Annotated in this window: 5 protein-coding genes (1 of these 5 cut by a window edge); all 5 read left to right on the forward strand. The window is 76.2% G+C overall.

What is annotated here, in order from left to right; all coding sequences use genetic code 11:
- Window positions 1-3,044, forward strand: partial view of a type I polyketide synthase gene (locus ACZ3YL_RS33765; protein ID WP_465661163.1) — the 3' portion only. The gene continues 24,880 nt to the left of window position 1, outside the view; only the last 3,044 of its 27,924 coding nucleotides appear in the window; its start codon lies off the left edge, out of view; its stop codon occupies window positions 3,042-3,044.
- A 10-nt stretch (window positions 3,045-3,054) separates the two neighbouring features.
- A complete protein-coding gene (locus tag ACZ3YL_RS33770) occupies window positions 3,055-13,236 on the forward strand; it encodes an SDR family NAD(P)-dependent oxidoreductase (RefSeq protein WP_465661150.1) in 10,182 nt (3,393 codons plus the stop codon).
- Window positions 13,237-13,312: 76 nt separating this feature from the next.
- Window positions 13,313-29,551 (forward strand): type I polyketide synthase, encoded by a 16,239-nt coding sequence (locus ACZ3YL_RS33775; protein WP_465661152.1) that lies wholly within the window; start codon window positions 13,313-13,315, stop codon window positions 29,549-29,551.
- 215 nt (window positions 29,552-29,766) lie between these two features.
- Window positions 29,767-45,981: a type I polyketide synthase gene (locus ACZ3YL_RS33780; protein WP_465661154.1), complete on the forward strand. Its 16,215-nt coding sequence runs from the start codon at window positions 29,767-29,769 to the stop codon at window positions 45,979-45,981.
- A gap of 70 nt (window positions 45,982-46,051) precedes the next feature.
- Window positions 46,052-52,032, forward strand: a 5,981-nt coding sequence (locus ACZ3YL_RS33785) for an SDR family NAD(P)-dependent oxidoreductase (RefSeq protein WP_465661156.1), incomplete at its 3' end; no start/stop codon positions are given.

Below are 52,032 nucleotides of genomic sequence, written 5' to 3' on the forward strand. Positions count from 1 at the left end.
GCCCGGTGCTGTTCGCGCCGGAGGGTTCGGCGGAGGCCGTGCTGCTGGACGACACGGGGTATGCGCAGCCGGCGTTGTTCGCGCTGGAGGTGGCACTGTTCCGGCTGGTGGAGTCGTGGGGTCTGCGGCCGGACTTCGTGGTGGGTCATTCGATCGGTGAGATCGCGGCGGCTCATGTGGCGGGGGTGTTCTCGTTGGAGGACGCCTGCACGCTGGTCGCGGCCCGGGCCCGGCTGATGTCCGAACTGCCGGGCGGGGGAGCGATGGTGTCCGTCGAGGCGGCGGAGGCGGAGGTGCTGCCGCTGCTGACGGACGGCGTCTCGATCGCCGCCGTCAACGGCCCGCGCGCCGTCGTCCTCTCCGGAGACGCGGACGCCGTGGAACGCGTCGCCGCCGGATTCGCCGCCGACGGGCGCAGGACTAGGCGTTTGCGGGTGAGCCATGCGTTTCACTCCGTACACATGGACGCCATGCTCGACGACTTCGAGCGGACCGCCCGGGGCATCGCCTACACCGCCCCGCGCATCCCGCTCGTGTCCAACCTGACCGGCGACGTCGTCACCGGCGACACCGGGGCGGCGTACTGGGTGCGCCATGTCCGCGAGGCCGTGCGCTTCGCCGACGGCGTCGCCGCCCTCACCGCCCGCGGTGTGCGCCGTCACCTCGAACTCGGCCCGGACGGCGTGCTGTCCGCCCTCGTCCAGGCCGGCACCGGGGAGGACGCCGACCCGGCCCGCCCGGTGGTCACCGCCACCGCGCTGCGCCACGGCCGCGACGAGTGCACCACCCTGCTCGCCGCCGTCGCCCGCCTGCACACCGACGGGCTCGCGCCGGACTGGTCCGCGGTGTTCGCCGGCACCGGCGCCCGGCGGGTCGACCTGCCCACCTACCCGTTCCAGCGGCAGCGCTACTGGCCCGAGCAGTCGTTCGCCGCGGACCGGCCGTCCGACGGGGAGTTCTGGACGGCGCTGCGCACCGCGTCCTACGACGCGCTCGCCGGCACCCTGGACGTCGACGGCGACGCCCTCGCCCAGGTGCTCCCGGCGCTGCGCGACTGGCACGACCGGCGCGAGGAGCAGGCCGCCGTGGACGCACACCGCCGACGGATCGTCTGGAAGCCGCTCGACCGGCCCCGGACCGCGGCCCCGGCCGGCACCCGGCTCGCCGTCGTGCCCGCCGGTCACGGCGACCCGGCCTGGACGGACGCCGTCCTCGCCGCGCTCGGCGCGGACACCGTCCGGCTGACCGTCGAGGCCGGCGCCGACCGCGCCGGCCTCGCCAAGCAGCTCGCCGAACTCCCGGACGCAGCCGGAGAGATCACCGCCGTGGTCTCCCTCCTGGCGCTCGACGAGTCGGCGGACGGCAGCGTCCCTGCCGGGCTCGCCCGCACCGCCGCCCTGGTGCAGGCCCTCGGCGACGCCCGGATCGGCGCACCCCTGTGGTGCCTCACCCGGGATGCCGTCGCGGCCGCCCCCGGCGACCGCGTCACCGGCCTGGCCCAGGCAGCCGTCTGGGGACTCGGCCGGGTCGCCGCGCTCGAACTCCCGCAGCGCTGGGGCGGCCTGATCGACCTGCCCGCGAGCCTCGACCGGCGCACCGGCACGCTGCTGGCCGCCGTCCTCGCCGACCCGGACGGGGAGGACCAGCTGGCCGTCCGGCCCACCGGGCTCCTCGGCCGGCGCCTGGCCGCGACGCCGGGCGGATCCGGCGGCGACCAGACCGACTGGGACCCGACCGGCACCGTCCTGATCACCGGTGGCACCGGCGCGCTCGGCGCCGAGGTCGCCCGCGGCCTCGCCGCCGCAGGGGCCCGGCACCTGGTGCTGCTCAGCCGCCGCGGCCCCGACGCCCCCGGCACAGCCGGGCTCCGCGCGGAACTCGCCGCTGCCGGCGCCGCCGTCACCATCGCGGCCTGCGACGCGGCCGACCGGCAGGCGCTCGCCGCCGTCCTGGCCGCCGTGCCCGCCGAGCACCCGCTGACGGCCGTCGTCCACGCCGCCGGCGTGCTCGACGACGGCGTGATCGACGGCCTCACCCCCGACCGCTTCGAAGCGGTCTACCGGGCCAAGGCCACCTCGGCCCTCCTGCTCGACGAGCTGACCAGGGACCACGACCTCGCCGTCTTCGCCCTGTTCTCCTCCGCCTCCGCGGCCGTCGGCAACCCCGGCCAGGGCAACTACGCGGCCGCCAACGCCGTCCTCGACGCCCTCGCCGAACGCCGCCGCGCCGACGGACTCACCGCCACGTCCCTCTCCTGGGGCGCCTGGGCCGGCGGCGGCATGGCCGCCGACGCCCGGGCCGGCGAGGCCGCCCGCCGCACCGGCATCAAGCCGCTCGACCCGGCCGTCGCGGTCGCCGCGCTGCGCCGCGCCGTCCTGGACACCGCCCCGACCACCCTGGTCGCCGACGTCGACCCGGAGCGCTTCGTCCGGGCCTTCACCGCCCTCCGCCCGAGCCGGCTGCTCGCCGACCTCCCCGGCTACGCCGACCCGCAGGGCTCCGGCGAGGGCGACGCGAACGGCCGCGAGCTGCGGGCCGAACTGGCCCCGCTCAGTCCGGCCCGCCGCTCCGCCGCCCTCCTCGGGCTGGTGCGCGGCCGCGCGGCCGAGGTGCTCGGACTGCCCGGCCCCGAGGCCGTCGGCCCCGAGAAGGCCTTCCGCGACCTCGGATTCGACTCGCTCGGCGCGATCGAACTGCGCAACCGGCTCGGCGCCGCCACCGGCCTCGACCTGTCCCCGACGCTAGTCTTCGACCACCCGAGCCCGACCGAGCTCGCCGAGCACCTGCTGGGCCTCCTCGTCGACGAGGGCGACGGCGCCGCGGCCGCGGATCCCGAGCGGGCCCGGCTGCGGGCGCTGGTCGAATCCGTCCCGCTGGACCGGCTACGGCGCAGCGGCGTCCTGGACGCGCTGCTGAGGCTCGCCGACGGCGCGCCCGCCCAAGACGCCGACGACGACGAGGACGCCGACGCCATCGACGCGATGGACCTGGACGACCTGGTGCAGGCCGCCCTGCGCAACGACCCCGACCACGCCCAGGACTGACGGAGCAGAGATGACCACGCCCCACGACAAGGTAGTCGCCGCTCTCCGGTCCTCGATGAAGGAGACCGAACGGCTGCGCCACCAGAACCGGCAGCTGCTCGCCGCGGCCGCCGAACCCGTCGCCGTCATCGGCATGGGCTGCCGCTACCCCGGCGGCGTCGCCTCGCCCGAGGACCTCTGGGACCTCGTGGCGGGCGGCACCGACGCCACCGGAGGCTACCCGGCCGACCGCGGCTGGGACCTCGGCGCCCTGGCGGACGCCGGCGTCGACGAGCGCGGCACCCGCGTCTCCCGGCGCGGTGGCTTCCTCGACTCGGTGTCCGGCTTCGACGCCGACTTCTTCGGCATCTCGCCCCGTGAGGCCGTCTCCACCGATCCCCAGCAGCGCCTGCTGCTGGAGACCTCGTGGGAGGCGTTCGAGCGGGCCGGCCTCGACCCGACGGCACTTCGCGGGAGCAGCACCGGCGTCTTCCTCGGCACCAACGGCCAGGACTACGCGTACCTGCTGGTGCGCTCCCTGGCCGACGCCACCGGTGACATCGGCACCGGCATCGCCGCCTCGGCCCTCTCCGGCCGCCTCTCCTACACCCTCGGGCTGGAGGGCCCGGCGGTGACGGTCGACACCGCGTGCTCGTCGTCCCTGGTCGCCCTGCACTGGGCGGTCCAGGCACTGCGGGCCGGCGAGTGCACGCTGGCGGTCGCGGGCGGCGTCAACGTGATGGCGACACCCGGCTCGCTGATGGAGTTCTCCCGGCAGGGCGGACTGGCCGCTGACGGGCGCTGCAAGGCGTTCGCGGACGCGGCGGACGGGACGGGCTGGGCCGAGGGCGTCGGCGTCCTGGTGCTGGAGCGGCTCTCGGACGCCCGCCGCAACGGGCACCGCGTGCTCGCGGTCGTCCGGGGCTCGGCGGTGAACCAGGACGGCGCGTCCAACGGCTTCACCGCGCCCAACGGCCCCTCGCAGCAGCGGGTGATCCGCCAGGCGCTCGCCAGCGCCGGGCTGTCGCCCGCCGACGTCGACGCCGTCGACGGCCACGGGACGGGCACGCCGCTCGGCGACCCGATCGAGGCCCAGGCCCTGCTCGCCACCTACGGGCAGGGACGGGAGGACGGCCGGCCGCTGTGGCTGGGCTCGGTCAAGTCCAACATCGGCCACGCCCAGGCGGCCGCCGGGGTTGCGGGCGTGATCAAGATGGTGCAGGCGCTGCGGCACGGTGTGCTGCCGAAGACGCTGCACGCCGACACGCCGTCCTCGCGCGTGGACTGGTCGGCGGGCGCGGTGCGGCTGCTGGCGGAGGCGCGCGAGTGGCCGGGGGGCGAGCGGCCACGACGGGCGGGGGTGTCCTCGTTCGGGATCAGCGGCACGAACGCGCACGTGATCGTCGAGGAGGCTCCGGCGGAGGATGCTTCCGGGGCGGATCCCTCGGTCGCGCCGGGTGTGGTGCCGTGGGTGGTCTCGGCGAAGTCGGAGGCCGCGCTGAGCGCGCAGCTGGAGCGGCTCACGGGGGTAGGCGGCTCGGCCGGTTCGCCGGTGGACGTGGGGCTGTCGTTGGCGGGGCGCTCGCGGTTCCGGCACCGGGCGGTGCTGGTGGACGGGGGCGAGGTCGCGCGTGGGGTGGCGGGGGAGCGGTCGACGGCGTTCCTGTTCTCGGGGCAGGGGTCGCAGCGGCTGGGGATGGGGCGGGAGTTGTACGCCCGGTTCCCGGTGTTCGCCGAGGCGTTCGACGCGGTGTGCGCCGAGTTCGACCCGGGCTTGCGCGAGGTGGTGTGGGGCGAGGACGCGGAGCTGCTGAACCGGACTGCGTACGCCCAGGCCGGGTTGTTCGCGGTCGAGGTCGCGCTGTTCCGGCTGCTGCAATCGTTGGGTGTGGAGCCGGAGTTCGTGGCCGGGCATTCGATCGGTGAGATCGCGGCGGCGCATGTGGCCGGGGTGTTCTCGCTGGAGGACGCGTGCAAGCTGGTCGCGGCCCGGGGCCGCTTGATGCAGGCGCTTCCGGCGGGTGGCGCGATGCTCGCCGTGCAGGCGACGGAGGACGAAGTCCTGCCGCTGCTCACCGACTTCGTGTCGATCGCCGCCGTCAACGGTCCGAGTTCGGTCGTCGTCTCGGGCACGGAGGAGGCCGTCGCGGCGATCGAGGCGCACTTCGCCGATCGCAAGACCACGCGGCTGAGGGTGTCCCATGCGTTCCACTCGCCGCTGATGGACCCGATGCTGGAGGACTTCCGCGAGGTCCTGAACGGGCTGACGTACCAGGCCCCTTCGATTCCGCTGGTCTCCAACCTCAGCGGCGCCCTCGGCGAGGACTTCACCACCCCCGACTACTGGGTGCGCCACGTCCGCGATGCCGTCCGCTTCGCCGACGGCATCCGCGCCCTGCGCGAGGCCGGGGCCATCGCCTTCGTCGAGCTCGGCCCCGACGGCGTCCTCGCCGCCCTCGCCCAACAGGACCCGGACACCCCCGCACTCCCGCTGCTGCGCCGCGACCGGCCCGAGGAACACACCCTGGTCACCGCGCTCGCCCGGCTGCACGTCGCCGGCGTCCCCGTCGACTGGGCGCGGCTGTTCGACGGCACCGGCGCCCGGCGCGTCGACCTGCCGACGTACGCCTTCCAACACGAGCCCTACTGGCCGGCCCTGGGCAGTGCTGTCGGCGACGTCGCCTCCGCCGGTCTGCTCGCGGCGGACCACCCGCTGCTCGGGGCGGCCGTGCCGCTCGCGGGCACGGACAGCGTCGTCTTCACCGGCCGGCTCTCGCTCGGCACGGCTGCGTGGGAGGGTGACGCGGATGTCTTCCCGGCGGCCGGATTCCTGGAACTGGCGATCCGGGTCGGCGACCACGTCGGCTGCGACCGGGTCGAGCGGCTCGCCGTCACCCGGCCGCTCGCCCTGGCCGGCGCGGGCGGCGGCACGATGCTCCAGGTCCGGGCGGGCGCGCCGGACGAGTCGGGCGCGCGGACGGTGACGTTCTTCTCGCGCCCCGACGGCGGGCTGGACGAGCCCTGGACCGAGCACGCCACCGGGGTGCTGACCACGGGAGCCCGCGCCGCCGACTTCGACGCGGCGGTCTGGCCGCCGGTCGGCGCGGTCGAGGACGGCGCCGGTGTCTGGCGGCGTGGTGAGGAGACCTTCGTCGAGGCCGGGCTCCCGGCCGAACTGGCGGGCTCGGCCGCCGGGTTCGGTCTGCATCCGGCGTTGCCGGCCGCCGTCCTGCGGGCGGACGGCCGAGGGCTCGTGCCGGTGGCGTGGTCCGGGGTGTCGCTGCACGCCACGGGTGCCACGGTGGTGCGGGCCCGGCTGGCGCGGACGGGCGCGGACACGCTGTCGCTGGTCCTCGCCGACGCGGCGGGCGAGCCCGTGCTGTCGGCGGAGTCCGTGGAGCTGGGCGAGCCGGCCGCCGCTGCGCACGGGGTGAACGGGTCGCTGCTGCGGCTGGAGTGGGTCGCCGCTGCGCCCGCCCGGCCGGTGAGCGTCCCGTTCGCGGAGGTCGCCGAGCTTGCGGAGCTCGGCGGTGAGGTGCCGGGTGTCGTGGTGGTCCCGGTGGCGGGTGGTTCGACGCCGGAGGCCGTGCACGAGGTGACGGCGTGGGCGTTGGGCCTGGTGCAGGAGTGGCTGGCCGAGCCACGGTTCTCGGACGCGCGCCTCGTCCTCGTCACGCGCGGTGCCATGGCGGGCGGCGAGGTGTCCGACCTCGTCGGCGCCGCCGTGTGGGGCCTGGTGCGGGCGGCCGAGTCGGAGAACCCGGGCCGGTTCGTCCTCGTGGACGCGGACCCGGACCCGGACGGTGGACTGCCGCTGGACGCGGTGCTGGCGACCGGCGAGTCGCAGGTGCTGGTCCGCGCGGGCGCCGTGCGGGTCGCTCGGCTGACCCGCGCTGCGGGTGACGGGTCACCTGCGGGGTGGGGCGCGGGGACGGTGGTGATCACGGGTGGCACCGGTGGTCTGGGCCGGCTCGTCGCGCGCCACCTGGTGGCGGAACACGGCGTGCGGGAGCTGGTGTTGCTGAGCCGGCGCGGGGGCGCCGGCGCGTGGCTGGAGGAGCTGCGGGAGCTGGGCGCCGACGTCGAGGTGGTGGCCTGTGACGCGGCGGACCGGGAGGCGCTCGCGGAGGCGCTGCGCGGCCGGACGGTCACGGGTGTCGTGCACGCGGCCGGTGTGCTGGACGACGGTGTGGTGACGGCGTTGACGCCCGAGCGCCTGTCGGCCGTCCTGCGCCCGAAGGTGGACGCGGCGTGGAACCTGCACGAGCTGACCAAGGGCCAGGATCTCAGGGCCTTCGTCCTGTTCTCGTCGATCTCCGGTGTGCTGGGCAGCGCCGGTCAGGGCAACTATGCGGCGGCCAACGTCTACCTGGACGCGCTGGCGCACTGGCGCCGCCGGCAGGGCCTGCCGGCCCAGTCCTTGGGCTGGGGCGCCTGGGTGCCCGCCGCCGGCATGACCGGGACCCTCTCCGAGGCCGACCTGCACCGCATCCGCGCCACCGGAGTGCCGCCCCTCACCGAGGAGGACGGGCTCGCCCTGCTGGACGCCGCCATGGCCGTCGACGCGCCCTCCCTGGTCGCGACCGGCCGGATGGCCGTCGGCGCCCGCCCGCGCGGCGAGGTGCCGACGCTGTTCCGCGCCCTCCTGCCCGCCGGGCGGCGTACGGCGGTCAGCACCACCGGCACGGCCTTCGCCGCGCGCCTGTACGAGCTGCGCGAGGGCGACCGCTCACGTCACCTCGTCGACCTCGTCCGCACGGAGGCGGCCGGCGTCCTCGGCCACGCCTCGGGCCAGGCGGTCGACCCCGGACGGGAGTTCCGGGACCTCGGGTTCGACTCCCTCACCGCGATCGAGCTGCGCAACCGCCTCGCCGACGTCACCGGGCTCCGGCTCCCGGCGACCATGGTCTTCGACTACCCGACCCCGCACGCCCTCGCCGCGCACCTGAGGGGGGAACTCCTCGGCGAGGAGCACGACCTGGTGGCTCCGGAGGCCGCCACCCGCGCCGACGCCGGGGAGCCGATCGCGATCGTCGGCATGGCCTGCCGCCTGCCCGGCGGCGTGCGGACACCCGAGGACCTCTGGAGGCTGCTGAGCGAGGGCCGCGACGGCATCACCGACTTCCCGACCGACCGGGGCTGGGACCTCGACGCGCTCTTCGGCACCGGCCACGGCGTGAGCGCCACCCGCCGGGGCGGGTTCGTCGCCGGCCTCGGGGACTTCGACGCCGGCTTCTTCGGCATCTCGCCGCGCGAGGCCCTCGCCATGGACCCGCAGCAGCGCCTGCTGCTGGAGACCTCCTGGGAGGCGTTCGAACGGGCGGGCATCGACCCGACGGCGCTGCGCGGCAGCCGGACCGGCGTCTTCGTCGGCACGACGGGACAGGATTACGCCTCGCTGGTGATGAACTCGCGGGAGGAGGTGGAGGGCCACGCGAGCACCGGGCTGGCCAACAGCGTGATCTCGGGCCGGGTGTCGTACTGCTTCGGCCTGGAGGGCCCCGCGCTCACGATCGACACCGCGTGCTCCTCCTCGCTGGTGGCGATGCACCTGGCCGCGCAGTCCCTCACCAGCGGTGAGTGCACCCTGGCGCTGGCCGGCGGGGTGACCGTCCTGTCCACGCCGATGAGCTTCCTCGGCTTCACCCGCCAGGGCGGACTGGCCACGGACGGCCGCTGCAAGGCGTTCGCGGACGGTGCCGACGGGACGGGCTGGTCGGAGGGCGCCGGTGTGCTGGTCCTGGAGCGGCTCTCGGACGCCCGCCGCAACGGGCACCCGGTCCTGGCCGTCGTGCGCGGTTCCGCCGTCAACCAGGACGGTGCCAGCAACGGGCTGACGGCGCCCAACGGCCCGTCCCAGCAGCGGGTGATCCGCCAGGCCCTCGCCAACGCCGGGCTGTCGGCCGCCGAGGTCGACGCCGTCGAGGCGCACGGCACGGGGACGCCTCTGGGTGACCCGATCGAGGCCCAGGCGCTGCTTGCGACCTACGGCCAGGACCGCGAACTCCCGCTGTTCCTCGGCTCGGTGAAGTCCAACCTCGGGCACACCCAGGCGGCGGCCGGTGTCGCGGGTGTGATCAAGACGGTGCAGGCGATGCGGGCGGGCGTGCTGCCGAAGACGCTGTACGTCGACGCGCCGTCCTCGCACGTCGACTGGTCGGCGGGCTCGGTGGAGCTCCTGACGGAGGCACGTGAGTGGCCGGAGGCCGGGCACCCCCGGCGGGCAGGGGTCTCGTCGTTCGGCATCAGCGGGACGAACGCGCATGTGATCGTCGAGCAGGCGCCGGCGGCGGATCGGGCCGCGGCAGCGGGTGTGGCGCCCGGCGTCGGGCCGGGCGTCGTGCCGTGGGTGGTCTCGGGCGCGTCGGAGGCCGCGCTGGACGCGCAACTGGCCGGGCTCGCCGGACTGGACGGCTCGCCGGTGGACGTCGGGCTGTCGCTGGCCGGGCGGTCGCGGTTCGGGCACCGGGCGGTGCTGCTGGACGGTGCCGAGGTGGCGCGCGGCGCGGCGGGGGAGCGGAGGCTCGCGCTGCTGTCCTCCGGGCAGGGCTCGCAACGGCTCGGGATGGGAAGGGAGTTGTATGAGCGCTTCGCTGTCTTCGCGGAGGCGTTCGACGCGGTGTGTTCGGAGTTCGACCCGCCCCTGCGCGACGTGGTCTGGGGAGCGGATGCGGAGCTGTTGAACCGGACGGAGTTCGCCCAGGCGGGGTTGTTCGCGGTCGAGGTGGCGCTGTACCGGCTGGTCGAATCGTTGGGTGTGGAGCCGGAGTTCGTGGCCGGGCATTCGATCGGTGAGATCGCGGCGGCGCATGTGGCCGGGGTGTTCTCGCTGGAGGACGCGTGCAAGCTGGTCGCGGCCCGGGGCCGCTTGATGCAGGCGCTTCCGGCGGGTGGCGCGATGCTGGCGGTGCAGGCGACGGAGGACGAAGTCCTGCCGCTGCTGGGCGAGTTCGTGTCGATCGCGGCCGTCAACGGCCCGTCGTCGGTCGTCGTCTCGGGCACGGAGGAGGCCGTCGCGGCGATCGAGGAGCACTTCGCCGATCGCAAGACGACGCGGCTGAGGGTCTCGCACGCGTTCCACTCGCCGCTGATGGACCCGATGCTGGAGGACTTCCGCGAGGTCCTGAACGGGCTGACCTACCAGGCGCCTTCGATTCCGCTGGTCTCCAACCTCAGCGGCGTCCTCGGCGAGGACTTCACCACCCCCGACTACTGGGTGCGCCACGTCCGCGAGGCCGTCCGCTTCGCCGACGGCGTCCGCGCCCTCGACGCCGCCGGTGCGACGGACTACCTGGAGCTCGGCCCCGGTGGCGTCCTCACCGCCCTCGCCGCGCAGAACCTCGACGAGGGCGCCGACCACGTCGCGGCCCCGGCGTTGCGCGCCGACCGGCCGGAGGAGGGCGCCCTGCTGACCGCGCTCGCCCGCCTCCACGTCGTCGGCGTCCCCGTCGACTGGGCCCGGGTCTTCGACGGCACCGGCGCCCGGCGCGTCGACCTGCCGACCTACGCCTTCCAGCGCGAGCGCTACTGGCCCGCCCGGGCCGCGCGCACCGGCGACGTGACCGGCGCGGGTCTGCGGCCGGCCGAGCATCCGCTGCTGGGCGCGGTGGTCTCCCCGGCCGACTCGGGCAGCGTGCTGCTGACCGGCCGGCTGTCGCTGAAGGCGCAGCCGTGGCTGGGCGACCACCGGGTGGGCGGCGCGGCCGTCTTCCCGGCGACCGGGTTCCTGGAGCTGGCCGTCCGGGCCGCCGACCAGGTGGGCTGCGACCGGGTCGAGCGGCTGACCCTCGCCGAGCCGCTCGGGCTGCCCGAGGACGGCGCCGTCGTCGTCCAGTTGGTGGCCGGAGCCCCGGACGAGACCGGGACGCGCCCGCTGAGCTGCTACGCCCGGCCGGAGGACGCGGCGGACGGTCCGTGGACCTGCCACGCCACCGGCATGCTGGCCATCGGCGAGCGCGAGGTCAGCCTCGACGCCTCCGCGTGGCCCCCGGCGGACGCGGAGGCCGTGGATCCGGCGTTGTGCCACGACTCGCTGGACCACGGCCCGGCGTTCCGCACGCTGCAAGCGGTGTGGAGGCGGGGCGACGAGGTGTTCGCCGAGGCCGTCCTGCCGGGCCGGGCCGAGGACGCGGCGCCGTACGGGCTGCACCCGGCGCTGCTGGAGGCGGCCGTCCAGATCGCCGCCCTGACCGGCGCGGACGAGGGCGCGCGGCTGGTGCCCACGGACTGGCACGAGGTGGTGCTGCACGCGACCGGCGCGGCCGTGGTCAGGATGCGGGTCGCCAGGACGGGGACGGACGCGGTGTCCGTCGAGGTGGCGGACGCGGCGGGCGGGCCCGTGCTGTCGGCGGGATCGCTGACACTGGGCGAGCCGACGGCCGTGGCGGAGCGGGCCGGACTGGCCGGGGCGCTGCTGCGGCTGGACTGGGTGGACGCGCCGGAGCGTGCGGGCGGGCCCGTGCGGGCGGTGACGCTGGGGGAGGACCTGGCGTCGCTCGGCGAGGTGCCGGATGTCGTGCTCGTTCCTGTGGCGGGCGGTTCGTCGCCCGAGGCGGTGCACGAGGTGACGGCGTGGGCGCTGGGCCTGGTGCAGGAGTGGCTGGCCGAGCCGCGGTTCGCTGACGCGCGCCTGGTGTTCACCACCCGGGGGGCGGTGCCGGGCGGTGAGGTCACGGACCTCGTCGGCGGCGCGGTCTGGGGTCTCGTCCGGGCGGCGGAGGCGGAGAACCCGGGCCGGTTCGCCCTGCTCGACGTCGAGCGCGAGTCGGACGTGGAGGCGGCGCTGCCCGTCCTCGCCGCCCGACTGGAGGGTGGGGACTTCCAGTTCAGCGCCCGTGCCGGAGCCGTCCGGGTGGGCCGGCTGGCCAGGGCCGACATGGCCGGCGAACCCTCGAAGGGCTGGGGCTCGGGCACCGTGGTCATCACCGGTGGCACCGGCGGTCTGGGCCGGCTCGTCGCACGGCACCTGGTGACCGAACACGGTGTCCACGACCTGCTGTTGCTGAGTCGGCGCGGGGGCGCCTCCGAGCTGGTGGACGAGTTGCGAGCGTCGGGCGCTCACGTCGAGGTGGTCGCCTGTGACGCCGCCGACCGGGAGGCGCTCGCGCAGGCTCTGCACGGCCGGAGGATCACGGGCGTCGTGCACGCGGCGGGTGTGCTGGACGACGGCGTCGTGAGCGCGCTGACGCCCGAGCGGCTGTCGACCGTCCTGCGCCCCAAGGTCGATGCCGCCTGGAACCTGCACGAGCTGACCAAGGACCAGGACCTCACGGCCTTCGTCCTGTTCTCCTCCATCTCCGGTGTCATGGGCAGCGCCGGTCAGGGCAACTACGCGGCGGCCAACGTCTACCTCGACGCGCTGGCGATCTGGCGCCGCCAACAGGGCCTGGCCGCACAGTCGTTGGGCTGGGGCGCCTGGGTGCCCACGGCCGGTATGACGGGCACGCTCACCGAAGCCGACCTGCACCGCATCCGCGCCACCGGCGTCCCGCCCCTCACTGAGGACCAGGGCCTCGCCCTGCTCGACGCCGCCATGGGCGTCGACGAGCCGTACCTCGTCCCCATCGGCCGCGCCACCGGCCCGGCCCGGATGCCCGGCACGGTGCCCGCGCTGCTGCGCGGACTCGTCCGCGGCGCCCGCCGCGCGGCCGAGTCCACCGGCGGGCGCACCGGCGCGGTGGCCGCGCTCGCCGCCCGCCTGACCGAGCTGCGCGAGGCCGACCGGCTGCGCCACGTCGTGGACCTCGTCCGCGCCGAGGCCGCCGCCGTCCTCGGCCACGCCTCGCCGCAGGCCGTCGCCGCTGACCGGGACTTCCACGACCTCGGCGTGGACTCCCTCACGGCACTCGAACTGCGCAACCGCCTGACCGCCGTCACCGGCCTGCGCCTGCCCGCGACCCTGGTCTTCGACCACCCGACGTCCGCCGTCCTCGGCGCACACCTGCTCGGCGTGCTCCTGGACGAGCAGGACGCCGCGGACGGCGCCGCGCTGTTCGGCCAACTCGACCGTCTGGACACGGCCCTGGCGGACCCGGACACCGACGAGGCGACCCGCAACGCGGTCTCCCTCCGGCTGCGCCGAATGCTGGAGAAATTGCGAAACCAGGACGCGCAGAATGCCGAGGACGCCATTGCGGAGCGGCTCGAAGCGGCGAGCGCGGACGAGGTCCTCGCCTTCATCGACAACGAGCTCGGCCGTCTGAGCGACCGCTGAGGACCGCTGAGGACCCGCCGAGAAGCGCCGAGAAACGCCGAGAGACCCGCCTCAACACAGGAAGGCACCACCCCCCATGTCGAACGACAGCAAGCTCGTTGACTACCTCAAGTGGGTCACGGCCGACCTGCACCAGACACGCCAACGACTGCTGGAGGCCGAGTCAGGCCGGCACGAGCCGATCGCCATCGTCGCCATGGCGTGCCGCCTGCCGGGCGGGGTGACCACCCCCGAGGAGCTCTGGCGGCTGGTCGCGGACGGGCGGGACGGCATCACCGGGTTCCCCGCCGACCGCGGGTGGGACATGGCGGCGCTGCTCGGCGAGGGCAGCGGCAGCAGCGCCTCGATCGAGGGCGGGTTCGTCGCGGCCGGTGAGTTCGACGCGGGCTTCTTCGGGATCTCGCCGCGCGAGGCCCTCGCGATGGACCCGCAGCAGCGGCTCCTGCTGGAGACGTCCTGGGAGGCGTTCGAGCGGGCGGGCATCGACCCGGCGGGCCTGCGTGGCACCCGCACCGGCGTGTTCGTCGGCACCGCGGGCGTCGACTACGTCGGCGTGGTGATGAACTCGGACGAGGACATGGAGGGCCACGCGACCACCGGCCTGACGGCGAGCGTGCTGTCCGGCCGGGTGTCGTACACCTTCGGCCTGGAGGGCCCGGCCGTCACCGTCGACACCGCGTGCTCGTCCTCGCTGGTGGCGATGCACCTGGCGTCGCAGGCGCTGCGGGCCGGTGAGTGCACGCTGGCCCTCGCGGGCGGCGTCACCGTGCTGTCGACGCCGATGAGCTTCGCCGGGTTCTCCCGGCAGGGCGGGCTCGCGCCGGACGGGCGCTGCAAGGCGTTCGCGGACGCGGCGGACGGGACGGGCTGGGCCGAGGGCGCGGGCGTCCTGGTGCTGGAGCGGCTCTCGGACGCCCGCCGCAACGGGCATCCGGTGCTGGCCGTCCTGCGCGGCAGCGCCGTCAACCAGGACGGCGCGTCGAACGGTCTGACGGCGCCCAACGGTCCGTCCCAGCAGCGCGTCATCCGCCAGGCGCTGGCCGCCGCCGGGCTGTCGGCCGGCGAGGTCGACGCCGTCGAGGGCCACGGCACGGGGACGCCTCTGGGTGACCCGATCGAGGCCCAGGCGCTCCTCGCGACCTATGGGCAGGAGCGGGAACAGCCGCTGCTGCTCGGCTCGTTGAAGTCCAACATCGGCCACACCCAGGCGGCGGCCGGCGCGGCCGGCGTGATCAAGACGGTGATGGCGCTGCGGCACGGCGTGCTGCCGAGGACGCTGCACGTCGACGCGCCGTCCGCCGAGGTGGACTGGTCGGCGGGGGCCGTCGAGCTGCTCACCGAGGCCCGGGCCTGGCCGGAGGTGGACCGACCGCACCGCGCGGGCGTCTCCGCCTTCGGGATCAGCGGGACGAACGCGCACGTGATCGTCGAGGAGGCGATCGAGGAGGATGCTTCCGGGGCGGATCCCTCGGTCGCGCCGGGTGTGGTGCCGTGGGTGGTCTCGGCGAAGTCGGAGGCGGCGCTGAGCGCGCAGCTGGAGCGGCTCACGGGGGTGGGCGGCTCGGCCGGTTCGCCGGTGGACGTGGGGCTGTCGTTGGCGGGGCGCTCGCGGTTCCGGCACCGGGCGGTGCTGGTGGACGGGGCCGAGGTCGCGCGTGGGGTGGCGGGGGAGCGGTCGACGGCGTTCCTGTTCTCGGGGCAGGGGTCGCAGCGGCTGGGGATGGGGCGGGAGTTGTACGCCCGGTTCCCGGTGTTCGCGGAGGCGTTCGACGCGGTGTGCGCCGAGTTCGACCCGGGCTTGCGCGAGGTGGTGTGGGGCGAGGACGCGGAGCTGCTGAACCGGACGGAGTTCGCCCAGGCGGGGTTGTTCGCGGTCGAGGTGGCGCTGTACCGGCTGGTCGAATCGTTGGGTGTGGAGCCGGAGTTCGTGGCCGGGCATTCGATCGGTGAGATCGCGGCGGCGCATGTGGCCGGGGTGTTCTCGCTGGAGGACGCGTGCGCGCTGGTCGCCGCCCGGGGCCGGCTGATGCAGGCGCTTCCGGCGGGTGGCGCGATGCTCGCCGTGCAGGCGACGGAGGACGAAGTCCTGCCGCTGCTGGGCGATTTCGTGTCGATTGCGGCCGTCAACGGCCCGTCGTCGGTCGTCGTGTCGGGCACGGAGGAGGCCGTCGCGGCGATCGAGGCGCACTTCGCCGACTGCAAGACCACGCGGCTGAGGGTCTCGCACGCGTTCCACTCGCCGCTGATGGACCCGATGCTGGCGGACTTCCGCGAGGTCCTGAACGGGCTGACCTACCAGGCGCCTTCGATTCCGCTGGTCTCCAACCTCAGCGGCGCCCTCGGCGAGGACTTCACCACCCCCGACTACTGGGTGCGCCACGCCCGCGAGGCCGTCCGCTTCGCCGACGGCGTCCGCGCCCTGCGCGAGGCCGGGGCCACCGCCTTCGTCGAGCTCGGCCCCGACGGCGTCCTCGCCGCCCTCGCCCAACAGGACCCGGACACCCCCGCACTCCCGCTGCTGCGCCGCGACCGGCCCGAGGAACACACCCTGGTCACCGCGCTCGCCCGGCTGCACGTCGCCGGCGTCCCCGTCGACTGGGCGCGGCTGTTCGACGGCACCGGCGCCCGGCGCGTCGACCTGCCCACCTACGCCTTCCAACACGAGCGCTACTGGCCGCGCCCGGCCCGTCGGATCGGGGACGTGACCGGCGCGGGCCTGTCGCCCGCCGAGCACCCGCTGCTGGGCGCGAGCGTCGCGCTCGCGAACGCCGAGGGCACGCTGCTGACCGGTCGCCTGTCGCTGAAGGCGCAGCCGTGGCTGGGCGACCACCGGGTGGGCGGTGTGGCCGTCTTCCCGCCGACCGGGTTCCTGGAACTGGCCGTCCGGGCCGGTGACCAGGTGGCCTGCGACCGGGTCGAGCGGCTGACCCTCGCTGAGCCGCTCGTCCTGCCCGAGGACGGCGCGGTCGTCGTGCAGATCCAGGTGGACGCGCCGGTGGCCTCCGGCGCCCGCCCGGTGCGGATCTTCTCCCGCCCGGACGCCGACGCCGACGGCGCGTGGACGGAGCACGCCTCGGGCGAGCTCGTCCGAGGCGAGCGCACGGCCGGGTTCGACGCCTCGGTGTGGCCGCCGAAGGGCGCGGTCGTCGCGGAGCTCACCGGGCTCCGGGAGGAGGCGGACCTGGGCCCGGTCTTCGACGGGCTGCGGTCGGTCTGGCGGCGCGGCGAGGAGATTTTCATCGATGCGGTCCTGCCGGGCGAGGCGGCCGGTGAGGCCGGGGGGTTCGGTGTGCACCCGGCCCTGCTGGCGGCCGTCCTGCGGGCGGACGGCCGGGGGCTGGTGCCGGTGGCGTGGTCCGGGGTGTCGCTGCACGCCTCGGGTGCGTCCGTGGTGCGGGCGCGGCTCGTGCGCACGGGCGCGGAGACGCTCGCGCTCGCCCTCGTGGACGCTGCCGGGGAGCCGGTGCTGTCGGCCGAGGCTCTGACGCTGGCCGAGCCGGCGGCGGTGGCCGTTCATGGGACGGCCGGGTCGCTGCTGCGACTGGAGTGGGTGCCCGCGCCCTCGCGTGCGGGTGAGCCCGTGACGGCGGTGACGCTGGGGGAGGACCTGGCGTCGCTCGGCGAGGTGCCGGACGTCGTGATCGTGCCCGTGGCGGGCGGTTCGTCGCCCGAGGCGGTGCACGAGGTGACGGTGTGGGCGCTGGGCCTGGTGCAGGAGTGGCTGGCCGAGTCGCGGTTCGCTGACGCGCGCCTGGTGTTCGTCACCCGGGGAGCCATGGCGGGTGGCGAGGACCTCGTCGGCGCCGCCGTGTGGGGCCTGGTGCGGGCGGCCGAGTCGGAGAACCCGGGCCGGTTCGTCCTCGTGGACGCGGACGGTGAGCTCCCGCTGGACGCGGTGCTGGCCGTGGGCGAGCCGCAGGTGGTGGTGCGCGACGGCGTCGTCCGGGTGGGCCGACTGACCCGTGCCGCGCTTGCCGACGAACCCTCGTCCGGCTGGGGCACGGGCACCGTGGTCGTCACCGGTGGCACCGGCGGCCTGGGCCGTCTCGTCGCACGCCATCTCGTCACCGAACACGGCGTTCGGGAGCTGCTGTTGCTGAGTCGGCGCGGGGGCGCCTCCGAGCTGGTGGACGCGCTGGCGGAGCTGGGCGCCCGCGCCGAGGTCGTGGCCTGTGACGCCGCCGACCGGGAGGCGCTCGCGCAGGCCCTGCACGGCCGGAGGATCACGGGCGTCGTGCACGCGGCGGGTGTGCTGGACGACGGCGTCGTGAGCGCGCTGACGCCCGAGCGGCTGTCGACCGTCCTGCGCCCCAAGGTCGATGCCGCCTGGAACCTGCACGAGCTGACCAAGGACCAGGACCTCACGGCCTTCGTCCTGTTCTCCTCCATCTCGGGCGTCATGGGCAGCGCCGGTCAGGGCAACTACGCGGCGGCCAACGTCTACCTCGACGCGCTCGCGCACCGGCGCCGCCAACAGGGCCTGCCCGCCCAGTCGTTGGGCTGGGGCGCCTGGATGCCGACGGCCGGCATGACCGGGACCCTTTCGGAAGCCGACCTGCACCGCATCCACGCCTCCGGCGTCCCGCCCCTCACCGAGGAGGACGGTCTCGCTCTGCTCGACGCCGCCATGGCCGTCGACGAGCCGTACCTGGTCGCGACCGGGCGCATGGCCGCCGGCACCCGCCCGCGCGGCGAGGTACCCACGATGTTCCGCGCCCTCCTGCCCGCAGGGCGCCGCACCGCCTCCGCCACCGGCACCGGCGCCGCCGCCGTGACGGCCCTCGCCGCCCGCCTCCACGAGCTGCGCGAGAGCGAGCGGCTGCGCCACGTCGTGGACCTCGTCCGTACCGAGGCCGCCGCCGTCCTCGGCCACGCCTCGCCGCAGGCCGTCGCCGCCGATCGCGACTTCCACGACCTCGGCATCGACTCCCTCACGGCACTCGAACTGCGCAACCGCCTGACCGCCGTCACCGGCCTGCGCCTCCCGGCAACGCTGGTCTTCGACCACCCGACGCCCGCCGCGATCGCCGAACTCGTCCTCGCGGAGGTGCTCGGGCGGCACGACGAGCCGCTCGCCCCGGCCGCGGCGGCCGCCGCCACCGCCGACGACCCGATCGCGATCGTCGGCATGGCCTGCCGCCTGCCCGGCGGGATCGGCACGCCCGAGGAGCTGTGGACACTGGTCGCCGAGGGCCGCGAGGGCATCTCCGACTTCCCGACCGACCGCGGCTGGGACCTCGACACCCTGCTCGGCGGCGGCCCCGACGACCGGGGGCGCAGCGCCACCGCGAAGGGCGGCTTCCTGTACGGGGTGGCCGACTTCGACGCGGCCTTCTTCGGCATCTCGCCGCGTGAGGCCCTCGCGATGGACCCGCAGCAGCGGCTCCTGCTGGAGACGTCCTGGGAGGCCGTCGAGCGCGCCGGGATCGACCCGACGACGCTGCGCGGCAGCCGGACCGGCGTCTTCGTCGGCACGGGCGGCCAGGACTACCTGACGCTCGTCATGAACGCCAGGGAGGACATCGAGGGCCACGCGAGCACCGGCCTGGCCGCGAGCGTGGTCTCCGGCCGGATCTCCTACACCTTCGGCCTGGAGGGCCCGGCGGTCACCGTCGACACGGCGTGCTCCTCCTCGCTCGTGGCGATGCACCTGGCCTCGCAGTCCCTGCGCAGCGGCGAGTGCACGCTGGCGCTGGCCGGCGGCGTCACCGTGATGTCGTCCTCGCTCGGCTTCCCCGGCTTCACCCGGCAGGGCGGACTGGCCCCGGACGGCCGCTGCAAGGCGTTCGCGGACGGTGCCGACGGCACCGGGTGGTCCGAGGGCGCGGGCGTCCTGGTGCTGGAGCGGCTCTCGGACGCGCGCCGCAACGGGCATCCGGTGCTCGCCGTCGTGCGCGGCTCCGCCGTCAACCAGGACGGCGCCTCGAACGGTCTGACGGCCCCCAACGGCCCGTCCCAGCAGCGCGTCATCCGCCAGGCCCTCGCCAACGCGCGCCTCTCGGCGGCGGAGGTCGACTTCGTCGAGGGCCACGGCACGGGCACCACCCTGGGCGACCCGATCGAGGCCCAGGCGCTCCTCGCCACCTACGGGCAGGAGCGCGAACGCCCGTTGCTGCTCGGCTCGTTGAAGTCCAACATCGGCCACACCCAGGCCGCCGCCGGTGCGGCCGGCGTGATCAAGGCCGTGCTGTCGATGCAGCACGGCGTGCTGCCCCGCACGCTGCACGTGGACGCGCCGTCCTCGCACGTCGACTGGACGGCCGGTGACATCCGGCTGCTCACGCGGGCCGAGGAGTGGCCGGAGACCGGCCGACCGCGCCGCGCGGGCGTCTCGGCCTTCGGGATCAGCGGCACCAACGCGCACGTGATCGTCGAGCAGGCTCCCATGATGGATCGGGTCGAGGAGGCGGGAGCGGCGCCGGACGTGGTGCCGGGCGTGGTGCCGTGGGTGCTGGCGGGCAAGTCGGAGGCGGCGCTGGACGCGCAGCTCGCACGGCTCGCCGGGCTGGACGCCTCGCCTGTCGACGTCGGCCTCTCACTGGCCGCCGGGCGGTCGCGGTTCGCGCACCGGGCGGTGCTGCTGGACGGCGCCGAGGTGGCCCGGGGCGTCGCCGACGGCGAGTGCAGGACAACGCTGCTCTTCTCCGGACAGGGATCCCAACGGCTTGGCATGGGACGGGAGTTGTATGCCCGCTTCGCGGTGTTCGCCGAGGCCTTCGATGCGGTCTGTGCGCAGTTCGACCCGGCCTTGCGCGAGGTGGTGTGGGGTTCGGACGCGGAGCTGCTGAACCGGACGGAGTACGCCCAGGCCGGGTTGTTCGCCGTCGAGGTGGCGCTGTACCGGCTGGTCGAATCGCTGGGCGTGCGGCCGGAGTTCGTCGCGGGCCATTCGATCGGTGAGGTCGCGGCGGCGCACGTCGCCGGGGTGTTCTCGCTGGAGGACGCCTGCGCGCTGGTCGCCGCCCGGGGCCGGCTGATGCAGGCGCTTCCGGCGGGTGGCGCGATGCTCGCCGTGCAGGCGACGGAGGACGAAGTCCTGCCCCTGCTAGACGAGTTCGTGTCGATCGCCGCCGTCAACGGTCCGAGTTCGGTCGTCGTCTCGGGGACGGAGGAGGCCGTCGCGGCGATCGAGGAGCACTTCGCCGACCGCCGGACGACGCGGCTGCGCGTGTCCCACGCCTTCCACTCGCCGCTGATGGACCCGATACTGGAGGACTTCCGCGAGGTCCTGAACGGGCTGACCTACCAGGCGCCTTCGATTCCGCTGGTCTCCAACCTCAGCGGCGCCCTCGGCGAGGACTTCACCACCCCCGACTACTGGGTGCGCCACGTCCGCGAGGCCGTCCGCTTCGCCGACGGCGTCCGCGCCCTGCGCGAGGCCGGGGCCACCGCCTTCCTCGAACTCGGCCCCGACGCGGCCCTGTCCCCGGCCGTCCGCCAGACGCTCGACGACGCCCCGGCGGCGGTCGTCGAGCCGGCCGGCCGCCGCGGCCGCCCCGAAGAGACCGCCCTGCTGACCGCCCTCGCCCGCCTCCACGTCGTCGGCGTGCCCGTCGACTGGACACGAGTGTTCGACGGCACCGGTGCCCGCCGCACCGGCCTGCCGACCTACGCCTTCCAGCGCGAACGCTACTGGCCGCAGACGCACGCCCCGGCCGGACGCCCCGGCGCCGCCGCGCCGGACGACCCGTTGGACGCCCGCTTCTGGGCCGCCGTCGAGGGCGAGGACCTGGACGCGCTCGCCGCCGACCTCGCCGTGGACGGCGACGCGCTCGGCGCGGTGCTCCCCGCGCTGTCCGCTTGGCGGCGCCACCACCGGGACCAGTCCCTGCTGGACGCGCTGCGCTTCCACGAGTCCTGGCGCGCCCTGCCGGGCGGCTCCACGGCCCGGCCGTCCGGCCCGTGGCTGGTGGTGGCACCGGCCGAGGGCGGCGACGAGGCGTGGGCCGAGGTGGCCTGCGAGGCCGTCGGACCGGACGTGCTGTGCCTGTCCGTCCCCACCCCGGCGCGCGCCGAGCTCGCCACGCTGCTGCGCGAACTGCCCTCGACCGGGCGCCCGTTCACCGGAGTCCTGTCCCTCCTCGCGCTCGGCCGGGGCGCCGGGCCGGCCGCCGCGACCCTCGCCCTGGTGCAGGCGCTGCGCGACGCCGACGTCACCGCGCCGCTTTGGTGCCTGACGCGCGGCGCGGTCGCCGTGGCCCGTACCGAGGCGCCCACCGCACCCGAACAGGCCGCCGTGTGGGGCCTGGGCCGGGTTGCCGCGCTGGAGCACCCCCAGCAGTGGGGCGGCGCCGTGGACCTGCCCGAGACACCGGACCAGTCCGCCGTGCGCCGCCTGGCCGCCGTGCTCGCCGGTGCGGACGGCGAGGACCAGATCGCGATCCGCACCGCCGCCGTCCACGCCCGCCGCCTCGTCCCGGCCCCGGCCGGCGCGCAGGACGCGGGCTGGACGCCGGGGGACACCCCGGGCACCGTGCTGATCACCGGCGGCACCGGCGGCCGGGGCGCCGCCGTGGCCCGGCAGCTCGCCGCCGCGGGCGCGAGCCACCTGCTGCTGGCGAGCCGCCGCGGGCCGAACGCCCCCGGCGCCGCCGACCTCGCCGAGGAACTGAGCGGCCTGGGCGCCGTCGTGACGATCGCCTCCTGCGACGTCGCCGACCGCGAGGCCCTCACCGCCCTGCTGGCCGCGATCCCCGCCGACGCCCCACTGACCGCCGTCGTCCACGCGGCGGGCACGGTCGACGACGGCGTCCTCGACGACCTGACGCCCGAGCGCCTCGCCGCCGTCCACCGCGTCCGCGCCGAGGCCGCCCTCCACCTGGACGAGCTGACCCGCGGCCTCGACCTGACCGCCTTCGTGCTCTGCTCCTCCGTCGCCGGCGCCGTCGGCACCCCCGGCCGGGCCACCCTCGCCGCCCCGACCGCCGTCCTGGACGCACTCGCCCAGCGCCGCCGCGCCGAGGGCCTGCCCGCCACCTCCGTGGCCTGGGGCGCCTGGGTCGGCGCCGAGTACACCGGCATCGACCCGGCCGCCCCGGCCGAGGACGACGGACGGACCCAGCGCGCCGCCGTACCCGCCCTGCACCCCGACCTCGCCCTGGCCGCGCTGCGCCAGGCCGTCACCCGCCCGGCCCCGGCGCTCGTGCTGCTCGACCTGACGCAGCCGCAGGTCCTGGAGAGCCTCGTCGGCCTGCGCGGCAACCCGCTGCTGCGCGACCTCCCCGCCGCCGGGCCCGTCCTGGAGGCCGCCGCCGCGGCCCGCCGCGACTACGCGACCGCCGCCTCCGAGCTCACCGGACGCCTGCGCGCGCTCACTCCGGCCGAGCGGACCACCCTCCTCACCGATCTCGTCCGCACCCACGTCGCCTCCGTGCTCGGCTACGCCGACAAGTCCGCCGTCGCCCCGGACCGCAAGTTCCGCGACCTCGGCTTCGACTCGCTGACGGCCGTCGAGCTGCCCGCCCGGCTCGGCGCGGCCACCGGCCTCAAGCTGCCCGCCACCTCCGTCTACGACTACCCGACCGCCCAGGCCCTCGCCGAGCACCTCCTCGCCGAGCTCCTCGACACCCCCGCCGACCCGCTGCCGCCCGCCGTGCGGGCCGCGGCCGACGACACCGACCCGATCGCGATCGTCGGCATGGCCTGCCGCCTGCCCGGCGGCGTCACCTCGCCCGACGAGCTGTGGCGCCTGGTCTCCGAGGGCGGCGACGGCATCGCCGGCTTCCCCAGGGACCGTGGCTGGGACCTGCGGACCCTCCTCGTCGGCGACCGCGACGGCCGCGGCCGCAGCACCACCCTGGAAGGCGGCTTCATCGACGCCGTCGCCGACTTCGACGCCTCCTTCTTCGGCATCTCGCCGCGCGAGGCCCTCGCCATGGACCCCCAGCAGCGCCTCCTCCTGGAGACCTCCTGGGAGGCGCTGGAGCGCGCCGGGGTCGACCCGCAGAAGCTCGGCGGCAGCCGCACCGGCGTCTTCGTCGGCACCAACGGCCTCGACTACGCGACGCTCATGATGAACTCGCGCGAGGACATCGGCGGCCACGCCGGCACCGGCCTCGCGTCGAGCGTGCTGTCCGGGCGCATCTCCTACACCCTCGGCCTGGAGGGCCCGGCCGTCACCGTCGACACCGCGTGCTCGTCGTCCCTGGTCGCCCTGCACTGGGCCGCCCAGGCGCTGCGCAACGGCGAGTGCGGACTCGCCCTCGCGGGCGGCGTGACGGTGATGACCACCCCGGTGAGCTTCGCCGGATTCACCGTCCAGAACGGCCTCGCCGCCGACGGCCGCTGCAAGGCCTACTCGGACGCCGCCGACGGCACCAACTGGTCCGAGGGCGTCGGCATGGTCGTCCTGGAGCGGCTGTCCGACGCACGCCGCAACGGCCACGAGGTGCTCGCGATCGTGCGCGGCAGCGCCGTCAACCAGGACGGCGCCTCCAACGGCATCACCGCGCCCAACGGCCCGTCCCAGCAGCGCGTCATCCGCCAGGCCCTGGCGAGCGCCGGCCTGACGCCCGCCGACGTCGACGCCGTCGAGGGCCACGGCACCGGCACCGCCCTCGGCGACCCGATCGAGGCCCAGGCGCTCCTCGCCACGTACGGCCGCCACCGCGAACGGCCGCTCCTGCTCGGCTCGCTGAAGTCCAACATCGGCCACACCCAGGCCGCCTCCGGCGTCGCCGGGGTGATCAAGACCGTGCTCGCCATGCGGCACGGCGTGCTGCCGAAGTCCCTGCACATCGACCGGCCGTCCACCGTCGTGGACTGGACGGCGGGCTCGATCGACCTGCTCACCGAGGCCCGGCCCTGGCCCGAGGTCGACCGGGCCCGGCGCGCCGGGGTGTCCTCGTTCGGGATCAGCGGCACCAACGCGCATGTGATCCTCGAACAGGCCCCCCTGGTGACCGAGTGCACCGAGCACCAGCGCGTGCTGCCGGCCGTCGTCCCGTGGGTGCTCTCCGGCCGCTCCGAGGAGGCGCTGGAGACCCACCTCGCTCGCGCCTCCGCGCTCGAACTCTCCCCGCTGGACATCGGGTTCTCGCTCGCCACCGGGCGCTCCGCCTTCGAGTACCGGGCCGTGCTGCTCGCGTGCGGTGAGGGGCTGACGGAGGTCGCCCGAGGCGTCGCGGCGGACCGCTCGACGGCCTTCCTGTTCTCCGGGCAGGGCTCGCAGCGCCTCGGCACGGGCCGGGAGCTGTACCCGCGCTTCCCGGTCTTCGCGGACGCCTTCGACGCGGTGTGCGCGGTGCTGGACGAGCACCTGGACCAGCCCCTGCGCACGGTCGTGTGGGGCGAGGACGCGGAGCTGCTGAACCGGACTGCGTACGCCCAGGCCGGGTTGTTCGCCGTCGAGGTGGCGCTGTACCGGCTCGTCGAATCGCTGGGCGTGCGGCCGGAGTTCGTCGCGGGCCACTCGATCGGCGAGATCGCCGCGGCCTACGTCGCGGGCGTGTTCTCGCTCGGTGACGCCTGTGCCCTGGTGGCTGCGCGCGGCCGGCTGATGCAGGCGCTTCCGGCGGGTGGCGCGATGCTGGCGGTGCAGGCGACGGAGGACGAAGTCCTGCCCCTGCTAGACGAGTTCGTGTCGATCGCCGCCGTCAACGGTCCGAGTTCGGTCGTCGTCTCGGGGACGGAGGAGGCCGTCGCGGCGATCGAGGAGCACTTCGCCGACCGCCGGACCACGCGGCTGCGGGTGTCCCACGCCTTCCACTCGCCGCTGATGGAACCGATGCTGGCGGACTTCCGCGAGGTCCTGAACGGGCTGACCTACCAGGCCCCTTCGATTCCGCTGGTCTCCAACCTCACCGGCGCCCTCGGCGAGGACTTCACCACCCCCGACTACTGGGTGCGCCACGTCCGCGAGGCCGTCCGCTTCGCCGACGGCGTCCGCGCCCTGCGCGAGGCCGGGGCCACCGCCTTCCTCGAACTCGGCCCCGACGGCGTCCTCACCGCCCTCGCCGAGCAGAGCCTCGGGGACGACGCGGCGGACTGCGTGCGGGCCGCCGCCCTGCGCAAGGACCGCGCCGAGGAGCGCTCCCTGCTGACCGCCCTCGCCGTGCTCCACACGGCCGGCGTTCCGGTCGACTGGGCGGCCCCGTTCGCCGGCACCGGCGCCCGCCGGGTCGACCTGCCCACCTACGCCTTCGACCACCGCCGCTACTGGCCGCGCCCGGCCGCCCTCACCGGCGACGTGACCTCCGTCGGCCTCGTCTCGGCCGAGCACCCGCTGCTCGGCGCCGCCGTCCCGCTCGCCGACGACACCGACGGCGTGCTGTTCACCAGCCGCCTCGCCCTGCGCGTCCACCCGTGGCTGCTCGACCACCGGATCGGCGGCCACCTGGCCTTCCCCGCCGCCGCCTTCGTCGAACTGGCCGTCCGGGCCGGCGACCAGGTCGGCTGCGGCCGGATCGCGGAGCTCACGCTCGGCGACCCGCTGCCGCTCGCCGAGGACGACGAACCCGTCGTGCAGGTGCGCGTCGGCGCCCCCGACGACACCGGCGCCCGCCCGGTGGCCTGCTACGCCCGCCCCGGCGACGCCGCTCCCGACGAGCCGTGGACGCACTGCGCCACCGGCACCCTCGTGCCCCAGGAGAGCGACCTGCCGGACCACGCCCAGGCGGCCTGGCCGCCGGCCGGCGCGCTCGCCGTCGATCTGGACGGCTTCTACCGCGAGCCCGGGCGCGGCCCGGCGTTCCGGGGCCTGCGCGCCGCCTGGCTGCGCGGCGAGGAGGTGTTCGCCGAGGTCGAACTGGACGGCGAACCCGGTGAGGACGCCCGCTACTTCGGCCTCCACCCGGCCCTGCTCGACGCCGCCCTGCACGCCGCCGTGCTGATCGGCGTCGGCACCGAGGAGCAGCTGCCGCAGCCCCAGGCCTGGCAGGGTGTCGCCCTGCACGCCGGGGGAGCGGCCGCCCTGCGGGTGCGCGTCGCCCGCCTCGGCGAGGGCGAGGACACCGTGTCCGTCACCGCCACCGACCCGGCGGGCGGCGCGGTGCTGACCGTCGGCTCGGTCGCCCTGCGCGCCCCGCAGACCGCCACTGCCGCCGCCCGCGCCGGCCGTGACCCGCTGTTCCGGATCGAGTGGGTGCCCGCCCCGGCCACGCCGCCCGCCGCCACGGCGCCGAGCTGCACGGCGCTCGGACGGGACGCCTACGGCACGGGCTCCTCGGCCGCCACGCTCGCGGACCTCGGGCGCCCGGTGCCGGACCTCGTCCTGGTCGCGCTGGACAGCCCGGCCGGTGACGTCCCGGAGGCCGTTCACGCCCACACCACGCGGGTGCTCGCGCTCATCCAGGACTGGCTGGCCGAGGACCGGGCCGCCGCCTCCCGGCTGGTGTTCGTGACCCGGGGCGCCGTCCGGGCCGCCGACGGCGAGACCGTCCGCGACCTGCCCGGCGGCGCCGCCTGGGGCCTGGTCCGCTCGGCGAACTCCGAGCACCCCGGCCGCTTCGCCCTGCTCGACGTCGAACGGACGGAGGACGCGGCCGCGGTGCTGCCGCTGCTGCCCGGACTGCTGGCCGACGGCGAGGCCCAGTTCGCCGTCCGCGGCGGCGCGCTGCGGGTCGGCCGACTGGCCCGGCTCGTGGACGCGGCGGGGCTGCTGCCCCCGGCGGGCACGCCGTGGGTCCTGGACGGCCTGCTTCCCGACGGCCTGGCGCTCGTGCCCTGCCCCGAGACGGCCGGGCCGCCCGCGGCCGGGCAGGTGGCCGTCGCCGTCCGGGTCGCCGTCCACGGAGGCAGCACCGGCGCGGCGGGGGTGGTGACGGAGGTCGGTGACGGCGTATCGGACCTGCGCCCGGGCGACGGGGTGTTCGGCGTGCTGCCCGCGGGGCCGAAGGCGGCCGCCGACCGGCGTCTGCTGGCCCCGCTGCCCGACAGCTGGTCGTTCGAGGCTGCTGCCGCCCTGGCCGCTGACTTCGTTCCCGCCCGGCAGGCCCTCGGTCGCGCACCGGCCGGCCGGACCGTCCATGTGCACGCCACCGCGGCCGGACCGGCCACCGCCGCCGTCGAGCTCGCCCTGCGGCTGGGCGCCGAGGTGTCCGCCACGGCGCCCGACGGGCTGCGCGACGCCCTGCTCGGCCACGGCCTGCCGCCCGAGCGGCTCGTCGACCGCGCGGCGTCGGGCACCGACCTCGTCCTCGACGGCGACGCCTTCGCCCGACTTCCCGTACCGGACGCCGACGAGACCGCCGCGATCCTCGCGGAACTCCTCGGCCTGGCGGAGAGCGGCGAGCTCACCCCGCCCCCGACCGTGGCGCACGACATCCGCGACGCCCGCACCGCGCTCGCCGCCCAGGCGTCCGCCACCCGGACCGTCCTCACGATGCCCGCGGAGCGCGACCCCGACGGCACCGTCCTGATCACCGGCGGCACCGGCGCCCTCGGTCGCCACCTCGCCCGCCGCCTCGCCGTCACCGGCGCCCGCCACCTGCTGCTCACCAGCCGCCGTGGACCGGACGCGCCCGGCGCGGCCGAACTCCTCGCCGACCTGGGGGCCCTCGGCGCCGAGGCCCGCGTCGTCGCCTGCGACACCGCCGACCGCGCCGCCACCGAGGCCCTGCTCGCCGGCATCCCCGCTGAACACCCGCTCACCGCCGTCATCCACACGGCCGGCGTGCTGGACGACGGCATCGTCACCGCCCTCACCCCCGAGCGGCTGTCCGCCGTCCTGCGGCCCAAGGTCGACGCCGTCTGGCAGCTGCACGAGCTCACCCGGCACCTGGACCTCGCCGTCTTCGCCGTCTTCTCGTCCATCGCGGGCGTCATGGGCAGCCCCGGCCAAGGCAACTACGCCGCGGCCAACGCCTTCCTCGACACCCTGATCGACCACCGCAGGTCCCTCGGGCTGGCCGGCACCTCGCTCGCCTGGGGCCCGTGGGCCCAGGAGTCGGGCATGACCAGCGAGCTCAGCGAGACCGACATGCGGCGCATGCAGTCCGGCGGCATCCCGCCGCTCTCCGTCGAGCAGGGCCTCGCCCTGTTCGAGGCCGCCCTCGGCTCCGCCGAACCCCTCGTCATCCCGATGGGCCTGGCCGCCGGGGGCATGCGCCCCCAGGGCGAGGTGCCGCCGCTGTTCCGGGGACTCGTCCGCGCCGCCCGGCGCACCGCCTCCGGGGGCGGCGCGAGCGGCGCCGACGCGGCCGCCGGCTTCACCCGGCAGCTGCTCGACCTCAACGAGCGCGACCGCATGCGCTACCTCGTCGACACCGTCCGCGCCGAAGCCGCCGCCGTCCTCGGCCACCCCTCCCCGGAGGCCGTCGAGGCCGAACGCGACTTCTACGAGCTCGGGTTCGACTCGCTCACCGCCGTCGAACTGCGCAACCGGATCGCCGCCGTCACCGGTCTGCGGATGCCCGCCACCGTCGTCTTCGACAGCCGGTCGCCAGTCGAGCTCGCCACCTGGATCCGCAGCGAGCTCGCCGACCAGCGCACCGAGGACGGTGCCGGGGAGGCCGTGCTCGTGCCCGGCGGTGCACCCGAACTCGACTCCCTGGAGCGGCTGTTCACCGATGCCCTGGCCAACGGCAAGGTGCCCGAGGCCCAGCGCATGCTGGCCACCGTCGCGGCCCTGCGGCCGACCTTCGAGGCGACCGCCGAACTGGAGGACCTGCCCTGGGCGACCCGCCTCGCCGAGGGGCCCCGCCCGACCCGGCTGATCTGCGTGAGCGCGCCGACGGCCAACGCGGGCGTGCACCAGTACGCCCGGCTCGCCGCCCACTTCCGCGGTGAGCGCGAGGTGTCGGCGCTCCCGCTGGTCGGCTTCGCCACCGGCGAGCGGCTGCCCGCCAACCCCGAGGTCGCCACCCGGGTGATCGCCGAGAGCGCCCTGCGCGCCGGCGACGGCCACCCGTTCGTCCTCGCCGGCCACTCCTCCGGCGGCTCCTTCGCCTACGCCGCGGCCGGGCTGCTGGAGCACACGTGGGGCATCCGCCCGGCGGGCGTCGTCCTCTTCGACACGCTGAGCTTCCAGCACAACGCCGACGAGGGCACCGACTACACCGGCATGATGCGGCTCAACTTCACCGGCGCCGACTCGCCGGTGCGGCTGACCAACTCCCGGCTGTCCGCCATGGGCCGCTGGATGGTCCTGCTCAACCGCCTGGAGGTCCAGCACACCACGGCCCCCGTCCTGCTCGTCACCTGCGACCGCGCCCTGACGGGCGTCGACGAGGCCCCCATCGAGCAGCGCGCCCAGGCCGAACCGCTCGTGCCGGGCGCCCGGGTGGTCGGTGTCGACGCCGACCACCTGTCGATGATCCGCGAGGACTCGGCCCTCACCGCCCAGATCGTGGAGGAGTGGCTGCGCGGACAGGAGTGACCGTTCGGCGGACGGGCGTGCCGGGCACCTACGGGTGCCGGGCACGCCCGTCCTGCTGCGCGCTCTAGGGAAAACCGGGGCCGTCCGTGGCGAGACTGGGCGGGCGACGGGTCGGACCTGACGTCAGGAGTCCGCGATCGGCGCCGGAAACCGGCGTACGGCAGGGCCCTCCCGAGCGGCGTTCCTGGCAGACCCCCGGAGAGGTTGACGTCCCGATGTCGAACGAAGACAAGCTCCGCGACTACCTGAAGCGGGCGATCGCGGACCTTCACGAGACCCGCGAGCAGCTCCGCGAGGTGACCGAGCAGCACCGGGAGCCGATCGCCGTGGTCGGCATGGCCTGCCGGCTGCCGGGTGGGGTCGCCTCCCCGGAGGAGCTCTGGGAGCTGGTGCGCGACGGCGTCGACGCCGTCTCCGCCTTCCCCGCCGACCGCGGCTGGGACCTGCCCGAGGGCGCCGTCACCTCCCGGGAGAGCGGATTCCTGCACGACGCGGGCGAGTTCGACGCCGGGTTCTTCGGCATCTCGCCGCGCGAGGCGCTCGCCATGGACCCGCAGCAGCGGATCCTCCTGGAGACCGCCTGGGAGGCCGTCGAACGGGCGGGCATCGACCCGGGGACCCTCACCGGCACCCCGACCGGCGTGTTCGTCGGCGCCGGGCACGGCGGCTACGACAGCGCCGCCACCGCCGGTGGCCAGGTCGCCGAGACCGCCGCCGGACACCTCCTGACCGGCAACACCGTCAGCGTCGCCTCCGGCCGCATCTCCTACGTCCTCGGCCTCGAAGGCCCGGCCATCACGGTCGACACCGCGTGCTCCTCCTCGCTCGTCGCCCTGCACCTCGCCGTCCAGTCGCTGCGCCGCGGCGAGTGCACGCTCGCGCTCGCGGGCGGCGTGACGGTGATGTCGAGCCCGCAGATGTTCACCGAGTTCTCCCGGCAGGGCGGCCTCGCCGCCGACGGCCGGTGCAAGCCCTTCGCGGCGGCGGCCGACGGCACCGCGTGGAGCGAGGGCGCGTCCGTCCTCCTGGTCGAGCGGCTCTCGGACGCGCGGCGCCTCGGGCACCCGGTGCTGGCCGTCGTGCGCGGCTCCGCCGTCAACCAGGACGGTGCCTCCAACGGGCTGACGGCGCCCAACGGCCCCTCCCAGCAGCGGGTGATCCGGGCCGCCCTGGCCGACGCCGGTCTGACGCCCGCCGAGGTGGACGCCGTCGAGGCGCACGGGACCGGGACGACGCTGGGTGACCCGATCGAGGCCCAGGCGCTCCTCGCGACGTACGGGCAGGACCGCGAACGGCCCGTGCTCATCGGCGCGTTGAAGTCCAACACCGGCCACACCCAGGCCGCCTCCGGTGTGGCCGGGGTGATCAAGACGGTGCTCGCGATGCGGCACGGCCTGCTGCCGCGCACCCTGCACCTCGACGCCCCGACCCCGCACGTCGACTGGGCCGCCGGCGCCGCCGAACTGCTGGGCGAGGCCCGCGCGTGGCCCGAGGTCGACCGTCCGTGGCGCGCCGCCGTGTCCTCCTTCGGCGTCAGCGGCACCAACGCGCACGTCGTGCTGGAGGCGGCGCCGGCGGAGCCCGCCGGTGACGTCGCGCCCGAGACGGTGCCCGACGCGGTGCTGCCGTGGCTGCTGTCGGCGCACGACGAGACGGCCCTGCGGGCCCAGGCCGGACGCCTGGCCACCCACCTCCGGACGCGCGGACCGCTCGCCCCGGCCGACGTCGCGTACTCCCTGGCGACCGGCCGGACGGCCATGGCGCACCGGGCCGTCGTCGTCTCGGCCGACCCGGACGAGCGCCTGCGCGCCCTGGAGGCCCTGGCGGCCGGGGGCGAAGGAGCGGGCCTCGTGACGGGCGTGGCGGAGAAGGGGGCGACGGCGTTCCTGTTCTCCGGGCAGGGGTCGCAGCGGCTCGGGATGGGGCGGGAGTTGTATGCCCGGTTCCCGGTGTTCGCCGAGGCCTTCGATGCGGTCTGTGCGCAGTTCGACCCGGCCTTGCGCGAGGTGGTGTGGGGTTCGGACGAGGAGCTGCTGAACCGGACTGCGTACGCCCAGGCAGGGTTGTTCGCGGTCGAGGTGGCGTTGTACCGGCTGGTCGAATCGCTGGGCGTGCGGCCGGAGTTCGTGGCCGGGCACTCGATCGGTGAGGTGGCTGCGGCGTATGTGGCCGGGGTGTTCTCGCTGGAGGACGCGTGCACGCTGGTCGCGGCCCGGGGCCGCTTGATGCAGGCGCTTCCGGCGGGTGGCGCGATGCTGGCGGTGCAGGCGACGGAGGACGAAGTCCTGCCGCTGCTGGGCGAGTTCGTGTCGATCGCGGCCGTCAACGGCCCGATGTCGGTCGTCGTGTCCGGCACGGACGAGGCGGTCGCGGAGATCGCCGCGCACTTCGCCGATCGCAAGACGACGCGGCTGCGCGTCTCCCACGCGTTCCACTCGCCGCTGATGGACCCGATGCTGGAGGACTTCCGTACGGTCCTCGACGGGCTGACGTACCACGCGCCGTCGATCCCGCTGGTCTCCAACCTGACCGGTGGACTGGCTGAGGGCGTCGAGTCGCCGGACTACTGGGTGCGCCACGTCCGCGAGGCCGTCCGCTTCGCCGACGGCATCCGCACGCTCGAAGCCGCGGGTGTCACCCGCTTCCTCGAACTCGGCCCGGACGGCGTCCTCACCGCCATGGCGGCCGAGTCGCTGCCCGCCGAGGTTGCGCCGGCCGCCGTGCTCCGCAAGGACCGCCCCGAGGAGCCGGCCGTCCTGGAGGCCCTCGCCCGCCTGCACGTGCGGGGCGCGGGCCCGGACTGGGCGGCGGTGCTCGCCGGGTCCGGCGGTCGCCGCGTCGACCTGCCCACGTACGCGTTCCAGCGGCAGCGCTTCTGGCTGCCCGAGCTCCGGCGCCGCGACGCCGGCGCCGCCTCGGCCGACCCGGTCGAGGACGCGTTCTGGGCGGCCGTCGAAGCCGGCGACCTGCGGGAGGCGTCGGCCGTCCTCGGGATCGCGGAGCAGTCCGCCGAGGCCTCGCTGGACCTCCTGCTGCCCGTCCTCGCCTCCTGGCGCGGGCAACGGCGCCTGCTGAGCGCGCTCGACGGCTGGACGTACGGGACCACCTGGGTGCCCGTGCGTCGTCTCACCGACGCCGTACCGCAGGGGCGTTGGCTCGCCGTCGTGCCCGAGGACGGGGGGGACGCCTGGCCCGCCACCGTCCTCGACGCCCTGGCCGAGCGCGGCCTGCGGATCGCGCGGGTGGCGGGGGCCGGGGCCCTGGACGCGCTGCTCGCGGACGGCTCCGGCGAGCCGGTGGCGGGCGTGCTCTCGTTCCTCGCCGCCGACGGCCGCCCGGACTCCGGGTATCGCCTCGTGCCCCGGTACCTGCCCGCGACCGTCGGGCTGCTGCGCACCCTGGAGGCGGCCGGCGGTCCGGCGAGGCTCTGGTGCCTCACCCGGGGAGCCGTCGCGGCCGAGGGCGCGGACCGCGTGAGCGAGCCCGAGCAGGCGCAGCTGTGGGGCCTCGGCCGGGTGGCCGCGCTGGAGCACCCGCAGCGCTGGGGCGGCCTGATCGACCTGCCCGCCACCCCCGACGCCCGCACCGCCGTCCGCCTGGCGGGCCTCCTCGCCCAGAGCACCGAGGACCAGCTCGCCCTGCGCGGCTCCGGCGCCTACGCCCGCCGCCTGACCCGGCACCGGTCGGCCGGGCCGGTGACCGCCGCGGGCACGGAGGACTGGACCGCGCCGACCGGAACCATTCTGGTCACCGGCGGTACGGGCGCGCTGGGCGCCCGGGTGGCCCGGTGGCTGGCCGCCGCCGGAGCCGAGCACCTGCTGCTGGTCGGGCGGCGCGGCCCGGAGGCTCCCGGCGCGCGGGAGCTCAGCGCCGACCTGACCGCCCTCGGGGCCAGGGTCACCGTCGCCGCCTGTGACGTCGCCGACCGGGAAGCCCTCGCCGCCCTGCTCGCCGAGCACCCGCCGACCGGCGTCGTGCACGCGGCCGGCGTCCTCGACGACGGAGTCCTGGACGGCCTGACCGTCGACCGGTTCGACGCCGTGCTGCGCGCCAAGGCCGTCGCCGCCCGCAACCTCCACGAGCTGACGGCCGGGCACGACCTGGCGCTGTTCGTGCTGTTCTCCTCGATCACCGGTGTCCTGGGCAACCCCGGCCAGGCCAACTACGCCGCCGCGAACGCCTACCTCGACGCCCTGGCCGAGCACCGCCGCGCCGCCGGGCTGCCCGCCGTCTCCGTCGCCTGGGGCCCGTGGGCCGGCGGCGGCATGGCGGCGGACCACCCGGGCCTCACCGGGCGGATGCGGCGCGGCGGCCTCACACCGATGGATCCGGACCGGGCGCTCGCCGCGCTGCGCCGGGCCCTCGCAACGGACACCTCCGGGCTCACCGTGGCCGACGTCGACTGGAGCGCCCTCGCACCCGTGCTCACCGCCGCCCGTCCGAGCGCGCTGATCGCGGACCTGCCGGAGGTCCGTCGCGCGGCCCACCCGCAAGCCGCCGGGACGGCCGACGAATCGCCGCTGGCCGGGCAGCTGCGCGGCCGCAGCGCCGACGAGCGGGAACGCCTGCTGCTGGAGCTCGTCCGTACCGAGGCCGCCGCCGTCCTCGGGCACGCCTCCACCGCGACGGTCGACGCCGCCCGGGCGTTCCGGGACCTCGGGTTCGACTCGCTGACCGCCGTCGAGCTGCGCAACCGCCTCACCGCCGCGACCGGGCTGCGCCTGCCCGCCACCCTGCTGTTCGACCGGCCGACCCCGGCCGCCGTCGCCGCGCACCTGCGCGCCGAACTGGCCGGCACGGCCGCCGGCGAAGCGTTCACGGCCCCCGCTGTCGCCGCCGACGAGCCGATCGCGATCGTCGCGATGGCCTGCCGCTTCCCCGGCGGCGTGGAGTCGCCGGAGGACCTCTGGCAGCTGCTCGCCGAGGGCCGCGACGCGGTGGGCCCGTTCCCGGCCGACCGCGGTTGGGACACCGACCGCCTGCACCACCCGGATCCGGACCACGAGGGCACCAGTTACGTCGCCGAGGGCGCGTTCCTCACCGCCCCGGCCGACTTCGACGCCGCCTTCTTCGGCATCTCGCCGCGCGAGGCCCTCGCGATGGACCCGCAGCAGCGGCTCCTGCTGGAGACGGTCTGGGAGGCCGTCGAGCGCTCCGGCATCGACCCCGGGGCGCTGCGCGGCTCGCGGACCGGCGTGTTCGTCGGCTCCAACTTCCAGGACTACCAGGTGCTGCTGGACCCGGCCCGGGAGGGCGTCGCCGGGCACGTGATGACGGGAAACGCCGCGAGCGTGATCTCCGGGCGCGTCGCCTACACCCTCGGCCTGGAGGGCCCGGCCGTCACGGTCGACACCGCGTGCTCCTCCTCGCTGGTCGCCCTGCACCTGGCCGCCCAGGCCCTTCGCCGCGGTGAGTGCTCGCTGGCGCTCGCGGGCGGTGTGACGGTGATGTCCACGCCGCAGGTGTTCGTCGAGTTCTCCCGCCAGCGCGGCCTGGCTCCCGATGGCCGCTGCAAGCCGTTCGCCGCCGCTGCGGACGGGACGGGCTGGGCCGAGGGCGTCGGCGTGCTGCTCGTCGAGCGGCTCTCGGACGCGCGGCGCCTCGGGCACCCGGTGCTCGCCGTCGTGCGCGGCTCCGCCGTCAACCAGGACGGCGCCTCCAACGGCCTCACCGCGCCGAACGGCCCGTCGCAGCAACGGGTGATCCGGGCCGCGCTGGCCGACGCCGGTCTGACGCCCGCCGAGGTGGATGCCGTCGAGGCGCACGGCACCGGCACCCGCCTCGGCGACCCGATCGAGGCCCAGGCCCTGCTCGCCGCCTACGGCCAGGACCGCGAACTCCCGCTGCTCCTGGGCTCGGTGAAGTCCAACCTCGGCCACACCCAGGCCGCCGCCGGCGTGGCCGGCGTGATGAAGACCGTGCTCGCGATGCGGCACGGCGAGCTCCCGAAGTCCCTGCACATCGACGGGCCGACCGCGCAGGTCGACTGGAGCTCCGGCGCCGTCGAGCTGCTGCGCGAGGCCCGGGCGTGGCCCGCGACCGGACGGCCGCCGCGCGCCGGCGTCTCCTCGTTCGGCGTCAGCGGCACCAACGCCCACGTGATCCTGGAAGCCGCGCCCGCAGCGGAGCCGCTGCCCGAGCCCGCGTCGGAGCGCCCGGCCCCCGCCCGTCCCCTGCCCTGGCTGCTGTCCGCCCGGACGCCCGACGCCGTGCGCGAGCAGGCTCGCCGGCTCGCCGCCCACGTCCGTGCGGCCGAACCCGCCCCCGACGACGTCGCCCGCTCCCTCGCCACCACCCGAGCCGCCCTGGAGCACCGTGCGGCCGTCGTCGCGCCCGACCGGGCGGCGCTCCTGGACGGCCTGGACGCGCTCGCCGACGGCCGCGCCACCCCCGCCGTCCTGGAGGGCCAGGCCGCGGGGGAGGGCGCACCGGTCTTCGTCTTCCCCGGCCAGGGCTCCCAGTGGGCCGGCATGGCCGTCGAACTCCTCGACACCGCACCGGTGTTCGCGCAGCGCTTCGCCGAGTGCGCAGCCGCGCTGGAGCCGTTCACCGACTGGTCGGCGACGGACGTGCTGCGCGGCGAGCCCGGTGCGCCGGGCTTCGAGCGGGTCGACGTCGTGCAGCCAGTGCTGTTCGCCGTCATGGTCTCGCTCGCCGAACTGTGGCGCGCGCACGGCGTCGAACCGGCCGCCGTCCTCGGCCACTCGCAGGGCGAGATCGCCGCCGCCTGCGTGGCCGGCGCGCTCTCCCTGGACGACGCCGCCCGCGTCGTCGCCCTGCGCAGCCGGGCGATCCGCAAGCTCGCGGGCCTCGGCGGCATGGTCTCGGTGGCCGAGCCGGTCGCCGCCGTCCGCGAGCGCCTGACGCGCTGGGACGAGCGCATCTCCGTCGCCGCCGTCAACGGCCCCGGCTCGGTGGTCGTCTCGGGCGACCCCGAGGCCCTGGACGAGCTGATCGCCGACTGCGAGCGGTCCGGCGTGCGGGCCCGCCGCGTCCCCGTCGACTACGCCTCGCACTCCGCCCACGTCGAGCGCATCGAGCACGAGCTGCTCGACCTCCTCGCGCCGATCGCCCCGCGCAGCGCCGACGTCCCGTTCTGCTCGACCGTCACCGGCACCGTGCTCGACACCGCCGGGCTGGACGCCGCCTACTGGTACCGCAACCTGCGCCACACCGTGGAGTTCGAGCAGGCCACCCGCACCCTGCTGGCCGCCGGACACCGGGTGTTCGTCGAGGTCAGCCCGCACCCCGTGGTGACCACCGGCGTCCAGGAGACGATCGAGGACAGCGGCCTGCCCGCCGCCGCCCTCGGCACCCTGCGCCGCGACGAGGGCGGCCCCGGCCGCTTCCTCCTCGCCCTCGCCGACGCCCGCAACCACGGCGCCCGGGTGGACTGGGACCTGCTCTTCGCCGGTACCGGCGCGCGCGCCGTCGAGCTGCCGACCTACCCGTTCCAGCGGCAGCGCTACTGGCCGCGCCCGGGCGGGACGGGCGGCGACGTCACCACGGCGGGGCTGGCCGCGCCGGAGCACCCGCTGCTCGGCGCCGCCGTCGAACTCGCCCAGGGCGGCGGGCTGGTGGCCACCGCCCGCTGGTCGCTGCACACCCACCCCTGGCTCGCCGACCACGCCGTCGCGGGGACCGTCGTGGTGCCCGGCGCCGCGCTGGTCGAGGCGGTCGTCCGGGCCGGCGACGAGCTCGGCTGCGGGCGCATCGAGGAACTCACCCTGCACGCGCCCGTCCTGCTTCCCGAGCGCGGCGCGCTCCAGGTGCAGATCGAGGTCGGAGCCCCTGACGACACGGGCCGGCGTCCCGTCGCCCTGCACACTCGCCCGGCCGACGCGAACGCGGAGGGCTGGACCCGGCACGCCGACGGCAGCGTCGCCCCCGCCAGGGCCGGGGCCCAGCCGGCGTCGGCGCCCGCGCCGGGGGCCGACGCCTGGCCGCCCGCCGGCGCCGAGCCGATCGACGTCAGCGGCTTCTATCCGGGCCTGAGCGAGGACGGCTACGGCTACGGCCCGGTGTTCCAGGGCGTGCGCGCGGCCTGGCGCCTCGGCACCGCCGTCCACGCCGAGGTCGAGCTGCCCGCGCCGGCCCGCGCCGACGCCGCCCGCTACGGCCTGCACCCCGCCCTCCTCGACGCCGCCCTGCACCCCGCCGGGCTCGGCCCGCTGCGGGGCCGCCCCGGGCTGCCGTTCGCCTGGACCGGCGTCACCCTCCACGCCGCCGGGGCCACCGCGCTGCGGGTGACCCTCACCCCGGCCGGGCCCGACACGGTGTCCGTCGAGATGGCCGACCCGACGGGCCGCCCGGTGGCCGCCATCGAGGCACTGGCGGTGCGCCCGCTCGCCCAGGCCGCCCTCGATCCGGCCGCCCGGGTGGCCCGCGAGGCGCTCTTCCACGTCGACTGGCCGGCCCTGACCCTCCCCGAGCCCGGACCGGCCCCCGCCCGCTGGTCCGTCCTCGGCGAGCCGCCCGCCCACGCGGCGGCCCTCGCCGGGGCGGGGATCACGTTCACCGACGAGGCGGACGTCACGCTCGTCGGACTGACCGGCGACGACCCGCTCGCCGCCCTCGAACGCGCCCTCGCCGTCCTCCAGGACTGGCTCGCCGACGACCGCCCCGACACCACCCTGCTCGTGACCACCCGCCGCGCCGTCGCCGCCGACCCCGCCGAGGACGTCCACGACCTGCCCGCCGCCGCCGTCCACGGCCTCGTCCGCTCCGCCCAGAGCGAGCACCCCGGCCGGATCGTCCTCGCCGACCTGGACGACGACCCCGCCTCCTGGCACGCCCTGCCCGCCGCGCTCGCCACCGGCGAACCCCGGCTCGCGCTGCGCCACGGCGCCGCCCACGCCCCCCGCCTGGCCCGCGCCCACACCGCCGAGCCGCTGCCCGTGCCCGACGGCCCGTGGCGCCTCGACATCCGCACCAAGGGCACCGTCGACAACCTCGAACTCCTGCCGAGCCCCGACACGGCCGCGCCGCTCGAAGCGGGCGAGGTCCGCATCGAGGTCCACGCCGCCGGCCTCAACTTCCGCGACGTCCTCAACTCCCTCGGCATGTACCCGGGCGGCGCCCGCTTCCTCGGCTCCGAGGCCGCCGGCGTCGTGCGCGAACTCGGCCCCGGCGTCACCGGACTCGCCGTCGGCGACCGCGTGCTGGGCATGGTCCCCGGCGGGTTCGGCCCGCTCGCCGTCACCGACCACCGCCTGCTCGCCCGCGTCCCCCGGGGCTGGACCTTCGCCCAGGCCGCGTCCGTCCCCGTCGTCTTCCTCACCGCCTACTACGCCCTGCGCGACCTCGCCGACCTCCAGCGCGGCGAACGCCTCCTCGTGCACGCCGCGACCGGCGGCGTCGGCATGGCCGCCACCCAGCTCGCCCGCCTCTGGGGCGCCGAGGTCTACGGCACCGCGAGCGAGGCCAAGCAGCACCTCCTGCGCGCCGACGGCCTGCCCGACACGGCCATCGCCTCCTCCCGCACCCTCGACTTCGAGGAGCGCTTCCGCACCGCCACCGGCGGCGCGGGCGTGGACGTCGTCCTCAACTCCCTCGCGGGGGAGTACGTCGACGCCTCGCTGCGCCTCCTCGGCCCCGGCGGGCGGCTGATCGAGATGGGCAGGACCGACGTCCGCGACGCCGAGGAGGTCGCCGCCGCCCACGGCGGCGCCCGCTACCAGGCCTTCGTCCTCCAGGAGGCCGGGCCCGAGCGGATCGGGCAGATGCTCGCCGACCTGGTCGAGCTGTTCGAGCAGGGCGCCCTGCGGCCGCTCCCGCTCACCTGCTGGGACGTCACCCGCGCCCGCGAGGCCTTCCGGTACATGGCCCAGGCCCGGCACACCGGCAAGATCGTGCTCACCGTCCCGCGCCCCTGGGCCGCCGACGGCACCGTCCTGATCACCGGCGGCACCGGCACCCTCGGCGCCGAACTCGCCCGCCACCTGGTCACCGCACGCGGCGTGCGGCACCTGCTGCTCGCCGGCCGCAGCGGCCCCGACACCCCCGGCGCGGCAGCCCTCACCGAGGAGCTGACCGCCCTCGGCGCCGAGGTCACCGTCGCCGCGTGCGACGCCGCCGACCGCGAAGCCCTGGCGGCCCTCCTGGCCGCCGTGCCCGCCGAGCACCCGCTCACGGCCGTCGTCCACGCCGCCGGACTCCTCGACGACGGCGTGGTCGAAGGCCTGACGCCCGACCGGCTCGCCGCCGTCCTGCGCCCCAAGGCCGACGCGGCCCGCCACCTGCACGAGCTCACCCGCGGCCTCGACCTCGCCGACCTCGTCCTGTTCTCCTCCGCCGCCGGCGTCTTCGGCTCGCCCGGCCAGGGCAACTACGCCGCCGCCAACGCCTGGCTCGACGCCCTCGCCCAGCACCGCCGCGTCGCCGGCCTGCCCACCACCGCCCTCGCCTGGGGCCTGTGGGCGCAGGCCAGCACGATGACCGCGCACCTCGGCGCGACCGACCGGGCCCGCGCCGAGCAGTCCGGCGCGCTGACCCTCAGTACCCCCGACGGCCTCGCCCTGTTCGACGCGGCCCTCGCCGACCACCGCGCCCTCCTCGTGCCCGTCCGCCTCGACACCGCCGCCCTGCGAGCCCGCGGCGCGGCCGAACTCCCGTCCCTGCTGCGGACGTTGCTGCGCTCATCGGTGGGCACCCCGGCCCGCCGCACCGCGCAGAGCGCCCAGGCCGCCGACGGGCTCCGCGCCCGCCTCGCCGGGCTCACCGCGGCCGACCGCACCGCGGCGCTGCTCGACCTGGTGAACGGCTGCACCGCCGCCGTCCTCGGCCACTCCCCGGCCGACCAGGTCCACGCCGCGCGCACCTTCCGCGAGCTCGGCCTCGACTCGCTGACCGCCGTCGAACTGCGCAACCGCCTCAACACCGCGACCGGCCTGCGGCTGCCCGCGACCCTGGTCTTCGACCACCCCACCCCCGGGGCGCTCGCCGGGCACCTCGCCGACGGCCTCACCGGCACCGGCACCGGCACGGCGACCGGGGCCGGCACCGTGCTGCAGGCCGCCGACGAGCCGATCGCGATCGTCGGCATGGCCTGCCGCTTCCCCGGCGGCGTCGCCACCCCCGAGGAGCTGTGGACGCTGCTGTCCACCGGCACCGACGCCGTCGCCGCCTTCCCCGCCGACCGTGGCTGGGACCTCGACCGCCTCTACGACGGCATCCCCGACCACCCCGACTCCTCCCGCACCCGCGAGGGCGGCTTCCTCGCCGACGCCGCCGGGTTCGACGCCGCGTTCTTCGGCGTCAGTCCCAACGAGGCCCTCGCGATGGACCCGCAGCAGCGGCTCCTCCTGGAGACCTCGTGGGAGGCCATCGAACGCGCCGGCATCGACCCCGGCACGCTGCGCGGCAGCCGCACCGGCGTGTTCGCCGGCCTGTCCTCCAGCGACTACCTCGACCGGGTCGGCCGCGTCCCCGAGGAGGCCGCGCCGTACGTCAGCACCGGCAACGCCGCGAGCGTGATCTCCGGGCGCGTCGCCTACACCCTCGGCCTGGAGGGCCCGGCCGTCACCGTCGACACCGCGTGCTCCTCGTCCCTGGTGGCGCTCCACCTCGCGATCCGCGCGCTGCGCGGCGGAGAGTGCACGCTCGCCCTCGCGAGCGGCGTCACCGTGATGTCCACGCCGATGATCCCGGTCGACTTCGCCCGCCAGCGCGGCCTGGCCGCCGACGGGCGCTGCAAGCCCTTCGCCGACGCCGCCGACGGCACCGGCTTCTCCGAGGGCGTCGGCGTGCTGCTCGTCGAGCGACTCTCGGACGCGCGGCGCCTCGGGCACCCGGTGCTGGCCGTCGTGCGCGGCTCCGCCGTCAACCAGGACGGCGCCTCCAACGGGCTCAGCGCCCCGAACGGCCCGTCGCAGCAACGGGTGGTCCGGGCCGCGCTGGCCGACGCCGGTCTGACGCCCGCCGAGGTGGACGCCGTCGAGGCGCACGGCACCGGCACCCGCCTCGGCGACCCGATCGAGGCCCAGGCGCTCCTCGCCACGTACGGCCAGGACCGCGAACTCCCGCTCCTCGTCGGCTCGGTGAAGTCCAACCTCGGCCACACCCAGGCCGCCGCCGGGGTCGCCGGGGTGATGAAGACTGTCCTCGCCCTGCGGCACGCCGCCCTCCCGCAGAGCCTCCACATCGACCGGCCCAGCACGCACGTGGACTGGGCGGAGGGCGCCGTCGAGCTGCTGGAAGAGCCCCGCGACTGGCCCGCCACCGGACGGCCCCGCCGCGCCGGCGTCTCCTCCTTCGGCCTCAGCGGCACCAACGCCCACGTGATCCTCGAACAGGCCCCCGAGCCGGCGGCTCCGGTGCCCGCGCCCGAGCGCCCCGCCCTGCCCTGGCTGCTCTCCGCCCGCAGCGCCGAGGCCCTGCGCGGCCAGGCCCGCGCCCTGCTCGACCACCTCGACGCCCCCGACACCGACACCGGCGCCGCCGCCGCGCCGCTCGACCTCGCCCACTCCCTCGCCACCGGCCGCGCCCTGCTGGAGCACCGCGCCGCCGTCGTCGGCACGGACGTCGAGGACCTGCGCGCAGGCCTCGCCGCGCTCGCCGACGGCACGCCCGCCCCGGGCGTCGTCACCGGCCGGCACGCCGCCGGGCGCGACCGCCGGGCCGTCCTCGTCTTTCCCGGCCAGGGCTCCCAGTGGGCCGGCATGGGTGCCGAACTGATCGACGCCTCGCCCGAGTTCGCCGAGCGGATCGCCGCCTGCGAACAGGCCCTCGCCCCCTGGACGGACTGGTCGCTCGGCGCCGTCCTGCGCGGCGAGCCCGACGCACCCCCGCTCGACCGCGTCGACGTCGCCCAGCCCGCCCTGTGGGCCACCATGATCGCGCTCGCCGCCTGCTGGCAGGCCCACGGCGTCACCCCCGCCGCCGTCCTCGGCCACTCCCAGGGCGAGATCGCCGCCGCCTGCGTGGCCGGCGCGCTCTCCCTGGAGGACGGCGCGAAGGTCGTCGCCCTGCGCAGCCAGGCCATCGCCCGCGACCTCTCCGGCCACGGCGGCATGGTGTCCGTGCCGCAGGCCCACGCCGACGTCCTCACCCGCATCGAGCCCTACGGCGGCCGGATCTCGGTGGCCGCCGCCAACGGCCCGGCCGGCGTCGTCGTCTCCGGCGAGCCCGACGCCCTCGACGACCTCCTGGCCGGCTGCGCCCGCGACGGCGTCCGGGCCAAGCGGATCCCCGTCGACTACGCCTCCCACTCCGCCCAGGTCGAGCGGATCGAGGAGACCCTCCGCGCCGAACTCGCCGGGCTGACCACGCGCGGGGCCCGCATCCCGTTCTTCTCCACCGTCACCGCCGACTGGCTCGGCGACACCCCGCTCGACGCCGGGTACTGGTACCGGAACCTGCGGCAGACCGTCCGCCTGGAGGAGTCCGTCCGCGCCCTGCTCGCCCAGGGCCACGACGCCTTCCTCGAATGCAGCCCGCACCCCGTGCTCGCCATGGCCGTCGAGGACACCGCGGCCGACGCGGGCGCCCGGGCCGTCGTGCTCGGCACCGTCCGGCGCGAGGACGGCGGCCCGGCCCGGCTGCTGACCTCCCTCGCCGAGGCCCACGTGCGGGGCGTGCGGATCGACTGGCGGCCCGCCCTCGTCGGTGGCCGGACCGTCGACCTGCCCACCTACGCCTTCCAGCGCCGCCGCTACTGGCTCGCCCAGGACGCCGCCCGCACGGGCGCGCCCCTCGACCCCTGCGGGCTGGACCGCGCCGTCCGCCTCGCGGACACCGACACCGTGCTGCTCACCGGCCGGCTCGGCACCACGACGCACCCGTGGACGGCCGACCACCGGGTGCGCGGCACCGTCGTCGTGCCGGGTACCGCGCTGCTCGACTGGGCCGTGCGGGCCGGCGACGAGGCCGGCTGCCCCACCGTCGCCGAGCTCACCGAGCTCACCCCGCTGACCCTGCCCGAGCACGGCACCGTCGACCTCCAGCTCACCGCGGGACCGGCGGACACCGACGGCCGTCGGGCCCTCACCGTCCACGCCCGCCCGACCGGCGCGCCCGACAACACCCCGTGGACCCGCCACGCCACCGGCACCCTGAGCGGCCGCGCCGCCACCGGCACGCCCCTCACGGACTGGCCGCCACGCGACGCCACGGCGGTGGAGACGGTGGAAGGCGCCGAGTACGGCGAGCGCTTCCGTACCGTCCTGGCGCGCTGGCGGCGCGGCGACGAGCTGTTCGCCGAGGTCGCCCTGCCCGAGGAGCACCGCACCGAGACGGCCGGCTTCCGCGTCCACCCCGGCCTGCTCCAGGCCCTGCTCGCCGCCCTGCCCGCCGAAACCGAACCGGGCGGCACCGAACCGGGCGGCGCCGACCCCGCCCAGCCCGCCGACTGGCGGGGCGTCACCGTCCACGCCACCGGCGCCGCAGCGCTCCGCGTCCGGCTCGCCCCGGCCGTCGACGGCGGCCACACGCTCACCGCCGCCGACGCCGACGGCGCCCCCGTGCTCACCGCCGAGGCCGTCACCGTCCGCCCGATCGCGGCCGAGCACCTCGCTCCGGTGGCCGACCCGCTCTACGCGGTCGACTGGGCCCCGGTCGAGACTCCCGCCGACCGCCGTGACCACCTGGCCGTCCTCGGCGAGGACGACGCGCTCGCCGCCACCCTCGGCGCCCGCGCCTACGCCGACCTCGCCGAACTCACCGCCGCGCTCGACGCCGGCGAGCCCGCACCCGCCACCGTCGTCCACCGCCTCACCGCGGCCGACGACGGCGACCCCGTCACCGCCGCGCACCGTGCCGTCCGGGCCGCCCACGGCCTCGCCCGCGCCTGGCTCGGCGAACCGCGCCTCGCCGCCGCCCGCCTCGCCCTGCTCACCCGCGGCGCCGAGGCCACGGCCCCCGGCGACGTCACCGTCCTCGCCCAGGCAGCGGCCCACGGACTCATCCGCTCCGCCCAGTCCGAGAACCCCGGCCGCTTCCTCCTCGTCGACCTCGACGACGACCCGGTCTCCGACGCCGCCCTGCCCTGCGTCCTCGCCGCCCCCGACGAGCCGCGCCTGGCCGTCCGCGGCGGCGCGGTGACGGCGCCCCGGCTGCGCCTCCTGGCCGCCGGGGAAGGCCGGGCCTGGACCTGGAACCCCGCCGGCACCGTCCTGATCACCGGCGGCACCGGCACCCTCGGCGCCCTCGTCGCCCGCCACCTCGTCACCGAACACGGCGTCCGCCACCTCCTGCTCACCGGCCGCCGCGGCCCCGGCGCGCCCGGCGCGGCCGAACTCCTCGCCGACCTCGCGGCCCTCGGCGCCGACGCCCGCGTCGCCGCCTGCGACACCGCCGACCGCGCCGCCCTCGACGCGCTCCTCGCCACCGTCCCCGCCGAACACCCGCTCACCGGCGTCGTCCACGCCGCCGGAGTCCTGCACGACGGGCTGCTCGAAAGCCTGACCGACGACCAGCTCACCGAGGTGCTGCGCCCCAAGGCGGACGCCGCCTGGAACCTCCACCGAGCGACCCGGCACCTGGACCTCTCGGCCTTCGTCCTGTTCTCCTCCTTCGCCGCCACGGCCGGCGGCCCCGGCCAGGCCAACTACGCCGCCGCCAACGCCTTCCTCGACGCCCTCGCCCACCGCCGCCGTGCCGAGGGCCTCCCGGCCGTCTCCCTGGCGTGGGGATACTGGGGAGAATCGAGTGGAATGACGGCCACGCTGGGTGCCGTGGACATCGCCCGCTTCACGCGCTCCGGCATGCTGCCGCTCACGGTCGGCCAGGGCCTCGCCCTGCTCGACGCCGCGAGCCGCATCGACCGACCGCACCTGGCCCCGATCCGGCTCGACCGGCGCGCCCTTGCCACGACCGGGGACGCGCCGCTCTTCGCCGAGCTCGCGCCCCGCCGCGCCGTCCGGCGCACGGCCGCCGGCACCTCGTCCGGTCCCGGCCGTGGCCGCCTGGACCGGCTGTCCGGCCTCGCCGCCGCGCAGCAGGAGAAGCTGCTGCTGGACGTCGTCGTCGGACACCTCGCCGCCGTCCTCGGCCACGGCTCGCCCAAGGCCGTCGACCCCGAGCGCGGATTCCTCGACCTCGGCATGTCCTCGCTGACCGCCGTCGAGCTGCGCAACCGCCTCAACGCCGAACTCGGCCTGCGGCTGCCCACCACGACGATCTTCGACCACCCGTCGCCCACCGCCCTCGCCGGGCGGCTGCGCGAGCTCGTCGGCGCGCCCGTCACCGCTGGGAGCCGGCCCGTCTTCGCCGAACTGGACGACCTGGAGACCGCGCTCTCGGCCACCGAGCTGGACGCCGACTCCCGCACCCGGCTCCTCGCCCGCCTCAGGAGCCTCCAGTGGCGGCTCGACGGCTCCTCCGGGCCCGCCGACGGGCCGGCCACGGCCGCCGACGGGCCGGACGACGCGCTCGACGACACCACCGACGACGAGATGTTCGACCTGATCGACCGCGAACTCGGACTCGCCTGAGGGCCGCGCGCGGACCCGCCGCTGCCCCGCGAACCCGTACCACCCTTCCGAACTGCGAGGTTTCCCACCCATGGCCAGCACGTCCGAGGACAAGCTCCGCGACTACCTCAAGAAGGTCACCGCGGACCTGCGGCGCACGAAGCTGCGCCTGGAGTCCGTCGAGGCGAGGGACGCCGAGCCGATCGCGATCATCGGGATGGCCTGCCGCTACCCCGGCGGCGTCCGCACCCCGGAGGACCTCTGGCGGCTGGTCGCCGACGGCGCCGACGCCATCGGTGACCTCCCGGAAGACCGAGGATGGGACACCGGGGGCCTCTACGACCCCGCCCCCGGCACCCCCGGCAAGAGCTACGTGCGCCACGGCGGATTCCTCGACGGCGTCGCGGACTTCGACGCCGAGCTGTTCGGCATAGCCCCCCGCGAGGCCCTCGCCATGGACCCGCAGCAGCGGCTCCTGCTCGAATCCGCCTGGGAGGCCGTCGAGCGCGCCCGGATCGCCCCCGCCGCCCTGCGCGGCAGCGACACCGGCGTCTTCATCGGTGGCGCCGACACCGACTACGGCTCCCTCGCCCGGCAGACCGACGAGACCGAGGGACACCTGCTCACCGGCGGCGCCGTCAGCGTCCTCTCCGGCCGGATCGCCTACACCCTCGGCCTGGAGGGCCCGGCCGTCACCGTCGACACCGCGTGCTCCTCCGCCCTCGTCGCGCTCCACCTCGCGGTCCGCGCGCTGCGCGCCGGCGAGTGCTCGATGGCCGTCGCCGGCGGCGTCGCCGTCATGCCGACCCCCCGGCTGTTCACCGAGTTCTCCCGTCAGCGCGGCCTCGCCCCCGACGGGCGCTGCAAGCCCTTCGCGGAGGCGGCGGACGGCACCTCCTGGGCCGAGGGCGTCGGCGTCCTGCTCGTCGAGCGGCTCTCGGACGCCCGGCGCCTCGGCCACGAGGTGCTCGCCGTCGTCCGCGGCACCGCCGTCAACCAGGACGGCGCCAGCAGCCGCCTGACCGCGCCCAACGGCCCCTCCCAGCAGCGCGTCATCCGCGCCGCCCTCGCCAACGCCCGGCTCACCGCCGACCAGGTCGACGCCGTCGAGGCCCACGGCACCGGCACCACCCTCGGTGACCCGATCGAGGCCCAGGCACTGCTGGCGACGTACGGGCAGGACCGACCGGCCGACCGGCCGCTGTACCTCGGCGGCGTCAAGTCGAACATCGGCCACGCCCAGGCGGCGGCCGGTGTCGCGGGCGTGATCAAGACGGTGATGGCGCTGCGCGCCGGCGTGCTGCCGGCCACCCTGCACGTCGACGAGCCGTCCTCGCACGTGGGCTGGACGGAGGGCGCCGTCGAGCTGCTGACGGAGGCCCGCGACTGGCCGGAGACCGGCCGTCCGCGCCGGGCGGGCGTGTCCGCCTTCGGCATCAGCGGCACCAACGCCCACGTGGTCCTGGAACAGGCGGTGGAGATCCCGGCGGAGGAGCCCTCGGAGGCCGCCCCGGTCCCGGCCGTCGTGCCGTGGGTGCTGAGCGGTCGGACGCCGGACGCGCTGCGTGCCCAGGCCGCCCGCCTGCGCGACGTCGCTGCGGGCCTGCCGGTCGCGGACGTCGCGGCGGCGCTGGCCACGAGCCGGTCGATGCTCACCCACCGGGCCGTGCTGGTCGGTTCGGATCGGGACGCGCTGCTGCGTGGGCTCGACGCGCTGGTGGCGGGTTCGGGCGGGGCCGTCGAGGGAGCGGTCCGGGGCGGCGGGACGGCGTTCCTGTTCTCGGGGCAGGGGTCGCAGCGGCTGGGGATGGGGCGGGAGTTGTACGCTCGCTTCCCGGTGTTCGCGGAGGCGTTCGACGCGGTGTGCGCGGAGCTGGACCTGCCCGTGCGCGAGGTGGCGTGGGGTTCGGACGCGGAGCTGCTGAACCGGACGGAGTACGCCCAGGCGGCGCTCTTCGCCGTCGAGGTCGCGCTGTTCCGGCTGGTCGAATCACTGGGTGTGCGGCCGGAGTTCGTGGGCGGGCACTCGATCGGTGAGGTGGCTGCGGCGCACGTCGCGGGGGTGTTCTCGCTGGCGGACGCCTGTGCCCTGGTGGCTGCTCGCGGCCGGCTGATGCAGGCGCTGCCGGCGGGTGGCGCGATGCTCGCGGTGCAGGCGACGGAGGACGAAGTCCTGCCGCTGCTGGGTGAGTTCGTGTCGATCGCCGCGGTGAACGGCCCGCGCTCGATCGTCGTCTCCGGCACGGAGGAGGCCGTCGCGGAGATCGAGGCGCACTTCGCCGACCGCAAGACGACGCGGTTGCAGGTCTCGCACGCGTTCCACTCGCCGCTGATGGACCCGATGCTGGAGGACTTCCGTACGGTCCTCGACGGGCTGACGTACCAGGCACCTTCGATTCCGCTGGTCTCCAACCTCACCGGCGACCTGGTCGAGGGCCTTCAGGGGCCCGACTACTGGGTGCGCCACGCCCGCGAGGCCGTCCGATTCGCCGACGGTGTGCGCGCGTTGGAGGCTGCCGGCGTCACCCGCTTCCTGGAGCTCGGCCCCGACGGTGTCCTGACGGCGCTGGCGGCCTCCACCCTTTCCGACGACGCCGTGCCGGCCTCCGCCCTCCGCAAGGACCAGGCCGAGGACACGACCCTCCTGACCGCGCTCGCACGCCTGCACGTCACCGGCGCGCCCGTCGACTGGGCCGCCCTCTTCGCCGGCGCCGCCGTCCGCCCGGTCGACCTGCCGACCTACGCCTTCCAGCACCGCCGCTACTGGCCCACCGCCGCCACGACGGCCGGCGACCTCGGCGCCGCCGGCCTCGACACCGCCGACCACCCGCTGCTCTCCGCCTCGCTCGAACTCTCCGACGACGACGGCCTGGTGTTCACCTCCCGGCTCTCCCGCCAGTCACACCCCTGGCTCGCCGACCACGTCGTGCGCGGCAACGTCCTGCTGCCCGGCACCGCGTTCCTCGAACTGGCCGTCCGCGCCGGCGACGAGGCCGGCTGCGACCGCGTCGAGGAGCTGACCCTGGCCGCACCGCTCGTCCTGCCCGAGCACGAGGGCGTCCAGTTGCAACTGCGGGTCGCCGCGGCCGACGAGAACGGCCGCCGGGCCTTCGCCGTCGCCTCCCGGCCCGAGGGCGCGGACGGCCGCGCCTGGGACCAGCACGCGACCGGCGTCCTGGCCGTGGGGGAGGCGCGCACCGCGTTCGACACGTCCGTCTGGCCGCCGACCGGTGCCGAGGCGGTCGACCTGGCCGGGCTGTACGAGGGCATGGCCGACGGCGGCTACGCGTACGGCCCGGTGTTCCGGGGCCTGCGGGCGGCCTGGCGGCGCGGGGACGAGGTCTTCGCCGACGTCGCCCTGCCGGAGGGCACCGAGGGCACCGGCTACGGCCTGCACCCGGCGCTGCTGGACGCCGCGCTGCACGTGACGGCGGTCAACGGGATGCCGCACGGCGTCGTGCCGTTCGCGTGGGAGGACGTGTCACTGCACGCCTCCGGCGCGTCCTCGGTGCGCGTGCGCGTCACGCGGACCGGTGAGGAGTCCGTCGCGGTGGCGGTCGCCGACGCCGAGGGCTCGCCGGTGGCGTCGGTGGGGTCGCTGGCCCTGCGCGCGGTGTCGGCCGGGGAGCCGGCGGCCGGGCGGGACGGGTTGTTCCGGGTGGACTGGGTGCCGGTGAAGGTCTCCGACGTGCCGGAGTTCGTGGCGGTGGGGTCGCTGGTGGAGGTGCCGGTGGAGGTGCCGCCGGTGGTGGTCATCGAGACGGCCGCCGTCGACGACGACGTGCACGCGCGGACGGCGCAGGCGCTGGAGCTGGTGCAGGGCTGGCTGGCGGAGGAGCGTTTCGCGGGCTCGCGGCTGGTGTTCGTGACGCGTGGTGTGGTGGCGGGGGAGGACCTGCCGGGCGCTGCGGTGTGGGGTCTGGTGCGGTCGGCGATGTCGGAGGAGCCGGGCCGGTTCGGCCTGGTGGATCTGGCCGGTTCGGAAGAACTGCCGCCCGCCGCCCTGGGTCTGGACGAGCCGCAGCTGCTCGTGCGCGACGGGGAGGTCTTCGCGGCCCGGCTCGTGCGCGCCGAGTCGGCAGGCGAGCCGGCGGGCGAGCCGGCGGCGTGGGCGGGCGAGGGCACGGTCCTGATCACCGGCGGCACGGGCGGCCTGGGCCGGGTCATGGCCCGGCACCTGGCCGTCCGGCACGGTGTACGGAAGCTGCTGCTGGTCAGCCGCCGGGGCGCGGACGCGGAGGGCACGGCCGAGCTGCTCGCCGAGCTGGCGGAGGCCGGTGCGGAGGCCGTCGTCGAGGCCTGTGACGTCGCCGATCCGGCCGCGGTGGCAGGCCTGTTCGCGCGGCACGAGATCCGCGCGGTCGTCCACACGGCCGGCGTGATCGACGACGGCGTGATCGGCTCCCTGACCGCTTCGAGGGTTTCGGAGGTCCTGCGCCCGAAGGCGGACGCCGCCTGGAACCTGCACCAGGCCACGAAGGCCCGCGAGTTGACGGCCTTCGTCCTGTTCTCCTCCGTCTCCGGCGTCTTCGGCGGCCCGGGGCAGGCCGCCTACGCGGCGGGCAACGCCTACCTCGACGCGCTGGCGCTGCACCGCCGTTCGCTCGGCCTGCCCGCCGTCTCGCAGGCCTGGGGCCCGTGGACCCGCGACGGCGGCATGATCGGCACGCTCTCCGACGTCGACCTGCACCGGATCGCCCGCTCGGGCATGCCGGAGCTCACCCCCGCCGAGGGCGCCGCGCTGTTCGACGCCTCGCTCGCGGCGGGCGAGCCCGCGATCCTGCCGGTCCGGCTGGACCTCGCGGTGCTGCGGGCCCAGGACTCGGTACCCGCCCTGCTGCGCACCCTGGTGCGCGGCCGCGTCCGGCGCGCGGTGGTCGCCGGCTCGGCCGCCTCGGCGGGCCTCGCGCAGCGCCTGTCGGGGCTGGGCGAGGACGAGCGGCGTGCGGCCGTCCTGGAGCTGGTGCGTGACCGGATCGCCCTGGTCCTGGGCCACGATGCCGGCTCGGTCGTCGACCCGTCGCGGGCGTTCCAGGACCTCGGCTTCGACTCGCTGACGGCGGTCGAGCTGCGGAACCGGCTGCGGTCGGCGACCGGTCTTCAGCTGCCGACCACCGTCGTGTTCGACTACCCGACGGCGAGCGCGCTGGCCGGCTTCGTCCTGGAGGGCCTGTTCGGCGCCGAGGAGGCCGACGAACTCCCGGCCGTTCGAGCGGTGTCGTCGGACGACCCGGTGGTCATCGTCGGCATGGCCTGCCGCTACCCGGGTGGCGTCGAGTCGCCGGAGGACCTGTGGCGGCTGGTGGCCGACGGCGTGGACGCGGTGTCCGAGTTCCCGACGAACCGCGGCTGGGACGTCGACTCGCTCTACAGCGAGGACCGGTCCGTCCCGGGCACGTCGTACACTCGGCGGGGCGCGTTCCTGCACACCGCCGGGGAGTTCGACCACGAGTTCTTCGGCATGAGCCCGCGCGAGGCGCTGGCGACCGACGCGCAGCAGCGCCTGCTGCTGGAGACCTCGTGGGAGGCCTTCGAACGGGCCGGCATCGACCCGGTGTCGCTGCGCGGCAGCCGGACCGGCGTCTTCGCGGGCATCATGTACACGGACTACCGCTCGCTCCTCGACGGCGAGGAGTTCGAGGGCTTCCGAGGGAACGGCAGCGCCCCCAGCGTCGCCTCCGGCCGGGTGTCCTACACCTTCGGCTTCGAGGGTCCGGCGGTGACGGTGGACACGGCGTGCTCGTCGTCGCTGGTGGCGATGCACCTGGCGGCGCAGGCGCTGCGCGGCGGTGAGTGCTCGTTGGCGCTCGCGGGTGGCGTGACGGTGATGTCGACGCCGGGGACGTTCGTGGAGTTCTCGCGCCAGGGCGGTCTGTCGGCCGACGGTCGGTGCCGTTCGTTCGCGGACGCGGCGGACGGTGTGGGCTGGGGCGAGGGCGTCGGCATGGTCGTGTTGGAGCGGCTGTCGGACGCCCGCCGGAACGGGCACCGGGTGCTGGCGGTGCTGCGGGGCAGCGCGGTGAACCAGGACGGTGCGTCGAACGGTCTGACGGCGCCGAACGGCCCGTCGCA

The organism is Kitasatospora sp. NPDC023176, assembly GCF_055560495.1.

Excerpts from the sequence above, each read along its gene's own strand:
- ACZ3YL_RS33770 (WP_465661150.1), top strand. The coding sequence starts at position 3,055 with ATGACCACGCCCCACGACAAGGTAGTCGCCGCTCTCCGGTCCTCGATG.
- ACZ3YL_RS33775 (WP_465661152.1), top strand. The coding sequence starts at position 13,313 with ATGTCGAACGACAGCAAGCTCGTTGACTACCTCAAGTGGGTCACGGCC.
- ACZ3YL_RS33780 (WP_465661154.1), top strand. The coding sequence starts at position 29,767 with ATGTCGAACGAAGACAAGCTCCGCGACTACCTGAAGCGGGCGATCGCG.